50 protein-coding genes and 1 tRNA gene (1 of these 51 only partly in view) are annotated in these 56,817 nt (G+C 60.8%); 29 read left to right on the top strand and 22 right to left on the bottom strand.

Translation table 11 applies throughout. The annotated features are described in order from the left end of the window. Positions 1-15: 15 nt before the first annotated feature. Positions 16-3,435 carry a DEAD/DEAH box helicase gene (locus tag ACQ7C1_RS28080; RefSeq protein ID WP_430960633.1) on the bottom strand — a complete coding sequence of 1,140 codons (3,420 nt, stop codon included), beginning with the start codon at positions 3,433-3,435 and terminating at the stop codon, positions 16-18. 659 nt (positions 3,436-4,094) lie between these two features. Here ACQ7C1_RS28080 and ACQ7C1_RS28085 point away from each other — a divergent pair. After that, positions 4,095-4,877, top strand: a complete 783-nt coding sequence (locus ACQ7C1_RS28085; RefSeq protein ID WP_183706101.1) for a helix-turn-helix transcriptional regulator — start codon at positions 4,095-4,097, stop codon at positions 4,875-4,877. 76 nt (positions 4,878-4,953) lie between these two features. Here ACQ7C1_RS28085 and ACQ7C1_RS28090 read toward each other — a convergent pair whose 3' ends face one another. Then, entirely contained in the window at positions 4,954-5,277 is a 324-nt protein-coding gene (locus tag ACQ7C1_RS28090) for a hypothetical protein (RefSeq protein ID WP_430960634.1), read from the bottom strand. Positions 5,278-5,660: 383 nt separating this feature from the next. Here ACQ7C1_RS28090 and ACQ7C1_RS28095 point away from each other — a divergent pair, with 383 nt between their 5' ends. Genes ACQ7C1_RS28095 through ACQ7C1_RS28115 form a run of 5 tightly spaced genes read left to right on the top strand, consistent with a single transcriptional unit; the run spans position 5,661 to position 11,056 of the window. Further along, the gene (locus ACQ7C1_RS28095) at positions 5,661-6,683 is read left to right on the top strand and encodes a UDP-glucuronic acid decarboxylase family protein (RefSeq protein ID WP_430960635.1); all 1,023 of its coding nucleotides are present in this window, start codon (positions 5,661-5,663) and stop codon (positions 6,681-6,683) included. A gap of 1 nt (position 6,684) precedes the next feature. Next, a complete protein-coding gene (gene galE, locus ACQ7C1_RS28100; RefSeq protein WP_430960636.1) occupies positions 6,685-7,668 on the top strand; it encodes a UDP-glucose 4-epimerase GalE in 984 nt (327 codons plus the stop codon). Continuing rightward, complete coding sequence (locus ACQ7C1_RS28105; protein ID WP_430960637.1) at positions 7,665-9,527, top strand: glycosyltransferase family 2 protein; 1,863 nt, start codon at positions 7,665-7,667, stop codon at positions 9,525-9,527. The genes galE and ACQ7C1_RS28105 overlap by 4 nt, the downstream gene beginning before the upstream one ends. A gap of 32 nt (positions 9,528-9,559) precedes the next feature. Continuing rightward, positions 9,560-10,081, top strand: a complete 522-nt coding sequence (locus ACQ7C1_RS28110) for a DUF995 domain-containing protein (protein ID WP_430960638.1) — start codon at positions 9,560-9,562, stop codon at positions 10,079-10,081. Positions 10,082-10,084: 3 nt separating this feature from the next. After that, positions 10,085-11,056 (top strand): glycoside hydrolase family 26 protein, encoded by a 972-nt coding sequence (locus ACQ7C1_RS28115; protein WP_430960639.1) that lies wholly within the window; start codon positions 10,085-10,087, stop codon positions 11,054-11,056. 146 nt (positions 11,057-11,202) lie between these two features. Here ACQ7C1_RS28115 and ACQ7C1_RS28120 read toward each other — a convergent pair whose 3' ends face one another. Beyond that, a complete protein-coding gene (locus ACQ7C1_RS28120; RefSeq protein WP_430960682.1) occupies positions 11,203-12,489 on the bottom strand; it encodes an ABC transporter substrate-binding protein in 1,287 nt (428 codons plus the stop codon). A 146-nt stretch (positions 12,490-12,635) separates the two neighbouring features. Between ACQ7C1_RS28120 and ACQ7C1_RS28125 the strand changes: the two genes are divergently transcribed. The 3 genes from ACQ7C1_RS28125 to ACQ7C1_RS28135 are packed head-to-tail and all read left to right on the top strand — an operon-like array spanning position 12,636 to position 16,537. Further along, the gene (locus tag ACQ7C1_RS28125) at positions 12,636-13,664 is read left to right on the top strand and encodes a LacI family DNA-binding transcriptional regulator (RefSeq protein ID WP_430960640.1); all 1,029 of its coding nucleotides are present in this window, start codon (positions 12,636-12,638) and stop codon (positions 13,662-13,664) included. Between the two features lie 9 nt (positions 13,665-13,673). Beyond that, the gene (locus tag ACQ7C1_RS28130) at positions 13,674-15,530 is read left to right on the top strand and encodes a DUF2264 domain-containing protein (RefSeq protein WP_430960641.1); all 1,857 of its coding nucleotides are present in this window, start codon (positions 13,674-13,676) and stop codon (positions 15,528-15,530) included. Continuing rightward, positions 15,527-16,537, top strand: coding sequence for a hydroxyacid dehydrogenase (locus ACQ7C1_RS28135; RefSeq protein WP_430960642.1), 1,011 nt, complete (start codon positions 15,527-15,529; stop codon positions 16,535-16,537). Before ACQ7C1_RS28130 ends, ACQ7C1_RS28135 begins: the two co-directional genes overlap by 4 nt. Before the next feature lie 26 nt (positions 16,538-16,563). Here the strand turns inward: ACQ7C1_RS28135 and ACQ7C1_RS28140 are convergent, their stop codons facing one another. The 5 genes from ACQ7C1_RS28140 to ACQ7C1_RS28160 all read right to left on the bottom strand — a co-directional run bounded on the left by ACQ7C1_RS28140 (position 16,564) and on the right by ACQ7C1_RS28160 (position 21,974). Next, on the bottom strand, positions 16,564-17,841 hold the full coding sequence (locus ACQ7C1_RS28140; protein WP_430960643.1) for a Gfo/Idh/MocA family protein: 1,278 nt from the start codon (positions 17,839-17,841) through the stop codon (positions 16,564-16,566). A 149-nt stretch (positions 17,842-17,990) separates the two neighbouring features. Beyond that, on the bottom strand, positions 17,991-18,821 hold the full coding sequence (locus ACQ7C1_RS28145; RefSeq protein ID WP_430960644.1) for a sugar phosphate isomerase/epimerase family protein: 831 nt from the start codon (positions 18,819-18,821) through the stop codon (positions 17,991-17,993). A gap of 30 nt (positions 18,822-18,851) precedes the next feature. Further along, positions 18,852-20,015: a dihydrodipicolinate synthase family protein gene (locus tag ACQ7C1_RS28150; protein ID WP_430960645.1), complete on the bottom strand. Its 1,164-nt coding sequence runs from the start codon at positions 20,013-20,015 to the stop codon at positions 18,852-18,854. Between the two features lie 3 nt (positions 20,016-20,018). After that, positions 20,019-21,167 (bottom strand): Gfo/Idh/MocA family protein, encoded by a 1,149-nt coding sequence (locus ACQ7C1_RS28155; RefSeq protein WP_430960646.1) that lies wholly within the window; start codon positions 21,165-21,167, stop codon positions 20,019-20,021. A gap of 129 nt (positions 21,168-21,296) precedes the next feature. Beyond that, positions 21,297-21,974 (bottom strand): TetR/AcrR family transcriptional regulator, encoded by a 678-nt coding sequence (locus tag ACQ7C1_RS28160; protein ID WP_430960683.1) that lies wholly within the window; start codon positions 21,972-21,974, stop codon positions 21,297-21,299. A 264-nt stretch (positions 21,975-22,238) separates the two neighbouring features. Between ACQ7C1_RS28160 and ACQ7C1_RS28165 the strand changes: the two genes are divergently transcribed. The 7 genes from ACQ7C1_RS28165 (at position 22,239) to ACQ7C1_RS28195 (ending at position 31,013) form a co-directional block, all read left to right on the top strand. After that, positions 22,239-23,525: an ABC transporter substrate-binding protein gene (locus ACQ7C1_RS28165; protein WP_430960647.1), complete on the top strand. Its 1,287-nt coding sequence runs from the start codon at positions 22,239-22,241 to the stop codon at positions 23,523-23,525. 6 nt (positions 23,526-23,531) lie between these two features. Beyond that, positions 23,532-24,491 (top strand): carbohydrate ABC transporter permease, encoded by a 960-nt coding sequence (locus tag ACQ7C1_RS28170; protein WP_430960648.1) that lies wholly within the window; start codon positions 23,532-23,534, stop codon positions 24,489-24,491. Then, positions 24,484-25,371 carry a carbohydrate ABC transporter permease gene (locus ACQ7C1_RS28175; RefSeq protein WP_088396864.1) on the top strand — a complete coding sequence of 296 codons (888 nt, stop codon included), beginning with the start codon at positions 24,484-24,486 and terminating at the stop codon, positions 25,369-25,371. The genes ACQ7C1_RS28170 and ACQ7C1_RS28175 overlap by 8 nt, the downstream gene beginning before the upstream one ends. Then, a complete protein-coding gene (locus ACQ7C1_RS28180) occupies positions 25,371-26,468 on the top strand; it encodes a Gfo/Idh/MocA family protein (RefSeq protein WP_221113860.1) in 1,098 nt (365 codons plus the stop codon). Before ACQ7C1_RS28175 ends, ACQ7C1_RS28180 begins: the two co-directional genes overlap by 1 nt. A gap of 27 nt (positions 26,469-26,495) precedes the next feature. Next, positions 26,496-27,572 carry an ABC transporter ATP-binding protein gene (locus ACQ7C1_RS28185; protein WP_430960649.1) on the top strand — a complete coding sequence of 359 codons (1,077 nt, stop codon included), beginning with the start codon at positions 26,496-26,498 and terminating at the stop codon, positions 27,570-27,572. Positions 27,573-27,686: 114 nt separating this feature from the next. Beyond that, positions 27,687-28,562, top strand: coding sequence for a phosphotransferase (locus ACQ7C1_RS28190; protein ID WP_430960650.1), 876 nt, complete (start codon positions 27,687-27,689; stop codon positions 28,560-28,562). Continuing rightward, positions 28,563-31,013: a GcvT family protein gene (locus tag ACQ7C1_RS28195; protein ID WP_430960651.1), complete on the top strand. Its 2,451-nt coding sequence runs from the start codon at positions 28,563-28,565 to the stop codon at positions 31,011-31,013. A gap of 249 nt (positions 31,014-31,262) precedes the next feature. On the opposite strand, the gene ACQ7C1_RS28200 is transcribed toward ACQ7C1_RS28195, so the two are convergent. Together ACQ7C1_RS28200 and uxaC are read right to left on the bottom strand one after the other, a co-directional pair. After that, positions 31,263-32,720 (bottom strand): mannitol dehydrogenase family protein, encoded by a 1,458-nt coding sequence (locus ACQ7C1_RS28200; RefSeq protein WP_430960652.1) that lies wholly within the window; start codon positions 32,718-32,720, stop codon positions 31,263-31,265. Then, positions 32,717-34,132, bottom strand: coding sequence for a glucuronate isomerase (uxaC, locus tag ACQ7C1_RS28205; protein ID WP_430960653.1), 1,416 nt, complete (start codon positions 34,130-34,132; stop codon positions 32,717-32,719). Before uxaC ends, ACQ7C1_RS28200 begins: the two co-directional genes overlap by 4 nt. Positions 34,133-34,311: 179 nt before the next feature. Here uxaC and ACQ7C1_RS28210 point away from each other — a divergent pair, with 179 nt between their 5' ends. After that, positions 34,312-34,521, top strand: coding sequence for a SlyX family protein (locus tag ACQ7C1_RS28210; protein WP_430960654.1), 210 nt, complete (start codon positions 34,312-34,314; stop codon positions 34,519-34,521). A gap of 39 nt (positions 34,522-34,560) precedes the next feature. On the opposite strand, the gene ACQ7C1_RS28215 is transcribed toward ACQ7C1_RS28210, so the two are convergent. Both ACQ7C1_RS28215 and ACQ7C1_RS28220 read right to left on the bottom strand, forming a co-directional pair. Beyond that, complete coding sequence (locus ACQ7C1_RS28215; protein ID WP_430960655.1) at positions 34,561-36,042, bottom strand: NAD-dependent succinate-semialdehyde dehydrogenase; 1,482 nt, start codon at positions 36,040-36,042, stop codon at positions 34,561-34,563. Positions 36,043-36,082: 40 nt separating this feature from the next. Then, complete coding sequence (locus ACQ7C1_RS28220; RefSeq protein ID WP_430960656.1) at positions 36,083-37,363, bottom strand: 4-aminobutyrate--2-oxoglutarate transaminase; 1,281 nt, start codon at positions 37,361-37,363, stop codon at positions 36,083-36,085. Positions 37,364-37,526: 163 nt separating this feature from the next. On the opposite strand from ACQ7C1_RS28220, the gene ACQ7C1_RS28225 reads away from it, so the two are divergent. The 3 genes from ACQ7C1_RS28225 (at position 37,527) to ACQ7C1_RS28235 (ending at position 40,789) form a co-directional block, all read left to right on the top strand. Continuing rightward, positions 37,527-38,336: a MerR family transcriptional regulator gene (locus tag ACQ7C1_RS28225; protein ID WP_430960657.1), complete on the top strand. Its 810-nt coding sequence runs from the start codon at positions 37,527-37,529 to the stop codon at positions 38,334-38,336. 84 nt (positions 38,337-38,420) lie between these two features. After that, positions 38,421-39,047 (top strand): ribonuclease D, encoded by a 627-nt coding sequence (locus ACQ7C1_RS28230; RefSeq protein WP_430960658.1) that lies wholly within the window; start codon positions 38,421-38,423, stop codon positions 39,045-39,047. A gap of 224 nt (positions 39,048-39,271) precedes the next feature. Continuing rightward, positions 39,272-40,789, top strand: coding sequence for a hypothetical protein (locus ACQ7C1_RS28235; protein ID WP_430960659.1), 1,518 nt, complete (start codon positions 39,272-39,274; stop codon positions 40,787-40,789). Positions 40,790-40,865: 76 nt separating this feature from the next. Here ACQ7C1_RS28235 and rpsA read toward each other — a convergent pair whose 3' ends face one another. Together rpsA and cmk are read right to left on the bottom strand one after the other, a co-directional pair. Next, positions 40,866-42,569 (bottom strand): 30S ribosomal protein S1, encoded by a 1,704-nt coding sequence (rpsA, locus tag ACQ7C1_RS28240; protein WP_221113867.1) that lies wholly within the window; start codon positions 42,567-42,569, stop codon positions 40,866-40,868. 175 nt (positions 42,570-42,744) lie between these two features. Beyond that, positions 42,745-43,392 carry a (d)CMP kinase gene (gene cmk, locus ACQ7C1_RS28245; RefSeq protein WP_430960660.1) on the bottom strand — a complete coding sequence of 216 codons (648 nt, stop codon included), beginning with the start codon at positions 43,390-43,392 and terminating at the stop codon, positions 42,745-42,747. 387 nt (positions 43,393-43,779) lie between these two features. Between cmk and ACQ7C1_RS28250 the strand changes: the two genes are divergently transcribed. The 3 genes from ACQ7C1_RS28250 to ACQ7C1_RS28260 all read left to right on the top strand — a co-directional run bounded on the left by ACQ7C1_RS28250 (position 43,780) and on the right by ACQ7C1_RS28260 (position 44,746). Beyond that, on the top strand, positions 43,780-44,163 hold the full coding sequence (locus tag ACQ7C1_RS28250; RefSeq protein WP_003589408.1) for a TIGR02300 family protein: 384 nt from the start codon (positions 43,780-43,782) through the stop codon (positions 44,161-44,163). Positions 44,164-44,311: 148 nt separating this feature from the next. After that, positions 44,312-44,387, top strand: a tRNA-Ala gene (locus ACQ7C1_RS28255). Between the two features lie 119 nt (positions 44,388-44,506). After that, the gene (locus ACQ7C1_RS28260; protein WP_097600464.1) at positions 44,507-44,746 is read left to right on the top strand and encodes a GIY-YIG nuclease family protein; all 240 of its coding nucleotides are present in this window, start codon (positions 44,507-44,509) and stop codon (positions 44,744-44,746) included. A gap of 53 nt (positions 44,747-44,799) precedes the next feature. On the opposite strand, the gene ACQ7C1_RS28265 is transcribed toward ACQ7C1_RS28260, so the two are convergent. Then, a complete protein-coding gene (locus tag ACQ7C1_RS28265) occupies positions 44,800-45,036 on the bottom strand; it encodes a DUF2798 domain-containing protein (protein WP_285192089.1) in 237 nt (78 codons plus the stop codon). Positions 45,037-45,267: 231 nt separating this feature from the next. Here ACQ7C1_RS28265 and ACQ7C1_RS28270 point away from each other — a divergent pair, with 231 nt between their 5' ends. After that, complete coding sequence (locus ACQ7C1_RS28270; protein ID WP_430960661.1) at positions 45,268-45,984, top strand: YoaK family protein; 717 nt, start codon at positions 45,268-45,270, stop codon at positions 45,982-45,984. Positions 45,985-46,060: 76 nt separating this feature from the next. Then, complete coding sequence (locus ACQ7C1_RS28275; RefSeq protein WP_430960662.1) at positions 46,061-46,849, top strand: YdcF family protein; 789 nt, start codon at positions 46,061-46,063, stop codon at positions 46,847-46,849. A 2-nt stretch (positions 46,850-46,851) separates the two neighbouring features. Here ACQ7C1_RS28275 and ACQ7C1_RS28280 read toward each other — a convergent pair whose 3' ends face one another. Further along, a complete protein-coding gene (locus tag ACQ7C1_RS28280; protein ID WP_430960663.1) occupies positions 46,852-47,325 on the bottom strand; it encodes a hypothetical protein in 474 nt (157 codons plus the stop codon). 178 nt (positions 47,326-47,503) lie between these two features. On the opposite strand from ACQ7C1_RS28280, the gene ACQ7C1_RS28285 reads away from it, so the two are divergent. After that, entirely contained in the window at positions 47,504-48,139 is a 636-nt protein-coding gene (locus ACQ7C1_RS28285) for a trimeric intracellular cation channel family protein (protein ID WP_064805816.1), read from the top strand. Positions 48,140-48,154: 15 nt separating this feature from the next. Here ACQ7C1_RS28285 and irrA read toward each other — a convergent pair whose 3' ends face one another. Further along, on the bottom strand, positions 48,155-48,574 hold the full coding sequence (gene irrA / locus ACQ7C1_RS28290) for an iron response transcriptional regulator IrrA (protein WP_430960664.1): 420 nt from the start codon (positions 48,572-48,574) through the stop codon (positions 48,155-48,157). 301 nt (positions 48,575-48,875) lie between these two features. Here irrA and fabA point away from each other — a divergent pair, with 301 nt between their 5' ends. Genes fabA through fabI form a run of 3 tightly spaced genes read left to right on the top strand, consistent with a single transcriptional unit; the run spans position 48,876 to position 51,481 of the window. Further along, complete coding sequence (gene fabA, locus ACQ7C1_RS28295) at positions 48,876-49,391, top strand: 3-hydroxyacyl-[acyl-carrier-protein] dehydratase FabA (RefSeq protein ID WP_020920068.1); 516 nt, start codon at positions 48,876-48,878, stop codon at positions 49,389-49,391. Between the two features lie 43 nt (positions 49,392-49,434). Further along, positions 49,435-50,670, top strand: a complete 1,236-nt coding sequence (gene fabB / locus ACQ7C1_RS28300; RefSeq protein WP_430960665.1) for a beta-ketoacyl-ACP synthase I — start codon at positions 49,435-49,437, stop codon at positions 50,668-50,670. A 4-nt stretch (positions 50,671-50,674) separates the two neighbouring features. Beyond that, positions 50,675-51,481: an enoyl-ACP reductase FabI gene (fabI, locus tag ACQ7C1_RS28305; protein WP_430960666.1), complete on the top strand. Its 807-nt coding sequence runs from the start codon at positions 50,675-50,677 to the stop codon at positions 51,479-51,481. 156 nt (positions 51,482-51,637) lie between these two features. Here fabI and ACQ7C1_RS28310 read toward each other — a convergent pair whose 3' ends face one another. The 5 genes from ACQ7C1_RS28310 to ACQ7C1_RS28330 form a co-directional block, all read right to left on the bottom strand. Then, positions 51,638-52,045 carry an ester cyclase gene (locus ACQ7C1_RS28310; protein WP_085857758.1) on the bottom strand — a complete coding sequence of 136 codons (408 nt, stop codon included), beginning with the start codon at positions 52,043-52,045 and terminating at the stop codon, positions 51,638-51,640. Between the two features lie 70 nt (positions 52,046-52,115). Next, positions 52,116-53,132, bottom strand: a complete 1,017-nt coding sequence (locus tag ACQ7C1_RS28315) for a class I SAM-dependent methyltransferase (protein ID WP_430960667.1) — start codon at positions 53,130-53,132, stop codon at positions 52,116-52,118. Positions 53,133-53,207: 75 nt separating this feature from the next. Beyond that, positions 53,208-55,346, bottom strand: a complete 2,139-nt coding sequence (pnp, locus tag ACQ7C1_RS28320) for a polyribonucleotide nucleotidyltransferase (protein WP_011423507.1) — start codon at positions 55,344-55,346, stop codon at positions 53,208-53,210. Positions 55,347-55,696: 350 nt separating this feature from the next. Further along, positions 55,697-55,966, bottom strand: coding sequence for a 30S ribosomal protein S15 (gene rpsO / locus ACQ7C1_RS28325; RefSeq protein ID WP_009997779.1), 270 nt, complete (start codon positions 55,964-55,966; stop codon positions 55,697-55,699). Positions 55,967-56,117: 151 nt separating this feature from the next. Continuing rightward, on the bottom strand, positions 56,118-56,817 hold the 3' portion of the coding sequence (locus tag ACQ7C1_RS28330) for an alpha/beta fold hydrolase (RefSeq protein ID WP_085779916.1). It continues 152 nt past the right edge of the window; the window shows 700 of its 852 coding nt (coding positions 153-852); the start codon falls outside the window, past its right edge; its stop codon occupies positions 56,118-56,120.

The following is a 56,817-nucleotide window of genomic DNA, read 5'->3' on the forward strand; positions in this document are numbered from 1 at the left end:
ATTTCTGGGGGAACGTCACAACATGCGTTCAGCGAACGGCGCCGGAGTCCGATCCCTCATGTTCAGCTCGTTTCGGGTCAGGAATTCCGCGGGCCGGATCGTCTGCAACGCATTTGCCGCCTCTCTGAAATAGGGAAGCGTTTGCCAGAGCGTGCGGTCGCCGACGATGTAGAAACGGCGCTTGGCGCGCGTCAGCGCCACGTTCAACAGGTTTGGCTTGGATGCGGCCCAGCCGGCCGCTCCGCGATGTTCGGCATCGGCGCCGAGAACCATGAAAACGATATCTTCTTCCTTGCCCTGGAAGGTGTGAACCGTGCCTACCCGTTCCTGAAGCCATTTCTGTAGTTTCGCTGGAGATCCGCGCGCATATCCGTCTTGGTCGATCCAGATCGCATGAGAAAGAGCCTGTCTCAAACCGGTCTTGATCTCCTTGAACGGCGAGATGATGTAGATGTCCGGCAATGCACCGTCCCGGTGATAAGTCGCGGCGAGGAGGTCGACGATGAAGTCTATCTGCTCGGCAACGACCTGTTTGCCCGAGACCTTTCCCTTTACGTCGATCCAGGCGCTGTCGCCATAAAAGGGCGATGCGTCGCCGGCCGGCCGGCGCTCTTCCAGCCCGAAGATCATCTTGTTCCGATAGGCGATCTGATTGGCAAGGCTGAACATCGGATCGATGCAGCGTCGATGCACTCTGAGCGGGCTGCCGATCCAGAGCCCATCTGCCTCCTCGCCCTGAAGCGTCGTTCCGTAGCGATTGGCGGCATCGGCCAGCATCTGCACAGACGCCCTGTTCGGCGAATATTGGCCTGCCGCCGTGTGGGGTGAAAGAGCCGAAGCGCCTGAAATCAGCGAGCTGGGGAGCGTGAAAACCGGTTCGATCTGCAAGGGATCGCCGATCACCATGACGCGACGTGCCCGCATCAACGCACCGACCGCCGCCTGCGGCACCGCCTGGCCGGCTTCATCGATGAAGACCCAGCCGATCGAGCCGGGCCCAAGCCCGCGGAACTGCTTGGCAAAAGACGCGAATGTCGTGGAGACGATCGGAACGATCATGAAAAGGCTCTGCCAGATCGATGCAATGTGCTTGTCATCGACGGGATTGTTGTTGGAAAGCACTTTGGTGACGGCAACGATATTTCCGCCAAAACCTCCGCCCTTCCTGCCGACATCGGCCAACCAAGCTTCATGCAGCGTCAACGCTGCTTCCAGCAATGCCGAACGCAGAGCCGCCAGTTCGTCCTGATGCCAGAGACCGTCGATCTGCACCTGATCCTCATCGAGATCGGTGAGACGCTCCGGTGCGGCGGGATGATCGAGAATTTCCCCCAGCCGCTCGAGTTCCTCTTTTTTCGCAGACCAGATTTTCTGTCGTGACCGCAGTGCCCGTTCGGCCCGGTCATGCTCTCGCAAAGCCCGTTCCAATGTGGGTTTATCGGTTTTCGCAAGCTGATCTTCGCATTCGGCCAGCGCCTTGCGCAGTTCCAGCTGCTTCCGCGCATTGGTGATGACATCCTGGCGATGCTGCCGGGCCGGGTTGGTCGAGAGCACTCTCCTCCATCGCGCAGGGGCGCTGCGGTCGAGCAGCTGTTCCTCCTCCTTCAGGTAAGACAAACCGTCGGCGATGCGGCGCATTTCGGTCGCCAGCATGTCGCATCGATTCTGCGCATGCAAAACTTCGTCCGCGGCGACAGCCACCCTCTCGAGCGCTTCGCGGCAGAATGCATCCTGCGAAACGGGCGCTATCTCATCACGCAGATCGGCATAGCGCGCATATTGGCTGATCTTTTCGCGAACCATCTCGTCGGCGGCTTGAAAAGCCGATGCCGCTTCGGCGAAGCTTGGCCCCTCATAGCTCTTCAACCATTCCCAGATGGTCTGCGGCTTTGCTGCGCCCGACCAGCCGGGCTTCGGTCTTTCGGCGATCTCCATGAAGGCGAAACGTTCTTTGAAGGCCCGGCGGTTCCTGGAATTGCCGAGCGCGCAGGCGATCAACCCCCATGGGCGGTCGCCGTCAGGGAGCTTGACGACCGCTCCGTTGTCTTTCTGGCAGGCGATCTTGTGTGCAACCGTCTGCAAATATTGAAAGGAAGACGTGCTCGCGATCGAGCTCCGCTTGGGAAGGTCGCGCGAAATATTCTCCACGGCGGCATTGTTAGAGGAGGCGACGACCATTTCGAATCCGGCAAGGGCTGGGATCAGCGCCGATATGGAGGCGGTGCTCCGATCCGTAAAACCGACACGGCGTGGCGAGCCGTCAAGGGCGTCGCGCGCCGTCGTCAGGGAGGAGAGCACCCGGGCGCGCCGAACGATGTTGTCCGCGAACATGTCACGCAGCAGCGTGGTCTTTCCGGTGCCCGGCGGGCCGTTGACCGAGAATAATCCCGTTTCCGACAGGCCGCCGATCGCCGCATTGATCGCGAACTGTTGCATGAGGCTCATTGCGAGATGAGGCTCGCTCAGCCAGCGTCCACGGTTGAGATTGCCGGGATGCAGCGCCCGAATGATCGCCCGGCGTCCTTCTTCCGAATAAAGGTCGACCCGATTTTCATCTGCCGGCGGGTTGAGGTACCGCCGGAGCGGCTCCGGGACATTGCCCTGCTTGACGCAGATCATCGCCCGTTCGATATCCTCGATAAAGAAGCTGTTCAGAATGCCAATGTCTTCATCAAGGCTGGCACTTTCGTCTTCCTCATCGGCGTTGGGTGCATGATCCTCCTGTTGAGGCGGCAACGAGATGAGCTCGGGTCTTTCCGACCTGTCGCGGTAGCGTATTTCAACGGCGGCGATGGGCTTTTCCTGGCGTGAGGCAAAACCTGCCCAATCGCAGAGCAATTCATGCAGCGCCACGATTTCGCCGGCATCGATCGGCTGATCGGTGGCAGCCTCGAAGGATGAAGACCCCAGCTGTCGCTGCGCCTGAAAGTTTTGAAGCAATTCCAACAGCTGCCGCTTGCCGTTGGCAAATGCCTCATGGCTGAGCGCGGAGAGACCGGTTTTCCGTACCCGTCCGAGGGCCCACGGAAGCGTCGAGACGGAAAATGTTTCGAACATCGGCTGTCCGAGCGGAGTAAGCTGCAGGCTGGCAAAGCAGGTATCGCCATCGAGATCGCTGCGTTCGGCATCCTCATACTCGGCAATGTCGACCGCAGCGCTGTCGAAGTGCCTGCGGATGTCGGAGATCTCGGATTTGCTGAAAACGCCGAGGAACAAGGTAAAGCCGGTGATCTGCTTCTCCTCGGGTATGACAGGACGGCTGAGTGCAGCGCTGTCCTGCAAGAGCGTCTCTGCATGCAGCCAGAAAACGGTCCGTCCTTCGCCCGAGACGAGGCGAGTGGAGAGATCATAAGGTATGAAAAACTCGATCTTATGCCAGAAATCGAGAATAGCCAGAAGCCGTTCCCGTTCTGCCCTGTCCGCATCGATCTGCATGACGTCTCACTGAGGAGTGCAAAATAGGCTCCCGCCTTTTTAGCAGCGATTGCAGCTCAAAATCAAAGAGCATGGTGATGATGCGCCCGGTCGAGTGCATTTCAACAGCCGCGCAGGTGCGCCAGTGCAGACGCCGCGCCTTCTTCATCTTGCTGGTGCCCGCTGTTCCAGCGCACGAGGGTCTCTGGACGATGTCAGCCTCTGCGATGCGCTGCCTCGGCGACCGACCGGACACGTTCGAGCGCAGCGCTGGCCTTGCAGAGATCACGGCCCGGCATAAGCAGCCGGGAACGCGAGGCTTTTGCCAGGAGTGACCGGGTTGAGTGACAACTTGCGAGCCTCGTAATCATCAGGGGCGGACGAAAAAATATTACAATTTGTACTGAAATATTACATTCACTGAATTATCTATAGTAGGGGCAAATATAACCTCGGAGTATAAGGGTGAGCAAAAATACAACCGCTACGTAGTATCTTATTGTTTCTCGCTCCCTAAAACTAATCACTTTGGGCCATTTCCTTCCTTCTCAATCCGTATTAACATAATTAAGAAATGTCTAAAGAAAAAGGCGATGACACAATAGGACCGGCATTTCATACTATCTTATACCTGACATCGCCGCATGTTTGAGTAAAGTGTACCGCTAGGGGAGGCGTATATGTTCATGACAGGTTCAGGAATGGAGAATGCGGACCAGGCGAGAAAGTCTAGCCCGTCCGGAGATACTATCCTTGTAGTAGCCAAGGCTGATCTGTTTTCAGAATGCATGGTGGAGGCGCTGGCAAAGAAATTTCCAAATTGCGATGTGCCAAGCATAACGAACGCAACTCCGATGCTGGCAAAGGATAGCAGCGATATAAAGCTGGTTTTATTTTACCATATACCTACGCCGGAGTTGCAAGAAGCGCTGCAGGCGGTCAGGGAAAATCATCCGGAAACCTCGATCGGACTTGTCGTCGAAGCCATCGACATGATGGAGCCCTATGTCAGCCGTTTGGTCGAGGCACGGATCATCGACGGTGTCCTGCCGCTTAATCTTCGGCTTGATGTCTTCATGGCCGCGGTGGATCTGCTGATGAAGGGCGGGGAGCATTTTCCCTCGGCGCTTCTCAACCGCCTCACCAATAAGGGGACCCAACTGGAGCCCTCACTTTATCAGACCAAGTCGGTTGATGCCGCCCGCAACAATGCGCTCAAGCTGAGACGCGACAGCATCTCCGCCTTGACGACCCGGGAGGTTCAGATCCTGGATCTCATCTGCAAGGGGACGCAGAACAAGATTATTGCCGACAAGCTGCATCTTTCCGAAAACACGGTGAAGGTTCACGTCCGCAACATCTATAAGAAGATGAATGTGCGAAACCGTACGGAAGCAGCGTCTCGCTTCTTCAACGACCATCCGGTCGGCGATGACGACATGTCCAGCCGGTGGCGCAACTGATCGATAGCGCCGCGCTTTTTCAGGCGCGCAAAGAATGCTGTCACACTTTGAGTTGCGCTTGGGTTGCGCTTTTGCTTCAGGTCGAGCGACGGGCAAAGCAGCGCGACTTCTGTCCGAAGCCGCTTGGAGAGCAGATATAGGGCGCGGACCCGTGATAGGCGACGATGCGGGCTCGTGCCGCAACAGGCCGAGCGGTTCGATTTTCCGGGTAGGTGTAAGCCTTCGAAACGGGTCGCGTCTCGACGACGACAACATTCTTTTTCGCGATAGCGGCCATGTCGTCGTCAACGACCGCACAAGCCGTCGCTCCGATCGCAAGAAGCGTCACTCCCCCCGCAAGCATCGCAAAATGAAATGGACGCCAGCCTTTCAGCTGGGCTGTGGCGCGATTTTTGAACATGCCAAATCCCTCTCATAGGACGCTTCCGGATGCAAGACCGGTGGCGCAGCCCTGCGAAGCCGACCTCTCCTTCTTCTATCCCATCTTTATTGAGCAAAGTTTGAGCAACGGCGTGTTTCCCGTCTTACGTGAAAAAATAAGTAAAATGATTAATCATTTGTTACTCTGAAGAACAACTGCGTAATTATTTGGGATATTTTATGTTTTTTGAAGTTGACCTTGATAACAATCGCCTTATCATTTCAATAGTAAATGAGTTACTGAAGAATAACCTCGAACTTATTCATGTATTGGTACGCAATTGCATGAATATACATCCGAGTATGGTAAGATGTAAGCCGCGTAAATAATACAAAAGACTAAAGCGTGGGGAGGAGTTTGTAATGCGTAGTTTCGTTCCCGGCGAAGGCTATTCGGAAGTAAAGAACATAGCGGTGCTCAAGAATCTGGGCACCGCTCTTGTAAATGGCGGAGCCGGCTTTCTTGGCTCGCATCTCTGCGAAAGGCTTCTGCTAAGCGGCCACAGCGTCATATGCCTCGACAACTTTTCCACCGGCCGCCGTGCAAATGTCGAGCATCTCGCATCGAACCCCCTCTTTCGCATCATCGAGCACGATGTGCGTCAGCCCTTCGATATCGAAGCGTCGCTGATCTTCAACTTCGCCTCTCCTGCCTCTCCGCCCGACTATCAACGGGATCCGGTGGGCACCTTGCTTACCAGCGTACTCGGCGCCGTCAACACCTTGGATTGTGCGCGCAAGACCGGCGCGATCGTCGTTCAGTCGTCGACGTCGGAAGTCTATGGCGACCCGACCCAGAGCCCGCAACGCGAATCCTATTGCGGCAATGTCAACTCCATCGGGCCGCGAGCCTGCTACGATGAGGGAAAACGCAGTGCCGAAACCCTGTTTTTCGACTACCACAGGACCTACGGCGTCGACATAAAGGTCGGCCGCATCTTCAACACCTACGGGCCCCGCATGCGCGCCGATGACGGGCGGGTAGTCTCCAACTTCATCGTGCAGGCCCTGCGCAACGCCGACCTGACCATCTACGGCGACGGCCAGCAGACTCGCTCTTTCTGCTATGTCGATGATCTCATCGAAGGTTTTCTGCGCTTCTCGGCAGCCGGCAGCGCATGCCACGGTCCGATCAATCTCGGCAACCCGAGCGAGTTCACCGTTCGACGCCTGGCGGAAATCGTCCGGGACCTCACAAATTCGCGTTCCCGAATCGTTCACCTTCCGGCTGTCGTCGACGATCCCCGCCAGCGGCGGCCGGATATCTCACGGGCAATGAAGGAACTGGCATGGCAGCCTCATATCGAGCTCGAAGCCGGCCTGGCGCGCACCGTCGAATATTTCGACGGCCTGCTTGCCGGGACGGAGCAGGCGGAGGCTGTATGAGATGCCCCGCTACATACTCGTCACCGGCGGCGCCGGTTTCATAGGCAGTCATATCTGCAAAACGCTGTCGCGCGCCGGGATGATCCCGGTTACCTACGACAATCTCTCGACCGGACATGCCGACAGCGTCCGCTGGGGACCGCTCGTTCGCGGCGAGCTCGGCGACACGATCGCGCTGCGCCGGACGATGGCCGAATTTTCGCCCGATTGCGTCATCCATTGCAGCGCCAATGCCTATGTCGGCGAATCCGTCGACATGCCGAGGAAATATTACCGCAACAATGTCGTCGGCAGTCTCACGCTGCTCGAGGCCTGCCTCGACCAGGAAATCGACAAGATCGTTTTTTCCAGCAGTTGCGCCACCTATGGCGTTCCCGCCTCGTTGCCGATACGGGAGGAAAGTCTGCAGCAGCCGGTCAATCCTTATGGCCGCACCAAGCTGATCTTCGAGATGGCGCTCGAGGATTTTGCCGCTGCCTATGGCATCCGCTTCGCTGCCTTGCGTTATTTCAACGCGGCCGGCGCCGATCCGGAGGGTGAGCTTGCCGAGCGTCACGAGCCCGAGACACATCTTATCCCCCGCGCCCTTCTTGCTGCCGCCGGCAGACTGGACCGGCTCGATGTCTTCGGAACCGATTATGCGACCGAGGACGGAACCTGCGTTCGCGACTATATCCATGTCAGCGATCTCGCACAGGCACATTTGGCCGCCGTCAACCACCTGATCGCAGACGGCGCCTCGCTCAGCGTCAATCTTGGTTCCGGCCGTGGCACGTCAGTGCGCGAGATCATCGACGCGGTCTATCGCGCCAGCGGCCGCGAAGTCCCCGTCCGTTATCGCGCCCGCCGCCCCGGCGACCCGCCGATCCTCTTTGCCAATACGGCAAGGGCGAAGGCGGAGCTCGGCTTCGTGCCGGCTCTTTCCGATCTCGACACGATCATCCGCACGGCCGGCCCGACCTTCGGGCTGGAGGTGACGGCATGAGCCTGGTTTCGGAGATCGATCACCGGGTCAGGACGGCGAAAGCTGCTGCGGACCCATTCAACCCCGTGTTCACAGGGTGGAATCGTGTCGCCTATGGTTTCGGCATCCTCTGCTGGCTGGCGGCGCTCGGCTATTTCTGGAGCTGGTGGTGTCAGTCCGCCCATATCATTTCCTGGCCAACCTTCGTGCTCGTCACCGCCGTGCTTGCCTGGATAACGCTTGTCCCCGCCTATTTCATCCTGATTTTCCTCGATGCGAGAACGATCGGTTCGCGCGCCCGGCTGCCGGAAGGACGCGTGGCGATGGTCGTTACCAAGGCGCCGTCCGAACCTTTTGCCGTCGTCCGCGCCACGCTTCAGGCGATGCTCGATCAGACTGGTGTCGAGTTCGATGTCTGGCTAGCCGACGAGGATCCGTCCGCGGAAACCGGACGCTGGTGCGCCGAGCACGGCGTGCTGATCTCGACGCGGAAGGGCGTGGCGGAGTATCACCGTACGACCTGGCCGCGCCGGACGCGGTGCAAGGAAGGCAATCTTGCCTATTTCTACGACCATTTCGGCTATGCGCGTTACGATTTCGTCGCCCAGTTCGATGCCGATCATGTGCCGACACCGACCTATCTCCGTGAAGTCCTGCGCCCTTTCGCCGATCCTGCCGTCGGCTATGTTTCCGCACCCAGCATCTGTGATGCGAATGCCGCGGCGAGTTGGGTCGCGCGCGGCAGGCTCTATGCGGAGGCAAGTCTGCACGGCTCGCTGCAGACCGGTTACAACAATGGCTGGGCGCCCCTTTGCATCGGCTCCCACTATGCGGTCCGCACATCAGCCCTTCGCCAGATCGGTGGCCTTGGCCCCGAGCTTGCCGAAGATCATTCGACGACGCTGATGATGAACGCCGGCGGCTGGCGCGGTGTCCACGCGGTCGATGCGATCGCTCATGGCGACGGCCCGGCGAATTTCGTCGATCTCGCCGTGCAGGAATTCCAGTGGTCGCGCAGCCTCGTCACCATCCTGCTGCAATATTCCCGCCGCTACGTCGTCCATCTTCCCTGGCGGCTGAAATTCCAGTTCGTCTTTTCGCAGCTGTGGTATCCGCTCTTTTCCACCGTCATGGCAGTGATGTTCCTGCTGCCGGTTGCCGCCTTGCTGACGGGCCAGGTCTTCGTCAACGTGACCTATCCGGATTTTCTGCTGCATTTCGCGCCGCTGTCGATCGTGCTGACGCTCTTTGCTTTCTTCTGGCGGGCCACGGGAACCTTCCGGCCGCACGATGCGAAACTGTTTGGATGGGAAGGGCTCGCCTTCATCTTTCTGCGCTGGCCATGGTCGCTGGCCGGCAGCCTGGCGGCCATTCGCGACCATTTCTCCGGTTCTTTCGTCGACTTTCGCATTACCCCGAAAGGAAGGCAGCAGCAGCAATCTTTGCCCCTGCGCGTCGTTGCGCCCTATCTTGCTCTCGCGGGGCTTTGCGCCGCGGCCATGGTGTTCGCCGGCGAGGCCGCTGCCGCCCAGGGCTTTTATCTTTTCGCTGCGATGAACCTCGCGATCTATCTGTCGCTAACCGTGCTAATCGTCGTTCGCCATGCGATCGAGAACGGCCTGCCGCTGCTGCCGCAATCGCGCGGCCTCTGGCTTGCGACGGCTACGGGTTTGGCGATCTGTGTCACCGGCGGCATGCAGGCGGGCACCCACGGCCTTCGCGGCCTCGAAGCCCTTTCCCACGGCCAGACACTTATCAGTTTCAGCCAATCGCAATTTGCCGTGGCCGGTGCTGGCCTCGGCGGCAAAACCCGGATCGTGAAGTTCCGCATCAGATGGAACGGATTCGGAAGCACGGGACGGAACGAACAAGGTGTGTGAGCCGGCGGCACCGGCCGATGAGAGGAGATGCAATGCGTATCGGGTCGAGACTGTATGGAGTAGTCGTTGCTCTCAGCCTGTGTTTGCCGTTGGCAGCGCAGGGTGCCGAGGCCGCCAAGACCGAGGCGCCGACGCCGCTCAGCGCCTATGAGCTTTACCGGATCTACGGTGACAAGACCTGGACCTGGGATACCGGCGGCGGTCGTTTCTTCGATGAAGGTCGGCGGTTCGTGGCCTGGACCAACGACAAGGGCAAGCAGTCCTTCGCCGAAGGCAGATGGGTGGTCGACGATCTCGGTCAGCTCTGCATGCGCGCGACCTGGACGAACGCCGAGGGAGCAGCGCGTGCCAGTACCTGTTTCGGTCATCGCAAGGTCGGCAACGCGATCTACCAGCGCCGTCAGCCGGACGGCAATTGGTACATCTTCCGCCATTCTTCGGCGCGCCAGGATGACGAATTCCGCAAGCTTGTCTCCGCAGATACCGTCAGCGCCAAGGCGTATGAACTGAAGCAGTTTCTGCTGAATCAGGAAATAGCCCGAAAAGGAGGGTGAGCCATGAAGAAGCTGACGAAAAATCACCTCTCGACCGCCGCGATCGCGCTGCTGCTGTTGTGCGTCGCGGAGTTGCCGGGCCGAAGCGAGGTGCAATATGCGGGCATTGCGCCGAACCCGGCGGCGAGCGCGCGGACGATCATCGACAAACGCCCGGTCGTTCACGCCGACGGCATCAAGTTCGGTGCCTACGACCCCCATGGGGATTTCGGCGCCCAGGCCAATGTCTCGACCGAAGCCCTGTTCCTGCCTTGGGAAGACGTTGACCTGGAGACGCTGCGCGTTGCGGATGCCTATGCGTTGGCCAGGGGCCGCAACCTGCTGATAACGGTGGAGCCTTGGTCCTGGGACGTTGAACGGCGGCTGACTTCTGGCGAGCTTCGCGCAAAGGTTCTGCGCGGCGACTACGATGTCAACATGCGGTCGATCGCGCAGATGATATCCCAGCTGAAAAGCCCCGTGATCATCCGCTGGGGACAGGAAATGGAAGACAAATCCGGGCGGTTTTCGTGGGCCGGCTGGAACCCGCAAGACTTCATCGCCGCCTACAGACGCATGATGGACATCGTTCACGACGAGGCGCCCGGCACCGAGACAATGTGGTCGCCGAAGGGCGTGCCCGGCCTGCAGGACTATTATCCCGGCGACGATTATGTCGATCTTGTCGGGCTCTCGGTTTTCGGGCTGGAGCGCTACGACGAGCTTGCCTACAACAAGCACCGGACCTTCTCAGAAGCGCTGAAGCAGGGCTATGATCTTGTCGCCGGCTATGGAAAGCCCATCTGGGTCGCAGAGCTCGGCTACGAAGGCGGCGACGCCTATATGAGGCCGTGGATCGAAACCGCGACGTTGAAACAGAGCGCCTTCCCGAACCTTCAGGAAGTGGTCTATTTCAATGATCAGGAGGTGCATGCCTGGCCGTTCAATCTCGGCCGGCCTGACTGGCGCGTGGTGAAAAGCCTGGCCGCTAACTAAGCGCCATGTCGCGCATGCCGCGGTTTGCGAGGGCGAGGTTGGAAGAAGCAAGCTGAAGCACGCAATCAAGGTCCACACGCGCTTCAGCCGGGTGTCAGAGAAGCCCGCGGGTGTCTGCGAGCCCTCCTTTCATATCGGGCAAGCGATCATCCCTTAAGCGTTGCCATACCCTCTTCGACGAGCCGGGTCGCTGCGTCGGCGGGCGAAGTCCGCTCGAAGGCGAGTTCGTCGCAGATCGGGCGCAGCACGCGTTGGTCGAATTGGGTCGCACCCATCGGCACCGGCGGCGGATATTCACCGACCTGATCCTTGAGCATGTTGACGTATTTGACCGTTTCCTGCTCTGTCGGGTTCAGCTGCGGCAGAATGGCTTCACGCACGGCTGGCGACATCGGCACGCCGCGCTCAACGCCGAGAATCTTGCCGGCTTCGATGTCGTTGACGAAGAAGTCGATGAATTTCGCGGCCGCTTCGCCATGCTTTGTGGTCGCGCCGATACTCCAGATCAGCGCCGGGCGATAATAATGTCCGGAAGGGCCGCCCTTCTTTTCGCGCGGCAGCATGGTAATGCCGAGTTTGTTCTTGATGATCAGCTGATAGCCGATCATCTGGTTGGAATAAGCCATGCCGATCACCGATTTGCCGAGACCGAGGCAATTGGTGTCAATGGTGTTCTGATCGAGCGTCTGGACGTCGGCGGCAACGGTGCCCCCCGCCTTGCGCAGCTTCTCCCAATAGTCGAACCACTCCCTGGCATCATCAGCCGCGAAACCGAGCCCGACGCTTTCCTTGGCAAAGACGCTTTTGCCGCGCTGGCGCAGCCACGCGTCGAACACATAGTTGTAACGCGCCCCATAGGGGCCACCGCCCTTGCCCGAGGACTTGGCGAGTTCTACGGCAAGCTTGGCATATTCATCCCAGGTAAGATCTGTCGTCGGCAGCGGAATGCCCGCCTTTTCGAATTCGACCGTGTCGAAGAACATCGAAAACGAGTTGAGGCCGAGGCCGACGCCATAGAGTTTGCCGTCGACGGTGGTCAGTTTCAGCATGTCGGGGCCGAAGCTGTTGACCTTCAGCGTCGAGGGGACGAATTCGTCGAGCGGCAGGCAGGCGCCGCGCTTGGAATAATCGGAGATTGTGCCCGGTTCGAGCTGCAAAACGTCCGGAATGGCCCGGCCGGCCATCTGCGTGGCGAGCTTCGTCCAGTAGCCTTCGCCGGAAAGCGATTCGCCGACGATCGTGACGCCGGGTGTCTTCGACTGATAGAGCTTGGCGACATCGAGCGTGCGTTTGGCACGGTCGTTGGATCCCCACCACATGGCGCGCAGCTGCGCCTCCTCGGCAAAGGCCGGGATAGCGCTTCCTGCGCCAAAGGCAAAGCCGGCGGCGGCGCCGGCCGAACTCACTAGGAATGAACGGCGATTGAGATGCATCATATTCCTCCTTGTTCCCAATATGTCCTCTGCCATCCTCCAACGGCGTGCCCGGACACTCGCCGGATAGAGTACGCAAAAATATTTCTATTGCAAGAATTAATCAATGTCTTGCAAATTTGCATAGTTTGCATAATGTTTGCTGCATGAACGAGCATAAAACCAAGCGGCCGCGCCAGGCCGACATAGCCACTCTGGCCGGCGTCTCCGTCTCCACGGTGTCGCGCGTGCTTGCCAATGAGCCGGGCATCAGCGAAAGCGTCCGCCGTCATATCTTGAAGGTTGCGGCTGACCACGGTTATCCCGTCAGGCCTACCGCCGAGGCCGTTGCCGGCGGGCTGGCGCTGATCGCCAGCGACGGCATCACGGGCGGGCTCAGCGTCTTCTACGAAGCGATCGTCGACGGCTTGCGCACTGGAGCCGCCGAGGCGGGAATGCCATTTGAAATTCGCCTAGCCCGCGAGGATCGTATCACGCCGGATGCCGTACGTGATCATATGCGGGTTGCGGAGGCCGAGGGCCTCTTTCTCGTCGGCATCGATCCCAATGAAGCCTTGCGGGACTGGCTGCAGGCCAGCACAACACCGACCGTGCTTGTCAACGGCACTGATCCCAGGATGCAGTTCGACGGTGTTTCTCCGGCTAACTTCTTTGGTGCCTACGAAGCCACCAGTCGGCTGACAAGCGCTGGCCACCGCCGCATCCTGCATCTGAGCGGTTCTCACCGCCATACGATTCGGGAACGCATTCGCGGCTTCGAGGCGGCGGTCGCCGCCGTCCCCGGCGCCGAAGGGCGATTCGTTTCGCTCGCGCTCCAGGGCAGCGCAAGCCGCGAGGCTCATGAAAGCACGGCGGCGGTCCTTGCCGAGAATGCCGGCTTCACAGCGGCTTTCTGCATGAATGATTTCATTGCCGTTGGCGTTCTCGAAGCTGTCACTGAGGCCGGCCTGCGGGTGCCGGAGGATTTCGCGATCATCGGCTTTGATGATCTGCCCTGCGCATTGATGACCAATCCGCGGCTTTCCACCATGCGCGTCGATCGTGCCGCTCTCGGGCGGGAAGCCGTATCCCTGATGCTGTCCCGGTTCCGCAACAGGACAGCGGCTGCGCGCCAGATCTGCCAGGCGGTCGTTCCCATTCCGGGGGGGACCGTTGCCAATGCCGAGAACCAGTAAGAGGTGTCGATGACTTACGATCCCGCCAGCGCCAATCCGCTTGCCGGCAATCCGCTTGAAACCCGCGCCGATATGAGCCGCGCGCTGCTTGCTCTCTTCGATCCGCTGCTTTCCTGTTTTTCCAAGGGCAATGCCCGCGTCAGGCTCAGTGGCGCCGCCGCCCATTTCGACCGGGCAGCCGCCGATCTCGAGGGCTTTGCCCGGCCGCTCTGGGGCTTGGCGCCTTTTGGCGCCGGCGGCGGCGACTTCGCCCATTGGCATCGTTTTGCCGAAGGTCTGGCAAACGGCACCGACCCTGCCCATCCCGAATATTGGGGAACGCTCAATGGCCGGGATCAGCGGATGGTCGAGCTTGCTGCGCTCGGCTTTGCCCTGGCGCTGGTGCCGGAAGAGATCTGGGAGCCGCTCGATGCGCGCGCCCGCAGCAATGTCGTCGCCTATCTCAAACATGCCAGGCAGTTTGACTATGCTGATAACAACTGGAAATTTTTCCGTATCTTCGTCGATATCGCCCTCGATCGTCTCGGCGCCGAATTCGACCGCAGCCTGACGCGGCAATATCTGCAGCAACTCGAAGGCTTCTATATCGGCGACGGCTGGTATCGCGACGGCAACGTGCGCCGCATCGACCATTACATCCCCTTCGCCATGCATTTTTATGGCCTGATCTATTCGAAGCTCGTCGATGACGATTACGCCAAGCGCTACCGCGAGCGCGCCGTCCTTTTCGCCCGGGATTTCCGCCACTGGTTTGCCGCCGACGGGGCGACGATTCCGTTCGGCCGCAGCCTGACTTATCGTTTTGCCTGCACCGGCTTCTGGTCAGCGCTCGCCTTTGCCGATGTCGAAGCTTTGCCCTGGGGTGAGGTCAAGCATCTCTGCCTGCAGCATCTGCGCTGGTGGAGGGACAAGCCGATTGCCGACCGCGACGGCGTGCTGTCGATCGGTTTCGGCTATCCAAACCTCTTGATGTCGGAGAGCTATAATTCCGCCGGCTCGCCCTATTGGGCCTTGAAGGCTTTTCTGCCGCTTGCGATCTCGGAGGACCACCCGTTCTGGACCGCTGAAGAAAAGGCGCCGCAGCAGACGTCGGCAGTCGTTCCCCAGCGCCATCCCGGCATGGTGATCATGCGGGCGGGCAGCGATGTCGTCGCATTGTCTTCCGGCCAGGAAAACTTGCAGATGCGTTTCGGCACGGAAAAATACGCCAAATTCGCCTATTCCACCCGCTATGGCTTCAGCGTCGAATCCGATGAGCGCGGCTTTGCCCTCGCCGCATTCGATTCGATGCTGGCTTTCAGCGAAGACGGCCTGCACTACCGCGTGCGAGAGACGAATGAAGAGGCAAAACTCGCGGGCGACGTGCTTTATGCGAAATGGTCACCTTTCCCCGATGTCAGCGTCGAGAGCTGGCTCGCGCCCGCGGCCCCCTGGCATATCCGCCTCCACCGGATCAGGGCGGCCCGGCCGCTGAGGGTCGCCGAAGGCGGCTTCGCCATCGCCCGCCGGGATTTCGAGCTGGACACGCTGTCGGCTTCGGATGGCGCTGCCTATGCGATCGGCGAAGCCGATTTCACCGGCATTCTCGACTTGGGATCGTCGATCAAACGCGCCGGACTCGCGCAGAAGGCCCAGCCCAATACCAATGTAATCGTCGCCAAGACCATCGTGCCGCAACTGCGCGGTCAGATCCCGGCAGGTGAGACCATCCTGGTGACGGCGGTGCTGGCGCTCGAAGATCCCGCTGCCGTTTCCTCGGCCTGGGCGCGGCCACCGAAAGCGCCTGATATCACGGCGCTGGAGGCGCTGGTGCGGGAAAAGGGCGTAACCGTCAGCGCCATCGAAGCGCCGGGTCAGATGCCATGAGCCGCCCGGCCATCGTCCTTGCCATGGAACCGTCGCGCACGGAACATGTCCTGCCCGACGAGATCCTGCGCCGGCTCGATACGATCGGCCGTCTGCTCGATCCCGAGCCGCTGCAGCGGCTGGACGACGCGCGGGCAAGACGCCTGCTTCCAGAAGCGGAGATCCTGATCACCGGCTGGGGAGCGCCCTATATCGGCTCTGAAATTCTCGCCGCTGCGCCGCGGCTTCGTCTCGTCGTCCATGCGGCGGGCACGGTGAAGGGCATCATCGACGATGCCATCTTCGAAGCCGGTATAGCGGTGAGCCACGCGGCCGAGGCCAATGCGGTTCCCGTTGCCGAATACACGCTCGCCGCGATCCTCTTTGCCGGCAAACGCGCCTTCCGCTTCCACGATCTTTACGTCGCCGACCGCAATCGCGATCGGACCTATCCGATGCAGCGCGAAGCGATCGGCAACTATGGCCGCACCCTCGGGATCGTCGGCGCCTCGCGCATCGGCAGGCGGGTGATCGAACTCCTGAAACCCTTCGACTACAGGGTGCTGCTGTTCGATCCAATGCTCGGAGCAACCGAAGCAGCCGGACTGGGAGCGGAAAAGGTCGATCTCGAGGAGTTGATGCGGCGCGCGGATATCGTTTCCCTGCACGCGCCATCACTGCCGTCGACGCGGCATATGATCGATGCGCGAAGACTGTCGCTGATGAAGGATGGGGCAACGCTCATCAACACCGCGCGCGGCATTCTCATCGATGAGGCCGCGTTGCTGTCGGAGCTGAAGACCGGCCGCATCGATGCGGTCATCGACGTCACCGATCCGGAAATTCCGGAGGCAGGTTCGATCTTCTACGATCTGCCGAATGTTTTCCTGACACCGCATATTGCCGGCGCCATTGGCCTGGAACGGGCGCGTCTCGGCGTGATGGCGGCGGATGAGGTCGAGCGTTTTGTGACCGGCCGGCCGTTGCTCTACCAGATCCGCCGGCAAGATCTCGAAAACATCGCCTGACGCGCGCCATCGCGCTGGCCATGCGGTCAGCGTGGTGTTCTCAACGAATTTGGCGAACCGTCATTGGCAAGCTCGGGCATCAGTTCGGCGATATCGACCACCTTGCCGGTGCGCGAGCTCGTCAGCGCCGCAATGCCGCAGAGCACGGACATGGCGCCCGCCCGTGTGCCGGCGCGCTGGCCGAGCCGATCTTCCATATCAGGCTTGAAGATCATGTTGCGCATCCGGTCGTCGCCGCCGTAATGGCCGCCTGTGAAATGCGGCACGACGATGCGCTCCACCGCTTGCCTGCCGTTCGGGAAATTGCGGATGAGCAGGATTGTATCCTGCTTCGGCTCTTCCCATGGCTGGGCCTCGTACTGGCGAAGCTCGATGCGTCCCTTGGTACCGTTGAAGGCCAGGTGATGGCCCTCGATCGGCTGGAAGGTATTCAGCGAATAGGAGACATGGACGTTGTTGCGGTAGCGGATGGACACGACCATCGTGTCGGGGATGTCGATGTCCTCGCGGAAGACGCAGCCGTCCCGGAAATAGCCGTCGATCTTCGAAGGATCCTCATAGAGCTGGTCGAGGAACGGATCCTTTTCGATATCGAGATAGTAGTCGCATTCCTGCGCATGCGGACAGAGCTTGCAGCGAGGGCCGCGAAACGGGCCCTTGCGGCCATAATTCTGCAGGTCGGCGAATGAGGTGACGGACTCGGGATCGCTGTCGAGATACCAGTTCAGCAGATCGAAATGATGAGTGGCCTTGTGGACGAACAGGCTGCCGGAATTTTCCGTATAGGCATGCCAGCGGCGGAAATAATCGGCGCCGTGCTTGGTGTTGAGATACCAGTGGAAGTCGACCGAGGTTACCCGGCCGATCTCGCCGGCATTCAGCAGTTCCTTGATCTTTGCGGCCGTCGGCGCATAGCGATAGTTGAAGGAGACGTCGACCCGCCGGCCGGTGCGCTTCTCGGCGTCGAGAATCCGGCGAATTTTCTCGATCGAGGTGGTCATCGGCTTCTCGGTGATGACGTCGATGCCGGATTCCAGCGCCCGCACGATGATATCGTCATGCGTATGGTCGGGCGTGCAGACGATGGCGAGATCCGGCCTCTGCTCGGCAAGCATGGAATCGATGTTGTCATAGAGCGGCGCATTGCTGCCGATCATGTTGCGGGCACGCTCGCCGCGAAGCGCGTTCTTTTCGACGATGGCTGTGAGGTCGACATGCTCCCGCCATCCGGCAAGCAGGTCCTTGCCCCACATGGTGGTGCCGCGATTACCGGTGCCGATCAGGGCAAAACGGCGTTTCTCCATCGAATGACTCCTCTTTCATACGTGATGAAACAATTGGATTTCAAAGCAATTCCAGCAAAAGTGTGCAGCGGTTTTTGCGTCCGGAATTGCGTAAAAACAAAGAGACAGAGCATTTTCGTGTTTCGAAGAAAAGCGGAAATGCTCAAGAATCAGATCTGGCAGCAGCTCCGGAAGCGCTCGACGCAAGTGGCGATCACCTCGTCGGCCGGACGCTTCCACCAGTTTTCGGCCGAAAAGATCTCCACTTCCTGCTCGCCGAAGAAACCGGCGGCTTCGATCATCCGTCTTATGCCCTTCAGGTCGATGACGCCATCGCCCATCATGCCGCGGTCGAGTAGCATGTCCTTCGTCGGCGCCAACCAGTCGCAGATGTGATGGGCGAAGATGCGTTTCATGCGTCCGGCGCGGGCAATCTGGTTGGCAAGATCGGGATCCCACCAGACATGGTAGACGTCGATCGCAACGCCGACATCCTCGCCGAGCGGCTCGCACATGTCGAGCGCCTGGCCGAGCGTGTTCACGCAGGCCCGGTCGGCGGCATACATCGGGTGCAGCGGCTCGATCGCAAGTTTCACGCCGGCAGCCTGCGCATGCGGCAGCACGGCGGCAATGCCGTCGAATACCATTTGACGAGCCGTGACGATATCTTTCGAAGCACCCGGCAGGCCGCCGACGACGAGCACGAGGCAATCGGCGGAAAAGGCCGCCGCCTCGTCGATGGCCCGTCTGTTGTCATCGAGGTTCTTCTGCCAGTCGGCCTCGGTTGCCGCCGGAAAGAAGCCGCCGCGGCAAAGGCCGGTCAGTTTGATGCCGTTCGACTTGACGATCCGCACTGCTTCGTCGAGACCCGCCTTGGCGACCTGGTCGCGCCAGGGTGCGATCGATGTGATGCCGTGCTTCAGGCAGATATCGACGGCTTCGGCAAAGCCGCATTGCTCGCGGATCGTCGCCAGATTGATCGAAAGTCCTTCGACCTGCATATCATTTCTCTCCCATAGCCGCACCGGCACTCAGTGAACACCGTGGACGGCAAGCACCTGTTTCATGCGATCAGTCGCGAGTTCCGGATCGGCAAGAACGCGGGCCTTGTCGGCCAGGCGGAAAAGTTCAGCCAAATGCGTCAGCGAACGCGTGCTCTGCTGGCCGCCAACCATCGTGAAATGATCCTGCAACCCGTTGAGATAGGCGAGGAAGACGACACCGGTCTTGTAGAAGCGCGTCGGCGCCTTGAAGATGTGGCGCGATAGGGGCACGGTCGGCTCGAGCAGATCGAAGAACTCGTGATTGCTCTTGCGGCCGAGCGCATCGAGCGCAGCCGAAGCCGCCGGCGCGATGGCGTCGAAGATGCCGAGCAGCGCGTCCGAATGGCCCTGTTCGTCGCCGGCGATCAGTTCCGCATAGTTGAAGTCGTCGCCGGTATACATGCGCACCGCTTTAGGCAGTTGCCGGCGCATGGTCACTTCCTTCTCCTTGGAAAGGAGCGAGATCTTGATGCCGTCGACCTTGGCGGCATTGGCTTCGATCACCTGCAGACACGTTTCCATTGCCTTCAGGTGATCGCCGTTGCCCCAGTATCCCTCGAGCGCCGGGTCGAACATTTCTCCGAGCCAATGGATGATGACGGGTTCCCTGACCTGGCGAAGGATGCGGTCATAGACCCTGACGTAATCGTCCGGCCCCTTTGCCGCGACGGCAAGCGCCCGGCTCGCCATCAGGATGATGCGGCCGCCGGCCGCCTCCACCGTTTCGATCTGCTCTTCATAGGCCTTGATGATCGTGTCGACGGTCACGTCGGGACCAGGCGACAGATGATCGGTGCCGGCGCCGCAGGCGATCAATGCGTCCTTACGGCCGGCCGCTTCGGCAAGTGCCCGGCGGATGAGGTCGCGCGCCTCCGGCCAGCCGAGGCCCATGCCGCGCTGCGCCGTATCCATCGCTTCGGCAACGCCGAGGCCGAGATCCCAGAGCCGGTGGCGGAAGGCCAGCGTCCGCTCCCAGTCGATCGCCGGCGTCAGCCAGGGATCGTTGTCGGCGAGCGGATCGGCGACCACGTGAGCGGCGGCAAAGGCGATGCGCGGGAAGCTCTTGGCGTCGCGTCTCTTCAGCTCGATCGGTGTGCCGGTCAGCGTATAGGGAACGATCTTGCCGTCGAGGGGGAGATTGATCGTCGTCACGGCTCAAAACTCCAGCGCGGGAACGTCGAGCCAGCGGCGCTCGGCCCAGGATTTCAGGCCGAGCTCGGCAAGCTGCACGCCCTTGGCGCCGGCTTCCAGCCCATAGGGCCACGGCGCATCTTCGACGACATGGCGGATGAACATTTCCCACTGCGCCTTGAAGCCGTTGTCGAAGGCCTGCGTATCGGGAACCTCGTCCCAGGTCTTGTAGAAGTCGATCGTCTGCGGCTGATCGGGGTTCCACACCGGCTTCGGCGTGTTGACGCGATGCTGGCTCCAGCATTTCGTCAGGCCGGCGACGGCCGAACCATGCGTGCCGTCGACCTGGAAGGTGACGAGATCGTCGCGGCGCACGCGCACCGCCCAGGAAGAGTTGATCTGCGCGATCGCGCCGCCTTCGAGTTCGAAAGTCGCATAGGCCGCATCGTCCGTGTCGCAATCATAAGGCCTGCCCTGCTCGTCGATGCGCCGGGGAATATGCGTGGCGCCGAGGCAGGAGACGGCCTTGACTTCGCCGAACAGGTTGTCGAGCACGTAGCGCCAGTGGCACAGCATATCGAGGATGATGCCGCCGCCGTCGCCCTTGCGGTAGTTCCAGGAGGGGCGCTGGGCGGGTACGCCCCAATCGCCCTCGAAAACCCAGTAGCCGAATTCGCCGCGCACCGAGAGGATCTTGCCGAAGAAGCCGGAATCCTTCAGCAGCGCAAGTTTGCGCAGGCCCGGCAGGAAAAGCTTGTCCTGCACGACGCCGTGCTTGAGGCCGGAGCGCCGCGCCTTGCGGGCGAGATCGATCGCCACCTGCAGATCGTCGGAAATCGGCTTTTCGCAATAGACATGCTTGCCGGCGTCGAGAGCCTTGGACAGAAGCTCGGCGCGCATCAGCGTCGTGCCGGCATCGAAGAAGATCGTGTCGTCGGGATTGGCGAGCGCAGCATCGAGATCGGTCGACCAGCGTTTGATATTGTGCTTCTTCGCCAGCTCTTCCATCTTGGCGCCATTGCGGCCGACGATGATCGGATCGATCTCGAGTTTTTCACCCGATTTCAGCGTGATGCCACCCTGGTCGCGGAAGGCCAGGATTGAGCGCACCAAGTGCTGGTTGTAACCCATGCGGCCGGTGACGCCGTGCAAGATGATCCCCAAGCGTGCCATGTTTTCCTCCCTGCAATCTTTGCGGTGGGAGCGGGCGTCCTGGCCCGGCCCTCCCAAGCCGGTAACTAAACGGTTACTTGATGGCAGAAGAGCGGCGAGCCTGTCAATAGTCAAATCCTGCTTTCGGTATCAGCGCCGGATCGAGGCGAGCGTGACGTGGACGATATGCCTCTCCCAGGCACTGAGATTGGCCGGCTCGATCAGGTCGCGGCCGAAGATCGTCGAAAGCGTGTACTGGTTGGAAAGGTAGAAATAACCCAGCGAGGCAATCGTCAGATAGACGTGCAGGGGATCGGCGGTCTCGATGAAAACGCCTTGTTTCTTTCCCTGCTCCAGCACTTGGGAAAGCTCGCCGATCAGATGCGAATGCAGCTCCTTGAGCCGGACGGATTGGCGCAGCCACCGGGCGCGGTGCAGGTTTTCGGTGCCGAGCAGGCTCAGGAATTCCGGGTGCTGGAGGAAATAGCGCCAGGTGAAGAGCGCGAGTTCGCCGATGCCTTCCTCCGGGCTGCGGTCGCCGATATGCAGCGCGCGTTCTGCCGTGCGGATTCCGACATAGGCCTCTTCGAGCACCTTGAGGTAGAGCTGCTCCTTGTCGCCGAAATAATGGTAGAGCATGCGTTTGTTGGTGCCGGCGCGTTCGGCGATGGCGTCGACACGGGCTCCGCCCATGCCGTTTTCGGCAAATTCCCGGGTTGCCGCTTCAAGGATCGCGGCGCGTGTCCGCTCCGGATCGCGCTGCGCCGTCCGCTCCGTGGACGGTCGCCGCGCCTGTTTCTTGTCCCTGTTTTCCCCGCTGTCGTTCATCGCTCCACCCTTGTCTTCACGTGTTGCGCTCATAAGCCTTCGGTGCGAAATTGTAAAAACCGAATTTGGAAGGGCGGCTCACTGGAGCGGAATGCTGAAAGCATGATGTCGCCGTGAACCTCCAGCGCTTTCGGCATCATGCTCTGACCGACACCGCTTGACAGGCTTGCCGCTTTGCTCGTAGCTTGTAACCAATTAGTTATTTGCGCAAGCAAAACTAAATTGGAAGCGTGTGGAGGCGCTTCCCTTTGGAGGAGGAAAAAAATGACTCTACGTGTTAGCAGACGTAATTTCGTTGCAGGAAGTGCGGCGCTTCTGTCGCTTTCGGCGCTCGGAACCAGCGCCTTGGCACAGGAAACGCGCCTGCGTCTCCTATGGTGGGGCTCGCAGCCGCGCGCCGACCGCACCAACAAGGTGTCGCAGCTCTATCAATCGAAGAATCCGGGCACCTCGATTACCGGCGAATTCCTTGGCTGGGGCGATTACTGGCCGCGTCTGGCGACCCAGGTTGCCGGCCGCAATGCGCCCGACGTCATTCAGATGGACTATCGCTACATCGTTCAATACGCCCGGCGCGGCGCGCTCGCGCCGCTCGAATCCTACATGCCGGCCAAGCTCAATCTCGACGATTTCGACAAGGCGCAGATCGAAGGCGGCAGCGTCGACGGCCATCTCTACGGCGTCAGCCTGGGCGCCAATTCGGCTGCAACGGTGCTGAACACAACGGCCTTCAAAGAAGCCGGCGTCGATCTGCCGACGCAGGCGACCACCTGGGATGAATTCGCCCGCATGGGTGCGGAAATTACGAAGGCGGGCAAACGCAAGGGCATGTTCGGCCTCGCCGACGGCAGCGGCGGTGAACCGCTGTTCGAAAACTGGCTGCGCCAGCGCGGCAAGGCGCTCTATACCTCCGACGGCAAGATCGCCTTCGACGTGGACGACGCATCGGAATGGTACGACATGTGGGCCAAGTTCCGTGCGGCCGGCGCCTGCGTACCTGCCGATATCCAGGCTCTCGACAAGAATGATATCGAAACCAACACGGTGTCGCTCGGCAAGGCTGCCGCCGGTTTTGCCCATTCCAACCAGTTTGTCGCCTATCAGGCCATGAACAAGGACAAGCTGGCGCTCACCAACTACATGCGCATCAAGTCGGATTCGAAGGGCGGCCATTATCGCAAGCCTTCGATGTTCTTCTCGGTCTCGGCGCAGTCGAAGTCGATCGATCAGGCGGTTGATTACATCAACTTCTTCGTCAAGAACCCCGAGGCTGTGCTGCTACTGGATGTCGAGCGCGGCATTCCGGAATCGGCCGCCATGCGCGAGGTCGTCGCGGCGAAGCTCGATGACAACGGCAAGGTTGCCTTGGCCTATGTCAGCGGCCTTGGCGATCTCGCCGGCAAATTGCCGCCGCCGCCCCCGGCCGGTGCCGGCGAAGGCGAGTTGATGCTGCGCAACATTGCCGAACAGGTCGGTTTCGGACAGCTCTCTCCCTCCGACGGCGGCAAGCAGCTTGTCACTGAAATTACGCAGATTCTCGCACGAGGCTGATCCCGTATGAGCAATGCGATGCGCACGCCCGCAGGGGCCATAACAGTGGAAAGATACCAGGGGGCCGTGGCCGAAGGACGCTTCAGGCGTCTTTGGAATGCCAATGCTCCCGGCTATCTCTTCCTCCTTCCGTGGCTCATCGGCTTTTTCGGGCTGACGCTCGGGCCGGCCCTGATTTCGCTCTACCTCTCCTTCACCGACTTCGACATGCTGCAGTCGCCGCGGTGGGTAGGAATGGCGAATTACGTGCGCATCGCCACGGCGGATCCGAAATTCTCGGCCGCCATGCAGGTCACCCTGACCTATGTCGTCTTTTCGGTGCCGTTCAAGCTCACCTTTGCCTTGCTGGTCGCCATGGCGCTGAACCGCGGCCTGCGCGGTCTGCCTATCTACCGTGCCATCTTCTATCTGCCGTCGCTGCTCGGCGGCAGCGTCGCGATCGCCGTGCTCTGGCGCCAGCTTTTCGCCAGCGACGGCCTCGTCAACGCCGCCCTCGCCCAGATTGGCATCGAAGGGCCGAGCTGGATCTCGCATCCGAACTATTCGATCTATACGCTGGTCGCGCTGTCCGTCTGGCAGTTCGGTTCGCCGATGATCATCTTTCTCGCCGGCCTGCGCCAGATCCCGCAAGACATGTATGAGGCGGCCAGCCTCGACGGCGCCTCGAAATTCCGGCAGTTCTACAAGATCACTCTGCCGCTTCTGACGCCGGTGATCTTCTTCAACGCTGTCGTGCAGACGATCGAAGCCTTCAAGGCCTTCACGCCCGCCTTCATCATATCGGGCGGCACCGGCGGCCCGATCAACTCGACACTGTTCTACACGCTCTACCTCTATCAGGAGGCCTTCGGCAATTTCCGCATGGGCTATGCCTCGGCCCTTGCCTGGATCCTGGTGGTTATCATCGCGATCTTCACCGCCTTCTCCTTCCTGAGCTCGCGTTATTGGGTGCACTACGATGACTGAGATGACCGCTTCCGTGACTGCGGCCAGGCCGCCATCCGATATCACCAAACGCAGCCTGCCCGGGTCGCTCATTGTCCACGCCCTGCTGATCGCCGCTTCGCTGCTCATGGTCTATCCGTTGCTGTGGATGGTTTCGGCTTCGGTCAGGCCGGAAACCGAGATCTTCTCGTCGACTTCGCTCATTCCGTCGTCGATCGATTTTTCGTCTTATGCGCGCGGGTGGGTCGGCCTCGACGTCAGCTTCGGACGATTCTTCTGGAATTCGCTCGTCATCTCGCTGCTGGTCGTGACAGGCAATGTCATCGCCTGCTCGCTGACGGCCTTCGCCTTTGCCAGATTACGTTTTGCCGGCCGGAACTTCTGGTTCGCGATCATGCTCGGCACGCTGATGATCCCCTATCACGTCACGCTGATCCCGCAATATGTGCTCTTCCTCAACCTTGGCTGGGTCAACACCATCCTGCCGCTCGTCGTGCCGAAGTTTCTGGCAAGCGACGCCTTCTTCATCTTCCTGATGGTGCAGTTCTTCCGCGGCATCCCGCGCGAACTCGACGAGGCAGCGATGATGGACGGCTGCAGCGCCTGGCGGATCTATTGGAAGATCATGCTGCCGCTGTCGCTGCCGGTGCTGGCGACGGCCGCGATCTTCTCCTTCATCTGGACCTGGGACGATTTCTTCGGACCTCTGATCTATCTGAACGACATGAACACCTACACGATCCAGCTCGGTCTGCGCACCTTCGTGGATTCCACCAGCGCTTCGGATTGGGGTGGTCTCTTCGCCATGTCGACCCTGACGCTGGTGCCGGTGTTCTTCTTCTTCCTGTTCTTCCAGCGCCTGCTGATCGAAGGCATCGCCACGACCGGCATGAAACGCTGATGGCGGCAATGGAAAAGAGTGACATGAGCATCAAGACCGTCGCGATCGTCGGCTGCGGCATTGGCCGTTCGCATATCGTCGAAGGCTATCTGCCGCATTCCGATAAGTTCAAGGTGGCGGCGATCTGCGATCTGAACGAAGAACGCATGGCTGCCGTCGGCGACGAGTTCGGCATCGAACGCCGCACCACCTCTTTCGAGACGCTGCTGGCCGACGAAACGATCGACATCATCGATATTTGCACCCCTCCCGGCATTCATCTGGAGCAGGTGGTCGCCGCTCTCGGTGCCGGCAAGCATGTCGTCTGCGAAAAGCCGCTGACGGGCTCGCTAGCCGGCGTCGATACGATCATGGAAGCGGAAAAGACCGCCAAAGGCGTGCTGATGCCGATCTTCCAGTACCGCTACGGCGACGGCATCCAGAAGGCCAAACGGATCATCGATGCCGGCATTGCCGGCAAGCCCTATACGGCTTCCGTGGAAACCTTCTGGCTGCGCAAGCCCGAATATTACGCCGTGCCCTGGCGCGGCAAATGGGCGACCGAACTCGGCGGCGTGCTCGTCACCCATGCCCTGCACCTGCACGACATGCTGATGCATCTGATGGGTCCAGCGGCAAGGGTCTTCGGCCGCGTCGCCACCCGCGTCAATGATATCGAGGTCGAGGATTGTGCTTCCGCCAGCCTGCTGATGGAAAACGGCGCCTTCGTCTCGCTGTCCTGCACGCTCGGCTCGCAGGAACAGATCAGCCGGCTGAGACTGCATTTCGAGAATGTCACCTTCGAAAGCACGCACGAACCCTATACGCCGGGCAAGGATCCCTGGAAGATCATCGCCGCCAATGACGACGTTCAGGAAAAGATCGATCGCGTGGTCGGCGACTGGCAGCCCGTTGCGCCGCGCTTCACCACCCAGATGGGTCAGTTCCACGCCTTCCTCAGCGGCACTGGACCCCTGCCGGTGACCACGAAGGATGCGCGCCGTGCGCTCGAACTCGTCACAGCCATCTACCAGTCTTCCGACAGCGGCGCCGAAGTGCCGCTGCCGGTCGGTCCCGACAGTCCGAAATACGCCGATTGGCGCGCAAGAACGAAGTAACCTGCAAAAGAGAGGGGTTTTGAGAAGATGGCAACCAGTGTCGTTCTTCAGAAGGTCGAGAAGCGCTATGGCGCAATGGATGTGATCCATGGCATCGACCTGACGATCGATCCCGGCGAATTCGTCGTTTTCGTCGGCCCCTCGGGCTGCGGCAAATCCACCCTTCTGCGGATGATCGCCGGCCTCGAGGAGATCTCGGGCGGCGCGCTGCTGCTCGACAGCGAGCGCATGAACGAGGTGGCGCCGGCCAAGCGCGGCATCGCCATGGTCTTCCAGTCCTACGCGCTCTATCCCCATATGTCCGTTTACAAGAATCTCGCCTTCGGCCTGGAGACGGCGGGTTACAAGAAGGCCGAGATCCAGCCGAAAGTAAAACGCGCCGCCGAGATCCTGCAGATCGAGAAGCTCCTTGAGCGGAAGCCGAAAGCGCTCTCCGGCGGCCAGCGCCAGCGCGTGGCGATCGGCCGCGCCATCGTGCGCGAGCCACGCATCTTCCTGTTCGACGAACCGCTGTCCAACCTCGATGCCGAACTGCGCGTGCAGATGCGTGTCGAGATCTCCCGCCTGCATCGGCAGCTCGGCAACACGATGATCTACGTCACGCATGATCAGGTCGAGGCCATGACGATGGCAGACAAGATCGTCGTGTTGAATTCAGGCCGCATCGAGCAGGTCGGCGCGCCTCTCGATCTCTACAACAACCCGGCCAACCGTTTCGTCGCAGGATTCATCGGCAGCCCGAAGATGAATTTCCTCAAGGCCCGCATCGAAAAGGTCGGCGAGGCCGAAACCAGCATCCACGTCTGCGGCAACTCCGTCCGCCTGCCGCGCCGGCTGAAAGGCGAGGCCGGTCAGGAGGTCACCTTCGGCATTCGTCCCGAACATCTTTCGCTTACAGAGGGCGCCATCACGCTCTCGACCGTCAATGTCGATCTCGTCGAAAATCTTGGCGGCGCCACCATGCTTTACACTACGACGCCGGATGGGCAGCTCTTGACGATCGCCCTTGACGGCCAGCAGAAGGTCGAGCGGGGCGCCAATGTGAAGACTTTCTTCGATCCCGCCCGCTGCCACGTATTCGACGCCGCCGGTAAAACGATCTGACTCTCGGGAGCGCTCCCGCGAGTCCGGAGGGACGCGTAGCGCCGCCGCCGCTGCTTGACAGCCGATCCTGCTCTGTCCCATCCTTTCGGAAGGGGCCGAAAGGAGGGGGTGAGCATGACGCCTGAGGATAGGATTCATGCGCTTGGCATCTGGCGGGGCTCGATCGAAATATCGCCGATAGCAGGCGGCATCACCAACAGGAACTATCTGGTCAGCGATGCCGTCGCGCGTTGCGTGGTGAGATTGGGCACAGATATTCCGATCCATCACATCAGCCGTCAGAACGAGCTTGCCGCCAGCCGCGCCGCACATGCCGCCGGCCTGTCGCCCGCCGTCATTCACCATTCGCCTGGCGTGCTGGTGCTCGAATATATCGAGGCGAGGGCGCTTGTCCCGGAGGACATCAGGGCGCCTGACATGCTTGCCCGCGTGGTCCCGCTGGTGCGTGCCTGTCACCATGATATCGCCCGGCATTTCCGCGGCCCGGCGATGATCTTCTGGGTCTTCCACGTCATTCGCGATTATGCCGCCAACCTGAAAGCGGCAGGCAGCGCCTACCTTCCCTTGCTTGCGACACTCCTCACCAAGGCCGAGACACTGGAAGAAGCGGCAGGACCTTTCGATATCGCCTTCGGCCACAATGATCTGCTGGCAGCCAATTTTCTCGATGACGGCAAGCGGCTTTGGCTGATCGACTGGGACTATGCCGGCTTCAACACGCCGCTTTTCGATCTTGGTGGATTGGCCTCCAACAACGAACTGCCGGAATCGGCCGAGCGGCTGATGCTGGAAATCTATTTCGACCGGCCGCCAGCCGATGAGCTGATCAGACGATACGCCGCGATGAAATGCGCCTCGCTCCTGCGCGAGACGCTCTGGAGCATGATTTCGGAAATCCATTCCACCATCGATTTCGACTATGCCACCTACACGGCCGAGAATCTCGCGCGTTTCGAGCGCGCCTACCAAGCCTTTGAACGGGACCAATAAATGACGAGACAGTTACCGAAGACGGCAAAGGCCGTGGTCATCGGCGGCGGCATCATCGGCTGCTCGACAGCTTATCATCTCGGCAAGCTCGGCTGGACCGATACCGTCCTGCTCGAACGCAAGAAGCTCACCTCCGGCACCACGTTCCACGCCGCCGGCCTCGTCGGCCAGCTGCGCACGAGCGCCAACATCACCCAGTTGCTCGGTTACTCCGTCGATCTCTACAAGCGGCTGGAGGCGGAAACCGGCCTCGGCACCGGCTGGAAGATGAATGGCGGTCTGCGCCTTGCCTGCAATGAGGAACGCTGGACGGAAGTAAAGCGCCAGGCGACCACGGCTCAATCCTTCGGCCTGGACATGCAGTTGCTGACGCCGCAGGAAGCCTTCGATCTCTGGCCGCTGATGACGATTGACGATCTCGTCGGCGCCGCCTTTCTTCCAACCGACGGTCAGGCCAACCCCTCCGACATCACCCAGGCGTTGGCGAAAGGCGCCCGTATATCGGGCGTCTCGCTTTTCGAGGATACCGAGGTTCTCGATCTCGACATCGACAAGGGAAAGGTCCGTGCCGTCATCACCGCTGAGGGGCGCATCGAATGCGAGCGGGTCGTCGTCTGTGCCGGCCAATGGACGCGCGCCTTCGCCGCCCGCTTCGGCGTCAACGTGCCGCTGGTCTCCGTAGAGCACCAATATATCATCACCGAATCCTTCGGTGTGCCTTCTAACCTGCCGACGCTGCGTGATCCCGATCGGCTCACCTATTACAAGGAGGAGGTTGGCGGCATCGTCATGGGCGGCTATGAGCCGAATCCGATTGGCTGGGCGAAAGATGGGATCCCCGAGGGTTTCCACTACACGCTGCTGGACAGCAATTTTGAGCATTTCGAGCAGATCATGGAGCAGGCGCTCGGCCGTGTTCCGGCGCTGGAGAAAGTCGGCGTCAAGCAGCTCTTGAACGGCCCGGAAAGCTTCACGCCGGATGGCAATTTCATTCTGGGCGAGGCGCCGGAGCTGAAGAATTTCTTCGTCGGCGCCGGCTTCAACGCCTTCGGCATCGCGTCTGCCGGCGGCGCCGGCATGGCGCTTGCCGAATGGGTGACGAAGGGAGAGCCGCCCTATGATCTCTGGCCGGTCGACATTCGCCGTTTTGGACGCCCGCATTTCGATACCGACTGGGTGCGCACCCGCACGCTCGAAGCCTATGGCAAACACTACACCATGGCCTGGCCGTTCGAGGAGCATTCGAGCGGCCGCCCCTGCCGCAAATCGCCGCTCTATGACCGGCTGAAGGCACAGGGCGCCTGTTTCGGCGAGAAGCTCGGCTGGGAGCGGCCGAACTGGTTTGCCGATCTCTTCGCCAATGAAGAGCCACGGGATATGTACAGCTATGGCCGTCAGAACTGGTTCGAGGCCGTCGGCCGCGAGCATAAGGCGGTGCGCGAAGCGGCGGTCATCTTCGACCAGACCTCCTTTGCCAAATTCGTGCTGAAGGGCAGGGATGCCGAGGCAGCACTCTCCTGGATCGCTTCCAACGATGTCGCAAAGCCTGTGGGATCGCTCGTCTACACCCAGATGCTGAACGACAGGGGTGGCATCGAATGCGATCTGACCGTCGCCCGTATCGCCGAGAACGAATATTACATCGTCACCGGCACGGGTTTTGCCACCCACGACTTCGATTGGATCGCACGCAATATTCCGGACGAGATGCATGCCGAACTTGTCGACGTCACGTCAGCTTATTCCGTTCTGTCGCTGATGGGGCCGAATGCGCGAGCGGTGCTCGAAAACGTGACCGGCGCCGATGTCTCCAATGCGGCCTTCCCCTTCGGCCAGGTCAGGACCATCGGCATATCGGGCTGCCCGGTGCGCGCGCTGCGCATTACCTATGTCGGCGAACTCGGCTACGAGCTGCATGTCCCAGTCGAATTTGCCACCACAGTCTATGACGTGCTGATGGCATCAGGCGGCGAATTCGGCCTTGTCAATGCCGGCTATCGCGCCATCGAGAGCTGCCGTCTGGAAAAGGGGTATCGCGCCTGGGGATTCGATATCGGCCCCGATCACACGCCTGTCGAAGCCGGCCTCGGCTGGGCGGTGAAGATCCGCAAGAACATCCCCTTCCGCGGCCGCGGGGCGATCGAGCGGCAGCTGAAGGACGGCGTGAAAAAGCGCCTTGGCTGCTTCGTTCCCGACGATCCCAATACAGTGCTGCTCGGCCGCGAAACCATCTATCGCGACGGCAAGCGTGTCGGCTGGCTCTCGAGCGGCGGCTTCGGTTATACGCTTGGGAAGGCGATCGGCTACGGCTACGTCCGCAATCCCGAGGGGGTGACCGAGGATTTCGTCCTCTCCGGCGTCTATGAGCTCGACGTCGCAAGGGAACGCATTCCCTGCAAGGTGTCGCTGGCGCCGCTCTATGATCCGGAGATGGCGCGCGTGAAGGGCTGACATGAAGTGACGCGAAGAGACGGCGTGCCGTGGGACACCCCCCTCTGCCCTGCCGGGCATCTCCCCCACAAGGGTGGAGATCGGCAAGAGGCGACCGCTCGGTCCCTTTCCAGCAATTCACGGACTGCCAAGCGGTGTTGTTTGGCGAAACCGCTGGGCCCAGCCGATCTCCCCACCTGTGGGGGAGATGCCCGGCAGGGCAGAGGGGGGTGCCAAACGGCAAGCCCTTTGCTGAAAGCCTTCAAGCTCTCAAAACAGCGGCAGCCGGTCGTCCTGGATCAAGATCTCGAGCTTGTCCGAAACATCCTGCGTCCAGGCCCGGAATCTTGTCAAAGCCGACGGGAAGAGGCCGGGCAGGGTGAAGAGCGCCGCCGAAATCGCCGGACCGGTGCGGGGGACATCGGCAATCAGCGCGGCGATTTCCTGAGCGCGGGGATCGCGCAGCTCATAGCGTTCGCCATTGCCGCGCTCGCCCATCGCATAACGCATCCATGCCGCGACGGCGATCGCATAGGTCTCCGCCCTGTCGCCATGGGCTAGCGCCTCGCAAGCCGGCTCCAGCAGGCGCTGCGGCAGTTTTTGCGTGCCGTCCATGGCGATCTGGTAGGTGCGATGCGCGATCGCCTTGTTTGCAAAGCGTGCTATCAATTCCTTGGCGTAATCGTCGAGATTGATGCCCGGCACGGCGTCGAGCGTTCTCGCGGCCGCGTGCATGTGGCGGTAGGCAAGGGCGGCGAGGCCCGCATCATCCATCACGTCGCGAATGAATTCATAGCCGCCGATATAGCCGAGATAGGCAAGCAACGAATGCGCGCCGTTCAGCATCCTAAGCTTCATTTTTTCGTAGGCCGAAACTTCCTCGACCATCAGCGCGCCGCGCACCTTTTCCCAGGCCGGCCGACCATTAGCGAAATGGTCTTCGATGACCCATTGCGTAAAGGGCTCGGTCTCGATCGCTGCCAAGTCGGTGCGGCCCGTCAGCCGCTCGGCATCGGCATAGGTCGCCTCGGTGCTTGCCGGCGTGATACGGTCGACCATCGTCGAGGGGAAGGGGACACTAGTCTCGATCCAGCGATGGAGATCGGCATCGATGCGCGAGGTGAATTCCAGCACGAGGCGTTTCAGTACCGCGCCGTTGCTCGGCAGGTTGTCGCAGCTGAGCGGGGTGAAGGGGGCTATGCCTTTCTGCCTGCGGCGCGCCAGCCCTTCGACGAGATAGCCGATGACGCCGCGCGGCGCATGCCGATTGGCAAGATCGGCGACAATATCGGGATGTTTGAGGTCGAGGCCGCCCGTTGCGGGATCGAAACCATAGGCCTTTTCCGTCACCGTCATGCTGACAATGCGGATGGCAGGATCCTCGAGCCGCGCCAGCAGCCCGGCCGGATCGCGCGGCGCAACATGCGCCTTCAGGATCGAACCGATCACCTCGGCCGTCGTGCCCGATGTATCGCGGATCAGCATCGTATAGAGGCCGTTCTGGGCGGAGAGATTGTCCGCGACATCGGGCGTGCGCAGGCTCGCCACCTCGATACCCCAGTCGCCGCCTGCGGCTGCGAGCGCCGCATCCGTGAAGGGTGCGAAATGGGCGCGGAAGAAGGCGCCCGGGCCGAGATGCAGGATGCCGGCCTTCAGTGCATTCCTGTTATAGGCGGGAAGCTTCGCCGTCGGCGCAAGGCCGGTCACGTTCTGCAGTCTGTCGCTCACAGCTTGTAGGCCTTCTTCGCATTGTCATAGGAGAGTTCGCGCGCCACGAACTCGGCGTCCTTCCCGGAAATCCGGTGCTCGGCGACGAGCCCGGCGAGGAAGCGGCAGACCTCGCGGCGCCAGACGTCATGGCGGGCAGGGATCGACAGCAGCGCGCGCGTATCGTCGTTGAACCCGGCCATATTGGCAAAACCTGCTGTCTCGACCACCTGGTCGAGATAGCGGCGGATGCCGAGCGGGCTGTCATGGAACCACCAGGGCGGGCCAATCATCAGGCAGGGCCAGTGGCCGGCCATCGGCGCGAGCTCCCGGGCATAGGTCGTCTCGTCGAGCGTGAAAAGCAGGATACGCAGGCCCGGCGCATGGCCATATTTGGAAAGCAGCGCATTGAGGCCGCCGACCCAGTCTGTGCGTGTAGGGATATCGGCGCCCATATTGGGGCCGCGGGTGGCAAAGAGCCCGCTGTCGGTATTGCGTCTCGAGCCCGCATGGATCTGCATTACCATGCCGTCCTCGGCCGAAAGACCGGCCATTTCGGTCATCATCTGGCCGCGGAAGAGCTCGGCGTCAACAGCCGAAAGCGGGCCCTTTAACGCCTTGTCGAGCAGCGCCTGCTTTTCGGCAAGCGGCAGATCGGCGGTGAAAGCCGTGGGCACGCCGTGATCGGTCGCCGTTGCGCCGAACTGGCGGAAATAGGCGCGCCGACGCCGATGCGCCTCGATCAGGCCGTCCCAGCGCGTCACATCGGCGCCGGTGATCTCTCCGAATTTGACGAGATTGTCGCGGAAGCCGACGGCATCGGGATCGGTGACGCTGTCCGGCCGGTAAGTGGTCCGGACCTTGCCGATCCAGCCCTCCGCCGCCATTTTCTGGTGATGGACAAGCGGGTCGAGCGCGCCTTCCGTCGTCGCGATCGTTTCGATGCCGAATCGCTGATGCAGCGCCCGCGGGCGGAATTCGGGACGGGCGAGCTGGGCATTGATGTGATCGTAGAGCGCGTCGGCATTATCAGCCGTCAGCGGCTCGGTGCAGCCGAGCACGACTGACATCGCGTGGTCCACCCAGAGGATCGAGGGCGTTCCGCGGAAGAGATGGTAAAGTTTGGCAAAGGTCCGCCAGATGGCACGGCCCTCGGCCACTGGCTTGCCGTCGAGCCTGGGAACGCCGAGTTGGTCCAGGGTGACGCCGACGCTGTGCAGCATGCGGAAGAGATAATGATCGGGAATGACCAGCAGCGAGGCCGCATCTTCGAAGGGCTTGTCGTCGGCGAACCAGGATGGCTCGGTGTGCCCGTGCGGGCTGACGATCGGAAGATTGCGCACTGTCTCGTGGAGGTCCCGCGCGATGGTCCGTGTCGCCGGGTCGGCCGGAAAGAGCCGGTCCGGATGAAGAAAGCCGTTGCCTGCGTCCATCAGTATTCCTCCCTGATGGATTAGGGCCTACCCCACAACATCAGGCACGGCAAGGCCTTTTAGTAACCAAACGGTTCGGTTTCGCGCGTGGGCGCGCCCGCCCTCGAAAGCATTGACGCGGTGGCCTATTTCCGCTTTGGAAAATCATCTGTTCTGCCGGTGCCGGCAAAGGAGGATCAATGTCCGACGACACCAACCGCATCACCCGGCTGGAGGAAATGCTGGCCTATCAGGCAAAGACGATCGAAGAGCTTTCCGATCAACTCGCCGAGCAATGGAAGATCGTCGAGCAGATGCGCACCAAGCTCGACCGGCTGACGGAACGGTTCCTGTCGCTGGAGGAGCAGACGCTGGAAGCCCCGGCGATTACCCGCCCGCCGCATTACTAGCGGCACGCGGCGGAAGCCGCGTACCCGTGAAACGACCGATCAAACGCCGCCAATGCAGAGATATTTCATCTCCAGATAATCGTCGGCGCCGTGGCGCGAGCCCTCGCGGCCGAGGCCCGATTGTTTGATGCCGCCGAAGGGCGCCGTCTCTGACGACATCAGACCGGTATTGATGCCGATCATGCCATATTCCAGCGCTTCCGCCACCCGCCAGACCTTCTTGAGGTCTCCGGCATAGAAATAGGCGGCCAGGCCGAATTCCGTGTCGTTGGCCTGAGCGATGACGTCCTCGGCCGTCTCGAAGCGGAAGAGCGGCGCTACCGGCCCGAAGGTTTCCTCGCGCGCCACCGTCATACCGCGGGTCACGCCGGTCAGCACTGTCGGCGCAAAGAAGGTGCCGGTGCCGTCGAGGCGCTTGCCGCCGGTCAGAACATTGGCGCCCTTGGCAAGCGCGTCGCCGACATGGTCCTCCACCTTGGCGAGCCCCTGCTCGTCGATCAGCGGCCCGATCTCGACACCCGGCTTGAACCCGTCGCCAACCGACATTGCGGCGACTTTGGCGGCGAGCTTGGCGGCAAAGGCGTCATAGACGTTTGATTGGATATAGAGGCGGTTGGCGCAAACGCAGGTCTGCCCTGCATTGCGATATTTGGAGGCGATCGCGCCCTCCACTGCGGCGTCGAGATCAGCATCATCAAAGACGATGAACGGCGCATTGCCGCCGAGCTCCAGGCTCACCTTCTTGATCTGGTCGGCACATTGTCGCATCAGGATACGGCCGACCTCGGTCGAACCGGTGAAGCTGATTTTGCGCACTTTTTCGTTGCCGCAGAGCTCGCGGCCGATCGCCGGGCCATCGAGCCCGACAATGAGATTGAAGACGCCGGCGGGAATGCCGGCCTGTTCGGCGAGCACGGCAAGGGCAATCGCCGTCAGCGGCGTCTGCTCGGCCGGCTTCGACACGACAGTGCAGCCGACGGCAAGCGCCGGCGCGACCTTGCGGGCAATCATCGCCGCCGGGAAATTCCACGGCGTGATCGTGCCGACGACGCCGACCGGCTGCTTGATGACGATCATGCGTTTATCGTTGGAAGGCGCCGGGATCGTCTCCCCGTAAATGCGCTTGGCCTCTTCCGCATACCATTCGATATAGGCGGCGGCATAAAGGATCTCGCCGCGTGCTTCCGGGAAGGGCTTGCCCATTTCGGCCGTCAGGATCGCCGCGAGTTCGTCGGCATTGGCGACGATCAGGTCGAACCATTTGCGCAGGATGACGCTGCGCTCCTTGGCCGGGCGGGTAGCCCAGGCCGGCTGGGCGGCATGGGCCGCATCGATCGCCGTTCGCGTTTCGGCTGCGCCCATATCGGGCAGGGAGGCGAGCAGCTCACCGGTTGCCGGGTTGAGCACGTCGAAAGTTCCAGCAGCATTGCCTGATGTCCAGACGCCGTTGATGTAGCCGGCGTCGCGAAGCAAGGGAGAAGAGAAAGGAACGTGCTTTGTCAGTGCGGTGGTGAAAGCCATGTCATATCCTCATTGGGAATTGAATGCGGTTCCGATGCGGTCACTTGCCCGTGCTTGCTTCCAGCATTGACGTCTCGAGAATGTCGAGCGCCTCGCCAAAGACCTCGTCCTGAATGGTGATCGGCGCGAGGAAGCGGATGACGTTGCCATGGACGCCGCAGGTGAGCAGGATCAGCCCCTTGTCGAGCGCTGTCAGCCGCACCTTGTTGGCGAAGTCAGCACTCGGCAATCCCGTCGTCCGGTCATTGAATTCGACGGCGTTCATGAAGCCGGGTCCGCGAATATCGGCAATCTCCGGCACCTTCTCGCGCAAGGATTCAAGCCGCTGCTTCAGCCGTCCGCCGAGCTGGTTGGCGCGACTGCAGAGGTCTTCGTCCGCGATGACGTCGAGGACGGCATGGGCAGCTGCGATGCCGAGCGGGTTGCCGCCGTATGTGCCGCCGAGCCCGCCCGGTCCCGGCGCGTCCATGACTTCGGCGCGGCCGGTGACGGCAGCAAGTGGGAAGCCGCCGGCAAGGCTTTTCGCCATCGTCGTCAGGTCGGCGGCCACCTCGTGATGATCCATCGCGAACATTCTGCCGGTGCGGGCAAAACCGGTCTGCACCTCGTCAGCGATCAAGAGGATGCCGTGCTGGTCGCAGAGTTCGCGCAGTGCTTTCATGAAGGCCACGGGCGCCGGATAGAAGCCGCCTTCGCCCTGCACCGGCTCGAGGATAATGGCGGCGACGCGCTGCGGATCGACATCGGCGGCGAAGAGTTTCTTCAGCGCTGCGAGCGATTGGTCGACGGAGACGCCGTGAAGTTCTACCGGGAAAGGAACATGGAACACGTCGCCGGGCATCGCGCCGAAGCCGACCTTGTAGGGCACGACCTTGCCGGTCAGCGCCATGCCCATGAAGGTGCGGCCATGGAAACCGCCGCTGAAGGCGATGACGGCCGAGCGGCCGGTTGCCGCGCGTGCAATCTTGACGGCATTCTCGACCGCCTCGGCGCCAGTGGTGACGAAGATCGTCTTCTTCTGGAAATTGCCGGGCAACAGCGCGTTCAACCGTTCGGCAAGGCTGACGTAGTTCTCGTAGGGTACGACCTGATGGCAGGTGTGGGTAAAGTGGTCGAGTTGCTCCTTGACGGCTGCGATAACCCTGGGATGGCGGTGACCGGTGTTGAGCACGGCGATGCCGGCGGCGAAATCGATATAGCGGCGGCCCTCCTTGTCCCAGATTTCGGCATTCTCTGCGCGGTCCGCATAGATCTGGGTGGTCATGCCGACACCGCGCGAAATCGCGGCATTCTTCCGGTCGGTAAGGTGTGTCGCGGTCATCGATCTGCTCCCGTTTGAAGTTTTTGGATTTATCTTACATAAGTTCTGTAAGATGCTCTGGAAATTCCTACATTTTTCCTGCAAGAAAACAAGCGGCATTTTTTGCTTCAAACATCACGCGATTTGATGAATGTTCGCGCAACGAGAATCGGGGTATTGGCTGATGAGTGACAACGGGCCTGTGCGCTACAAGGTGGCGGAGGCCGCGCGGCTGGCGGGCGTCTCCGCCTCGACGTTGCGCCTCTGGGAAAGCCAGGGTCTGGTCGTTCCCGGCCGCTCCGAAACCGGCCATCGCCAATATAGCGCCGACGACGTGGCGCGGCTGAAGCGCATCTCCTGGTATCGGGCCGAGCGCGGTCTCAATCCCGCGGCCATTCGCGAGGCGCTGGAGAGCGAGGAACCTTCCGCCGACGGTGCCGAACCCGGCCAGGATTCCGGCCTCGGCCGTAAATTGCGGAGCCTCCGCCACGCCGCAGGCAAAACGCTTGATCAGGTCGCCGGTGATATCGGCATCACCGCTTCGACGCTCTCGACGCTGGAACGCACCTCGCAAGGCGTCGGATTCAAGACGCTGCACGACCTCGCCGAATATTACGCCACCACCGTCTCCCGCCTCTCCGGCGCGGAAAGCGAGGAGGTGCCGGCAGTGATACGCGCCGGCGAGTGGCGCACCTGGCCGGAAACGACCCCCGGAGTCACGGTGCAGCTGCTTGCCGAAGGCCGAAGGATGATGGATTGCCACCGTTTCGTGCTGGCGCCCGGCGCCGCCAGCGAGGGCGCCTATCGCCACGAAGGCGAGGAATTCATGCATGTCCTGTCCGGCCGGCTGGAACTGGTGCTCGACAGCGACCAGTTCTTCGATCTCGGCCCGGGCGATTCACTGTATTTCGAAAGCCGCCGCTACCATTCCTGGCGCAACCGCCACGATGGCGAAACCGTGCTCCTCTGGATCAACACGCCGCCGACATTCTGAACCAGCCGCAGCAGGAAGCAGTTTCGCAATGTGTGCCTTTGCGCTATAGCGCGAGTGGAGAATATCCGAACGAAAGACAGTCCGATGGCCGCCACCATACGTTACCACGAAGGCGATATTTCCGCGAGCGATGCGGCCCGCTATACCGGCGCGATCGCGATCGATACCGAGACCCTGGGCCTGGTGCCGCGGCGGGATCGTCTCTGCGTCGTCCAGCTTTCTCCGGGCGACGGCACCGCCGACATCATCCGCATTGCCGCCGGCCAGACACAGGCCCCCAATCTCGTCGCTCTGCTCGAAGATCCCACGCACCAGAAGATCTTTCATTACGGCCGCTTCGATATTGCCGTGCTCTTTCATACCTTCGGTGTCACGACCAGCCCGGTTTTCTGCACCAAAATAGCCTCGCGCCTTTGCCGCACTTACACCGATCGCCACGGCCTCAAGGACAATCTAAAGGAGATGCTCGATGTCGACGTCTCCAAGGCGCAGCAATCTTCCGATTGGGCGGCCGAGACACTGTCACCTGCCCAGCTCGAATATGCCGCATCCGACGTGCTTTATCTGCACGCGCTTCGCGACAAGCTGACGGCCCGCCTGATCCGCGACGGCCGCTTCGACCACGCTACGGCCTGCTTCGCATTCCTGCCGACCCGCGCCAAGCTCGACCTTCTCGGCTGGGAAGAGGCCGATATCTTCGCTCACAGCTAAGCGAATTGCCGTCAGTCTCCACTGTCTGCAGCCGCGGATGAACTGATCCGCGGGCGTTAGCGATTGGTTAATCTCTGTTTCTTAATATCCGATTTAATTTTTAGGCATTCGATGGCGCCGCTTGCGTCAGCGGACAGGAGGATCTGCTCGGGATGCAAGGGACCGGATGAGCGCGGTCCTTTCATAGAGCCTGCTTTCATCGTCACTTTACGAAAGGGCATGCCATGTTGACCCCCGTTCGTGCAGCGTCCAATGCAAGCTTTTCATCTCAGGGCCAGACTGCGGCGATCGTTGCTGGCGGTCTTGACCGTTCGGTGATTGCCCCCGCGCCCGTCAACGCGGTCGAAGCCGCCGACCTGAATTCCGCCATTGCCGGCAAGCTCAATATCCTGCTCCTTGCGGCGCGCGAGCGCATGGTCGAAGCCCTTTTCGATGTCATCGATGCGGCCGGCCGTTCCATTTCCCACGATCGCCGTGAAGACGAGACCAATCTGGCCTTCGCCTCTCGGCTTGCCGACGCCATTCAGCGGCTGCCGGCGGCCAGAATCGATGAGGTCGAACGCCAGCTGAATGAGCAAGGTCACAACCTGCCGCTCCGGATGATCGCCGAAGCCCTGAAGAACCCGGCGGGGCCTGAGGCGGCGCGTATCATCGCCTATCTGGAAATGGTGCGTTACAAGGATCGCGATCTTGCCGCCCGTGCCGTTGTCCGCTCCTATGGCCAGAACGACGCGTCTCCGATGCGTGCCGAAGCCCGGCCCGAGATCCAGCTGCATGAAGACAGCCTGCCCGCCACGATGCGCCAGCCGGCGGAAAAGCGAACCGAACCAGCCGGCAAATTGTTCGAGACCGCCCTGCTTGCGGCAACCGAGGAAGCGGTGACCGTCGCAACCGTGGAAGCCGCTGATCCTGAAATTTCGCAGTCTGAAAGCCGGATTCGCTCCGCTTCGGCGACAAAAGCAGAGGTTGCCCCGAAGGTCGAAGCTCGGCAATCGGCGCCGGCGGAGCCAGGTGACGACACGGCCGAGGTGACGGAACTGCCGGTCATTCAGCCTCGCGCAACGTCGCAAAAAGCCGATCCTGTCATTCCCCGGAACTGGACGGGAATCGTCGCCTCGATGACCGAAGAGGTTTCCGAGATGATCGTCACCATCATCCGCGAACAGGACTCGGAAAACGTGCTGGAGGATGGTGCTGTCGAGGCGGCGGTGGAGATCGATGTCATTCTCGACGAAGCCGTCATCAGCGAAGCGAATGAGACCTTGACGAGACAGCCGGCAGATCTGGTCGCCGACGCTCGACAGTCCGCAACGCTCCACCCGTCGCAGATGGAAACCGGAGCCACGGCTGCCGCCGCCCGACAGTCGAAAGAAATCGCCGCACAGCCGCAACCGATGCCGCTTCCCGAAATGGCCGAGGCCTCTTATGTGCCGCTCGCGGCCAGGGTGCCGGAGGGCTTTGCCTATGCCCAGCTGCCCTATCAGTTCGCCAAGGATACGCCGTCGAACGAAAAGGCCGGTGAAACCAGTCACCAGCATCACCATCACCAGGACGGTGCGCCGCAGGACGAGCAGCAGGCGAAATCCGGCGGTGAGGATGCCGAGCCCGATGCTGACGGGGCGGAAGCGGCACCCGAGCGCAGGACGCCAAGGATGATCGATGCCGAGCCGTCGGCGTATCGGCCCGACACGGCAGCCGATCCGGTCTACGCGCTCTATCAGCGCATGGTCGGCTGGGAATAGCGGCTTTCATTACCTGAAAATAAAAAACCCGCCGGATCGCTCCGGCGGGTTCCATATTCAGACGTGACTGCGAGGCTTATTCGCCGCCGCGGTTCTTCAGGGCTGCGCCCAGGATGTCGCCGAGCGAAGCGCCCGAGTCGGACGAACCGAACTGAGCGACAGCTTCCTTCTCTTCCGCAATCTCCAGAGCCTTGATGGACAGCATGATCTTGCGGTCCTTCTTGGAGAAGTTGGTGACGCGGGCGTCGACAATCTGGCCGACGGAGAAGCGCTCAGGGCGCTGCTCGTCGCGGTCGCGGGCGAGATCGGCACGACGGATGAAGGAAGTGATATCCTCGTGATTGACGAGCTTCACTTCGATGCCGCCGTCGTTGATGGCGATGACTTCGCAGGAAACAACTGCGTTCTTGCGCAGGTCGCCCGAAGCTGCTGCTTCACCAACCGAGTCCTTGCCGAGCTGCTTGATGCCAAGCGAGATGCGTTCCTTCTCGACATCGACGTCGAGAACGACAGCCTTGACGACGTCACCCTTGTTGTACTCTTCGATGACCTGCTCGCCCGGACGATTCCAGTCGAGGTCGGAGAGGTGCACCATGCCGTCGACATCGCCGTCGAGGCCGATGAACAGGCCGAATTCGGTCTTGTTCTTGACTTCGCCTTCGACTTCAGTGCCGGCCGGATGGCTGCGGGCGAATGCTGCCCACGGGTTTTCCAGCGTCTGCTTGAGGCCAAGCGAAATACGGCGCTTGGACGGATCGACTTCGAGAACGACGACTTCGACTTCCTGGCTCGTGGACAGGATCTTGCCGGGGTGAACGTTCTTCTTGGTCCAGGACATTTCCGAGATGTGGATCAGGCCTTCGATGCCCGGCTCCAACTCGACGAACGCACCGTAATCGGTAATGTTCGTGACGGTACCGGAAATCTTCTTGCCTTCCGGATACTTCGCCTGGATGCCATCCCACGGATCGCTCTCGAGCTGCTTCATGCCGAGCGAGATGCGGTGGGTTTCCTGGTTGATACGGATGATCTGAACCTTGACCTGCTGGCCGATGTTCAGGATTTCCGACGGATGGTTCACACGGCGCCATGCCATGTCGGTGACGTGCAGCAGGCCGTCGATGCCGCCGAGGTCGACGAACGCACCGTAATCGGTGATGTTCTTGACGACGCCGTCAACAACCTGGCCTTCTTCGAGGTTCTGAACGATTTCAGAACGCTGCTCGGCACGGGACTCTTCCAGAACCGTACGGCGCGAAACCACGATGTTGCCGCGGCGCTTGTCCATCTTGAGGATTTCGAAGGGCTGCGGGTTGTGCATCAGCGGCGTGACATCGCGGATCGGGCGGATGTCGACCTGCGAACGCGGCAGGAAGGCAATTGCACCGTCGAGGTCGACGGTGAAGCCGCCCTTGACCTGGTTGAAGATCACGCCTTCGACGCGCTCGCCGGCTTCGAACTTGGCTTCGAGCTTGATCCAGCTTTCTTCGCGGCGAGCCTTCTCGCGCGACAGAACGGCTTCACCAAGCGCGTTTTCGATGCGCTCGACATAGACTTCGACTTCGTCGCCGACCTTCAGCGAACCGTCCTTGGCGCGTGCGCCGAATTCCTTGAGCGCGATGCGGCCTTCGACCTTGAGGCCGACGTCGACAACTGCGACATCCTTTTCGATGCCCGTGACGATACCCTTGGTGACATAGCCTTCAGCCAGATCGTTCTTGGCAAAGGACTCTTCGAGAAGGGCCGCGAAATCCTCGCGAGAGGGAGTTGCTACTGACATAAAATCTCCTGCGTGGCCTTCGATAGCTTCAAGGCCCACGTATGCGCCGGTTGGTTCGAGTTGAATGGGCCTGAACCCAGTCCGCCCTCTTTCACGAAGGCAATCCGGCGCTTGGACGGAATTTCAGGCTGCATTAAAGCGATCCATGCGTCTGAGCATGCAAAATCGCTTGAATTTAGGCATTTCGGCTCAAGACCGCATCGATGATCGATTGAGCGGCTTGGAACGCGGCCTCTATACTCATTTCCGACGTATCAAGCAAGTGCGCATCATCGGCTGGTTTCAAAGGGCTGTCGGCCCGTCCCATGTCGCGTTCGTCGCGCCGCTTGACGTCCTCGAAAATCGCATCGAAATCCGCCGTCGCCCCCTTGCCGAGGATCTCATCGTAACGCCGTCTGGCGCGCACCTCCGGCGACGCCGTCACATAGAGCTTGACCGGCGCATCCGGGCAGACGACCGTGCCGATATCGCGTCCGTCGAGCACCGTGCCCGGCGTCTTTGCCGCAAACCGACGCTGCGCCTCGACCAGGGCCCGGCGCACCGCCGGCATGACAGCGATTTTCGAGGCGGCTTCGCCGATCTCGTGTCGGGAAAGTATATCGCGATCCAGCCCGGCAAGTTCAACCTCCCGCGCGATCTTTTCCGCCACCGCCTCGTCGTCGAGCGGCAGGCCGGCATCGAGCAGCGCCTTGGCGGTCGCGCGGTAAGTCAGGCCCGTGTCGAGATGGTGAAAGCCGTATCGTTCAGCGATAAGACGCGAAAGCGTCCCCTTGCCGGCCGCCGCCGGACCGTCGATGGCGATGGTGAAACTCTTTGTTGCCATGGGGATCAATCCTGCAATGATGCGCCGCGAGGCGCCGAAGGGGTCATCCTGCGCGGATGGGGCTGGAACAGCTGGAAGCTGGCGGCGGGCTGCGGCGCAGAGCCATGCATCGCGTAATCCTCTGTAACTGCAGCGCATTTCTTCCGAAGCGTCGGCCTGGCCGGCTGCTGCCTTCGCCCGCTTCTTCTACCGCCGCGGCTCGTTACCACAAACGCCGTCAGCGGTCATCCGCCAGCCGGCGAAAACGGCCGCACGGAGATGATAAAGTTTGGCTTTGACATGGGAAGCCACAGCGATTAAGGGGACCGGCTTATAAATTCCGATGGAACGCCGGCTTGCACGGCATTTTGCCGAATCGCGGATTCGGCCATTCTCACGAGGCTTATAGTGGCGAAAGCGGAACTTGGAACCAAGCGCACCGATCCGGAAACCGGCAAGAAGTTTTATGATCTGAACCGGGATCCGATCGTTTCCCCTTATACCGGCAAGTCCTATCCCCTGTCCTTCTTCGAGGAAACCTCGGCGATCGCTGATGTTGCCGAAGAAGACGAGGTCGCGGAAGTCGATACCGAAAACACCGAAGTCGAACTGGTTTCGCTCGAGGATGCCGATGACGCCGCCTCTGGCGACGACATCCCTGATATCGGCGATGACGATGTCGAAATCGAAGGCGACGACGATGACGACACCTTCCTCACGCCTGACGAAGACGACGATGACGACGACATGAGCGACATCATCGGCGTGACCGGCGACGAAGACGAAGTCTGATCAGACAAATGCCGGCCCGGATGACAAAAAATTTCCGGGTCGGATTTTTTAGGCTTGCTATCTGCGAAAACCGCAAGTAAGAAGCCGCCACTCCAGAGGAAACGCCCTCCGGAGCATCCCAGGACCGGCCACGCCGGACTGCCTTGATGGGGCTATAGCTCAGCTGGGAGAGCGCTTGCATGGCATGCAAGAGGTCAGCGGTTCGATCCCGCTTAGCTCCACCAGCCTACGCTCTTCGAGCTTCGGCTCGGCAAGCCGGAAGGCTTGGCGGACGAAGACGAGAAGGAAGCGGAGGCTGCCGCGACGAAGTTGCGAAGCAACGTAGGCGGGCCGTGATTCCTTCATGAAATATGTCTACATTCTCCATAGCATCACCTTTCCGGATCGCTATTACGTTGGCGTGACGGGCGACCTTAAGTCGCGTCTGGCAAAACACAATGCTGGAGAGGTCTCGCACACTTCAAAATACGTCCCTTGGTCTCTGAAGACCTATCTCGCTTTCTCCGACGAAGCTCAGGCCTTTGCCTTTGAGAGGTACTTGAAGTCGGCATCCGGCAGAGCATTCGCAAAGAAAAGACTTTAACCAGCCCGCCAACTCCGGCAGACCGCCCCCACGGCCCGCCGGCGTCTTTCGTCTCAAGCCTCCACGATCGCTGCCGTCAACCGCTTCACCACCGGCAGCACCAATAGCAGCACGGGAAAGGCGATTGCCCAGGAGAGAGCCCAGGCGGATGGCCACATGGCAAGTGCAGCCATGGTGAGGCCTTGTGCTCTGACGATGCTGATCGCCGAGACGACGGATGTCATCAGCAGCGAGAGGATGAGCGGCATGACGATCGAGTTGTAACGCTTGGGGAGTTTGCCTTTGGGCATTTTAATCTCCGTAAGATGCCGATCGAACAATCGCGCAGCGCCGACCGGCGGGTTGCGCGTTGATTGACGTAAACGCTTACGGAGCTTCGGTCTGAAGCGACGCCGTTTTATCGCCGAAAAAATGCGGCCGTGCAAGCGTCCGTCTCGGCCAATCCTTTGCCAATTCCTCAAGAAGAGGACTTATCCTTCATGCAAGAATCTCAGTGATTCGGCTTCAGGACCCTTCGACCAATGACCAGAGCAAGACGCCGCCGTATCATTCGTACACGACGAACCCTGACCGGGCTCGCCCTCGTTGGTTCAATTTCGTTTCTGGCCGGCATGACCGATGCGACCGGGCTGCTGCTGACCGGCGATTTCGTCTCCTTCATGACGGGGAATACGACCCGGGCTGCACTCGCTCTCAGCCAGGGCAATCTTTATCATGCGGCGGTGCTGATCTCCGCCATTTTCATTTTCGTGCTCGGCAATGCGGCCGGCATCGTCATCGCCCATGTCTCCGAGCGGCGCATCTTCGTCGTGCTCGGCTGCGTCGGTGCCCTTCTGGCGTTTGCTTCGATGACGACGGCTGAGGGCCTGATGCTCGCGCGGTTCTACATGATCGTTTTATCCATGGGCATGGTGAACGCCGCCGTCGAACATATCGAAGGCCTGCCGATCGGCCTGACTTATGTGACAGGCGCGCTGTCGCGTTTCGGCCGCGGCATCGGCCGCTGGATCATCGGCGATCGCCGTATCGAATGGACCATCCAGCTCGTGCCCTGGGGCGGCATGATGCTCGGCGCGATCGCCGGTGCGGTCCTGACGCGGCTGAGCGGCGCCCATGCATTGTGGCTGGTCTCCATCTTTGCCATGGCGCTGGCGCTTGCCACCATGTTCATTCCCCGGCCGCTTCAGCGGCGCTTCAACCAGAAGCTCGCGCCGCACCACACGGGCGCCCTGCGCTAGAGATAGGACCCGTCGCATTCCTGTTACCGTCGAATCGGATAGGAAGGACCGCCGCCGATCTTCAAGGGAGTAGGTCTTGTTCGTTATTTCGAAGCTTGTCTGGATTCTTGCCCAGCCGCTGTCGCTGGCATTCATTCTTGTCTTCTTCGCCTTTGCCGCCAGCCTCCTGCGCTGGCGCAGCTTGAGCATTCTCAGCGCGATGGCTTCAGTCGTCATCCTCTTCGTCACGCTCTACACCACGGCCGGAAACCTTCTGATGCAGGGTCTGGAGCAGCGCTTCGCCAAACCCGCCGCAGATCCCGATAGCCTCGAATGCATGATCGTGCTCGGCGGCGCCTTCGAAAACGAGGTGAATACGGCGCGTCACGGCATTGAATTCAACCCTGCGGCCGACCGCTTCGTCGAAGCCCTGCGGCTCGCGCAGAAATTTCCGCAGTCGCGCATCCTGATCTCGGGCGGCGACGGCTCACTCTCAGGCATCTACGAAGGCGATGCGGCGGCATCCGAGCGCTTCTTCCCGCTCTTCGGCATCGCGAGGGATCGCCTGATCGAGGAGCGGCAATCGCGCACAACCTTCGAAAATGCCGTCAATACCAAGGAATTCCTGGCGAGTCAGGGGCTTTCAAATTGCCTGCTGATCACCTCGGGCTTCCATATGCCGCGTTCCGTCGGCATTTTCCGCAAGCTCGGCATCGATATCGTGCCCTGGCCGACCGATTATCGCACCGACGGGCAGGTGAAACCGGGCCTGGATTTCACCCAGCCGAACCTCAATGCCCAGAATATGGCGACGGCGATCCGCGAATGGTACGGCCTGATCGGCTATTATCTCGCCGGCCGGACGTCGGAGCTTTATCCGCGCTAAGCCTATTTCTTCGAAATCGTGACGAATTTGGTGCCGCGCACGCGCGCCGTGACGATGCAGGGGTCACCTTCGGTGCGGTCGCAGAAACGCGGATGCATCTTCATTGCCAGCACCATGTTGCCGAAGCGCTGGACGAAGTCGTAGCCATAGATCTGTGCCGTCGCGATCATGAAATAACCGCCCTCGGCGACCTGCAGATAGAAATTATAGGTGCAGCCGTCGTCGTTGCATTGCGGCCCCTTCTGCCCGTCGCAGGTCAGCAGGCCCTCATTGACCACCGCGTCGATCAGCCCGTCATTGTTGATGTCCTGGCGGGTGACGAAGCCGTCGGCGAATTCGGCCGCCTTGCACTGCTCCTGAAAATGCTTCTTCTCGTATATCTCGGGGTCGGAGATCAGCGATTGCTGGGCAAGCGCGGCAACCGGCATGGCAAGCAACAGGACGATGTTGAGAACGGCGAGCACCAGCGTTTTCACAAGCTTTCCTCTTTTGGGCAAAGGCTCCGTAGTCCATGCATGCCGCCCAAAACTGTGCAGCAGTTTATGGATAGTGACATGCATCGAATAAAGACCGATGCTTTATGGCCGCGCCGCCTTGCGCCGCCCTTGCCGCCATGGTTCTTTCCGGAAACTGTTCGCCGGTCCCGGGGTCCGCATGTCCTTGCTTGTCTATCTCGATTATGCCGGTATTGCGCTGTTTGCCGCGACAGGCGCGCTCGCCGCTTCGCGCAAGCAGCTCGATCTGATCGGCTTTCTGTTTTTCGCCATGGTGACGGGAACCGGCGGCGGCACGGTGCGCGACATCGTGCTCGGCCGCGTGCCGGTCTTCTGGGTATTGAACCCCGCCTATATCCTCGTCTGCTGCATCATGGGCGTGATTGTCTTCTTCACCGCCCACCTGCTGGAATCGCGTTATCGCCTGCTGATCTGGCTGGATGCGATCGGTCTTGCCGCCTATTGCGTGCTCGGCGCCGCCAAGGGCCTTGCTGCCACCGGCTCGCCGACCATCGCGATCGTCACCGGTACATTGACGGCAACCTTCGGCGGCATCCTGCGCGATCTGATGGCAAACGAGCCTTCGGTGCTTTTGCGGCCGGAAATCTATGTGACGGCGGCGCTGATCGGCGCCGGCGTGTTTACGCTCGCCAACGCGCTGGGGATGCCGCTCTATCTGGCCTCGGGCTGCGGTGTCGTGGCGGCCTTTGCTGTTCGCGGCGGCGCTCTTTGGTTCGGTTGGACCTTCCCGATCTACAAACATAAGCCCGGTCGGCATCCAGACGATGTGATGTGAATCTTTTAGGTGCCGTCAGCCTTGTTTGGCCCGCAGGCGGATCACCACGTCGACATGAGCGATCTCCATGCCTTCGGGCGGCTCCGGCAGATTGCCGATCGTCAGGTTGCCGACGGGAATGTCGAGCACCTCATTATGGCCTTCGATGAAGAAATGATGGTGGTCGGAAACATTGGTGTCGAAATAGGTCTTGGCGCTCTCGACAGCGAGAACGCGGATGAGACCGGCTTCGGTGAACTGGTGCAGCGTATTGTAGACGGTCGCCAGCGAAACCGGCACGCCGGCGGCAACCGCCTCCTCATGCAGTTCCTCGACGGTCAAATGCCGGTCGCCCTTGGCAAACAGGAGGTCGCCGAGCGCGACGCGCTGGCGTGTAGGGCGCAGGCCCGCGCCGCGCAGCCTTACCTCTATTGCGATCGGGAGTGTACCCGTCATCAACACGAACTCCGATTATTCCTGCATAAAGCAATCATGTTTCTTCAAGCGGTATAACTTTTGCATCGGAGCCTTTCAATAGTTCAGTGGGGACAGGAGCCTGATAAACGCGGCAAAAACGGGCTTTTGATGCAAATAGGTCTGGTCGCAGCTCTGGCCTTCCTGTATGCGACCACCAAATAATGGCGTAAGCCTGGTCCAAACCGATGAATGAAGCTGCCTTGCTTGTGCTTCATTTTCTGAAGAACTTGGACTACACGTTCACATCCATCGGCTTCACGCGGGGGGAAAAAGAAATTTTATGACCACCAGACAGTCCAGCTTCTCGTATGAAGAACTCATCGCTTGCGCCCATGGCGAGCTGTTCGGACCCGGTAATGCGCAGCTGCCGCTGCCGCCCATGCTGATGGTTCACCGCATCACGGACATCTCCGAAACGGGCGGTGCCTTCGACAAGGGTTATCTCAGGGCCGAATACGACGTACGCCCCGACGACTGGTATTTTCCCTGCCATTTCGAAGGCAATCCGATTATGCCGGGCTGCCTCGGCCTCGACGGCATGTGGCAGCTGACCGGTTTCTTTCTGGGCTGGCTCGGCGAGGAAGGTCGCGGCATGGCGCTTTCAACCGGCGAAGTGAAATTCAAGGGCATGGTCCGGCCGCATACCAAGCTGATCGAATACGGCATCGACTTCAAGCGCGTCATGCGCGGTCGCCTCGTGCTCGGCACGGCCGACGGCTGGCTGAAGGCGGACGGCGAGACCATATACCAGGCGTCCGACCTTCGCGTCGGTCTATCGAAAGACAAGACCGCCTGACGGCATTTCGAGCGGCTGACGAAAACAACAAAGGTTTGATCAGATGAGACGGGTAGTTGTCACGGGTCTGGGTATCGTTTCCTCGATCGGAAGCGATGCGGCCGAAGTCACCGAATCCTTGCGCCAGGCAAAGTCGGGCATTTCCTTTTCCAACGATTTCGCCGAACACGGCTTCAAGTGCCAAGTCTGGGGCAGCCCGAAGCTCGGCCCGGCGGAACTTGCCGAACTGGTCGATCGCCGCGCCATGCGCTTCCTGTCGCAGGGCGGCGCCTGGAACCATGTCGCCATGAAGCAGGCGATCGCCGATTCCGGCCTGGAAGAGAAGGACTATGCCCAGAACGAGCGCACCGGCATCATCATGGGATCTGGCGGACCGTCCACCCGTACGCTGATCGAGGCGGCCGAGATCACCACCAAGAACAACAGCCCGAAGCGCATTGGTCCCTTCGCCGTGCCGAAGGCGATGTCCTCCACCGCTTCGGCCACACTTGCCACCTGGTTCAAGATCCACGGCGTCAATTATTCGATCTCGTCGGCCTGCTCGACCTCCGCCCATTGCATCGGCAACGCCGCCGAAATGATTCAGTGGGGCAAGCAGGACGTGATGTTTGCCGGCGGCCACGAAGATCTCGACTGGACGATGTCCAATCTCTTCGATGCCATGGGCGCCATGTCCTCCAAATATAACGATACGCCCGACACCGCCTCGCGCGCTTATGACGTCAACCGCGACGGTTTCGTCATCGCCGGCGGCGCCGGCGTGCTGGTGCTGGAGGAGCTGGAGCGCGCCAAGGCCCGCGGCGCCAAAATCTACGCCGAAATCGTCGGCTACGGCGCGACCTCCGATGGTTACGACATGGTCGCCCCCTCGGGCGAAGGCGCTATCCGCTGCATGCGCCAGGCGCTTTCCACCGTCAAAGGCGATGTTGACTATATCAACACTCACGGCACCTCGACTCCGGTCGGCGACAGCAAGGAAATCGGCGCCATCCGCGAGGTATTCGGCGGCGCCAAGATCCCGCATATCCAGTCGACCAAATCGCTGACCGGCCATTCGCTGGGTGCGGCCGGCGTGCAGGAATCGATCTATTCCCTGCTGATGATGCAGCAAGGCTTCATCGGCGAAAGCGCCCATATCACCGAGCTCGATCCCGAATTCGAAGGCGTGCCGATCGTGCGCAAGCGTATCGACGATGCGAAGATCGATATCGCTCTCTCCAATTCCTTCGGCTTCGGCGGGACGAACGCCACGCTCGTCTTCCAGCGCTATAACGGATAACAACATGACTGGAATCATGCAGGGTAAGCGCGGCCTCATCATGGGCGTCGCAAACAACCATTCGATTGCCTGGGGGATTTCAAAAGCGCTCGCCGCGCAGGGTGCGGACCTCGCCTTCACCTATCAGGGCGATGCGCTCGGCAAGCGCGTCCGGCCGCTGGCCGCCGAAGTCGGCTCGGATTTCGTGCTGCCTTGCGACGTCGAGGACATTGCTTCCGTCGATGCCGTGGTAGACGCACTCGGCGAGCGCTGGGGCAAGCTCGATTTTATCGTCCATGCCATCGGCTTCTCCGACAAGAACGAGCTGAAGGGCCTCTACGCTGATACGACGCGGGAGAATTTCAGCCGCACCATGGTCATCTCCTGCTTCTCCTTCACCGAGATCGCCAAGCGTTGCGCCCCGCTGATGGAAGGCAGTGGCGCGATGCTGACGCTGACCTATAACGGCTCGACGCGCGTCATTCCGAATTACAATGTCATGGGCGTCGCCAAGGCGGCGCTCGAGGCTTCGGTGCGTTATCTCGCTGCCGACTACGGCCCGCGCGGCATCCGCGTCAACGCAATTTCCGCCGGCCCGATCCGCACGCTTGCCGGCGCCGGCATTTCGGACGCACGCGCGATCCTCTCCTGGAACCAGCGGAACGCGCCGCTGCGCAAGACTGTGACCATCGATCAGGTCGGCAGTTCGGCGCTTTACCTGCTCTCCGACCTCTCCGCCGGGGTCACCGGCGAGATCCATTTCGTCGATGCCGGCTTCAACATCACCTCCATGCCGACGCTCGAAGCGCTGCGCAGGGCAGACGTGGAATAAAGACAGAAAGCCGGGCTTGAAGGCGAGCCCGGCTTTTCTTCAAGACTCATCCTCTAGAGCACCTCCGTTTTTCTTCGAATCACGGAAATGCTCTATCTCTTTGTTTTCACGCAGTTCCGAACGCAAAACCCGTTACACACTTTTGCTGGAATTGCTCTAGGGATGAATGACCTGCCGCAAGATAGCCGCCGAATCCCTGGCGCCCCAGCGGGTCGCAATCTTTCCGTTTTCGACAACGAACCATTCCATTGCTGTGACTTCGTAGCTTTTGCCGGTCGGGTCATGCCCCACGAGACCGCGAAAGAAACCGGAGTAGCGCCCGGTTTCCCGGTAGCGGACCACGACATTCGTTCCCTCCGCGGCGATATCGAGGATCTCGAGGTTTATATTCATGCCCTCGTGAAGCTCGCGCCAGATGGGTTCGACGTCGTCCAGACCACCATACCCCAGAACACCGTAAATCCGCGCATCGGCGGCAAACAGTTCGCGCAGTGCGACCATGTCGAAGCGGTTGAATGCCTCGACATACGCCATGACGAGCGCCTTGTTGGCTTCAGTCTCCATCCCTCTCCCCTGTGATTTCTCCATCTGCAGCAAGTCTAGCAGATCACTCGAGGCTGCCAATGCGGACAGCTTACTTCTTCGCCCACAGCACCTTGAAGCGCGCATTGCGGCAGGTTTCGCCGCTTTCCTTGAAATTGGCCGCCAGAACCGGCTCGTAAGGCAGGCCGCGATTGGCGACGAGCATCAGCCGGCCGTTACCGCGAAGGGCGGATGCTGCGGCCTTGATCATCGCCTGGCCGAGCGAAGGCTCGGCGGCGTGGCCCTCATGGAAGGGCGGGTTCATGATGACGAGGTCGTATTTGTCCTTGACCGGCTCGCTCGCCAGATCGTGCCAGAAGAAGCGCACAGGCGCGTTTGGGCAGTTCTCCGCCAGATTGTCTTTGGCGGCCTCCAAAGCGGCGTGGTTGGCCTCGTAGAGGTCAAGGCGGGCAATTCCAGGCGATCTTTGCGCCATCTCGACGGAGAGATAGCCCCACCCCGCGCCGAAATCCGCGACGTCGCCGGCAAAATCCTGCGGCAGGCGCGAGGCGAGCAGTTCCGAGCCGGCATCGATCCGGTCGTGCGAGAACATGCCGGCAGCCGCATGGAAGCGATCGTCGACGCGCACCGGCGCCTTCGCCAGCTTGGAGACGATTTCGCCGGTTTCTGCCGGCCGGCCGAACCAGAAGGCCACGCCGTGATATTTCGGCATATGGTCGATGGCGAGGCCGAATCCTTCCATGCGCTTGCGCAGCGGCTGGATGCCGTCTTCCTTGGCGCCGGCAACGACGATCAGGCCGCCGGCCCGCGTGCGGGTGATCGCGGCGGCGAGATTGGCCTCGTTCTCGCCCTTGTGCTTGGTGCAGAGCACGAGTGCTGCGTCATAGTCCTCACCGTCGATCTCAGGCGTGGCTTCGATCCGCTGCGCCAGCAGCTGGCGGTAGAGCGGCCGGAAGCCCTGGACGGCGCTGAGCGCGGCGGCAAAACCTTCCGGCAGCGCAAAGCCAGCCTCGGCGCCGAGGAAGAGCACACGCTCGCCTTCGCCGGGCGCCTTGATTGTGCCGCTGGCAAAGGGGTGGAAAAGAGTCTTCAGCGTTTCGCGGCTCATGGATATCGTCTCATTTAGAATAGAAAAAGGGCGCGGAAGATTCCCGCGCCCGGAATTAAAGCTGGCAGAGGCGGCTTATTCGGCCGCTTCTTCCTTCTTCTTCTCGTTCGGAATCTCCTGGCCGGTGGCCTGGTCGACGACCTTCATCGACAGGCGAACCTTGCCGCGTTCGTCGAAGCCGAGCAGCTTGACCCAGACCTTGTCGCCTTCCTTGACGACATCAGTCGTCTTGGCGACGCGCTCGGAAGCGAGCTGCGAGATATGGACGAGACCGTCGCGGGCGCCGAAGAAGTTGACGAAGGCGCCGAAGTCGGCGGTCTTGACGACAGTGCCTTCGTAGATCTGGCCGATTTCAGGCTCGGCGACGATCGAGTGGATCCACTTGCGGGCCGCTTCGATCTCCTTGCCGGAAGAGGAGGCGATCTTGACGGTGCCATCGTCCTCGATGTTGATCTTCGCGCCGGTCTTTTCGACGATTTCGCGGATGACCTTGCCGCCAGAGCCGATGACTTCGCGGATCTTGTCGACCGGGATGTTCATGACTTCGATGCGCGGAGCGAATTCGCCAAGCTGGCCGCGGCTTTCGGTGATGGCCTTGGCCATTTCGCCGAGGATATGGGCGCGACCGCCCTTGGCCTGGCCGAGAGCGACCTTCATGATCTCTTCGGTGATGCCGGCGATCTTGATGTCCATCTGCAGCGAAGTGATGCCATCGGCCGTGCCGGCAACCTTGAAGTCCATGTCGCCGAGGTGGTCTTCATCACCGAGAATGTCGGAGAGGACGGCAAAGCGATCGCCCTCGAGGATCAGGCCCATGGCGATACCGGCAACCGGCTTGGCGAGCGGGACGCCTGCATCCATCAGCGCCAGCGACGTGCCGCAGACGGTTGCCATCGACGACGAGCCGTTGGATTCGGTGATCTCGGAAACGACGCGCAGCGTGTAGGGGAACTGCTCAGCCGACGGCAGCATCGGACGGATCGCACGCCATGCGAGCTTGCCGTGGCCGATCTCGCGGCGACCTGGGGAGCCCATGCGCCCGGTCTCACCAACCGAGAAGGGGGGGAAGTTGTAATGGAGCAGGAAGCGCTCCTTGTACATGCCGGTCAGGCTGTCGACATACTGCTCGTCTTCGCCGGTGCCGAGCGTGGCAACCACGATCGCCTGCGTTTCGCCGCGCGTGAAGAGCGCCGAACCGTGCGTGCGCGGCAGAAGGCCGACTTCCGAAACGATCGGACGAACGGTTTCAAGATCGCGGCCGTCGATGCGGCTCTTGGTGTCCAGGATGTTCCAGCGGACGATCTTGGCCTGCAGGTGCTTGAAGATCGCGCCGACTTCCTCGGCCGTATACTTGGCTTCGCCTTCCTCGGGGAGGAAATGCGCCTTGACCTTTGCCTTGACGGCGTCGACGGCGGCGTAGCGGTCGGCCTTCTGGGTGATCTTGTAAGCTTCGCGGAGCTCTGCCTCGAAATGCTTCAGCATCTCGCCTTCGAGCTCGGAATAGTCTTCCGGCTGGAAGTCGCGCGGCTCCTTGGCAGCGACTTCGGCGAGCTTGATGATCGCGTCGAGAACCGGCTGGAAGCCCTTGTGGCCGAACATGACGGCGCCGAGCATGACGTCTTCGGGCAGTTCCTTGGCTTCGGACTCGACCATCAGCACGGCATCGTAGGTGCCGGCGACGACCAGGTCGAGGCTCGACTCATCCATCTCGTCGAGATGCGGGTTGAGAACATATTCGCCATTGATGTAGCCGACGCGCGCGCCGCCGACCGGGCCCATGAAAGGAACGCCGGAAAGCGTCAGCGCCGCCGAAGAGGCGATCATGGACAAGATGTCGGGATTGTTCTCGAGGTCGTGTTGGACGACGGTGACGACGACCTGCGTGTCGTTCTTGTAGCCTTCCGGGAAGAGCGGGCGGATCGGGCGGTCGATCAGGCGGGAAACGAGCGTTTCGTTTTCGCTCGGACGTCCTTCGCGCTTGAAATAGCCGCCGGGAATCTTGCCGGCCGCGTAGGTCTTTTCCTGGTAGTTGACGGTCAGCGGAAAGAAGTCCTGGCCGGGCTTCGGCGCCTTGGCCGAGACGACGGTGGCGAGAACGACGGTCTCGCCGTAAGTGGCGAGAACCGCACCGTCGGCCTGACGGGCGATCTTGCCGGTTTCGAGCTTCAGCGGGCGGCCGGCCCACTCGATTTCCACTGTGTGTGTATCAAACATATCTTGTCCTTCAATGCGGGAGCACGCGCCATCGCCGATATCAGGGCGCAGCGCACAGTCGACCGCAATCAATGTGACGTATCACGGGCAAGACAACGGGAGGCTTTTCATCGGCAGTTTCCCGAACTTCAGAGTTCCTGAGAAACTTGGGCCAAAGCCTTGGAGAGCTTTGGCCGAAAGCATCCGGCAATCCTGCCCCATGACAGGTCAGCGGTTGGTTTGGCAGAACCGGCCCATCCGGGCCTGCCGGTCGTTCCACCGCTTGAGATAGGGCGCGGGTGGAACATTTCATCGGGAGCGTCGTCCCGAAACAGATCCGGCGGACGCTTAAAAGCGTCCGCCGGACAATTTTAGCGGCGGATACCCAGGCTGTTGATCAGCTTGGAATAGCGGCCTTCATCCTTCTTCTTGAGATAATCAAGAAGCGAGCGGCGGCTCGAAACCATCGTCAGCAGGCCACGGCGGGAATGGTTATCCTTCTTGTGGTCCTTGAAATGTTCGGTCAGGTTGTTGATGCGTTCGGTCAGGATCGCAACCTGGACTTCCGGAGAACCGGTATCGCCTTCGGCAGTTGCGTATTCCTTGATCAGCGCAGCCTTGCGCTCAGCAGTGATCGACATCGGACGTTCCTTTCTATGAGAGGAGAAAAAGTCGCCACAAGCCGGGATGCCGTCCAGCTTTGGCCGTGAATGCGAGCAGGCGAACCTGACGCTGGCGCTGCCTATAAACCAAATCTGCAGCGATTGAAAGAGGGGACTCCTGTAGCCGCTTTCAACGGCCCGCCATGGCGTCCCGGATCATTGCATCATAACCTTCGGGATCCTGCAGCATGGCGAAATGGCTGGCATCCTTCAGGATCACGAGCTTGGCGCCGGGAATCTCCTTGGCCATCAATTCCGTATGATCGAGCTTGACGGCTTCGTCGTGATCGCCGATCGCGAGCGTGACGGGAACCGTGATCTTTCCAAGATCGGCGGCCGTCCATGCCGGTTGGGTCTCCCACATGTGGGAGATCTGCGTGACGAAGGCATCGTACTCGTCCGGCGTCGGCGAAAGCTTTCGGTACTGATCGCCGGCGACATCGATGTAGGCTTTGAAGGTCTGGTTTTCCATGACGTCGGCCTTGACGCCGTCGGTCGTGACGTTTGCCGCCTGGGCAATGACGCGGGTCAGCTTTTCCGGATGTTTCATTGCCATGTCGATGCCGATGATGCCGCCGTCCGACCATCCCACCAGCGTCACCTTGCCGATCTTCAGATGGTCGAGAAGGGCCACGTAATCCGATGTCATCAGATCGTAGCCGAAAGGCTGCTGGCTGCGCGTCGAGCGGCCATGGCCGCGGCTGTCGGCGACGATGACCAGGTGATCCCTGGCGAAATCGGCGATCTGGTGACCCCAGACGTCGGCATTTCCAAGGCCGCCATGGATGAAGAGGATCGGCTCGCCTTCACCATATTCGGCATAATACATC

The organism is Rhizobium sp. Nf11,1 (assembly GCF_050587665.1).
Classification (GTDB): Bacteria; Pseudomonadota; Alphaproteobacteria; order Rhizobiales; family Rhizobiaceae; genus Rhizobium.

Coding starts and splice junctions, on each gene's coding strand:
- ACQ7C1_RS28080 (WP_430960633.1), bottom strand. CDS start 3,435: ATGCAGATCGATGCGGACAGGGCAGAACGGGAACGGCTTCTGGCTATT.
- ACQ7C1_RS28085 (WP_183706101.1), top strand. CDS start 4,095: ATGTTCATGACAGGTTCAGGAATGGAGAATGCGGACCAGGCGAGAAAG.
- ACQ7C1_RS28090 (WP_430960634.1), bottom strand. CDS start 5,277: ATGTTCAAAAATCGCGCCACAGCCCAGCTGAAAGGCTGGCGTCCATTT.
- ACQ7C1_RS28095 (WP_430960635.1), top strand. CDS start 5,661: ATGCGTAGTTTCGTTCCCGGCGAAGGCTATTCGGAAGTAAAGAACATA.
- galE (WP_430960636.1), top strand. CDS start 6,685: ATGCCCCGCTACATACTCGTCACCGGCGGCGCCGGTTTCATAGGCAGT.
- ACQ7C1_RS28105 (WP_430960637.1), top strand. CDS start 7,665: ATGAGCCTGGTTTCGGAGATCGATCACCGGGTCAGGACGGCGAAAGCT.
- ACQ7C1_RS28110 (WP_430960638.1), top strand. CDS start 9,560: ATGCGTATCGGGTCGAGACTGTATGGAGTAGTCGTTGCTCTCAGCCTG.
- ACQ7C1_RS28115 (WP_430960639.1), top strand. CDS start 10,085: ATGAAGAAGCTGACGAAAAATCACCTCTCGACCGCCGCGATCGCGCTG.
- ACQ7C1_RS28120 (WP_430960682.1), bottom strand. CDS start 12,489: ATGCATCTCAATCGCCGTTCATTCCTAGTGAGTTCGGCCGGCGCCGCC.
- ACQ7C1_RS28125 (WP_430960640.1), top strand. CDS start 12,636: ATGAACGAGCATAAAACCAAGCGGCCGCGCCAGGCCGACATAGCCACT.
- ACQ7C1_RS28130 (WP_430960641.1), top strand. CDS start 13,674: ATGACTTACGATCCCGCCAGCGCCAATCCGCTTGCCGGCAATCCGCTT.
- ACQ7C1_RS28135 (WP_430960642.1), top strand. CDS start 15,527: ATGAGCCGCCCGGCCATCGTCCTTGCCATGGAACCGTCGCGCACGGAA.
- ACQ7C1_RS28140 (WP_430960643.1), bottom strand. CDS start 17,841: ATGGAGAAACGCCGTTTTGCCCTGATCGGCACCGGTAATCGCGGCACC.
- ACQ7C1_RS28145 (WP_430960644.1), bottom strand. CDS start 18,821: ATGCAGGTCGAAGGACTTTCGATCAATCTGGCGACGATCCGCGAGCAA.
- ACQ7C1_RS28155 (WP_430960646.1), bottom strand. CDS start 21,167: ATGGCACGCTTGGGGATCATCTTGCACGGCGTCACCGGCCGCATGGGT.
- ACQ7C1_RS28160 (WP_430960683.1), bottom strand. CDS start 21,974: ATGAACGACAGCGGGGAAAACAGGGACAAGAAACAGGCGCGGCGACCG.
- ACQ7C1_RS28165 (WP_430960647.1), top strand. CDS start 22,239: ATGACTCTACGTGTTAGCAGACGTAATTTCGTTGCAGGAAGTGCGGCG.
- ACQ7C1_RS28170 (WP_430960648.1), top strand. CDS start 23,532: ATGAGCAATGCGATGCGCACGCCCGCAGGGGCCATAACAGTGGAAAGA.
- ACQ7C1_RS28175 (WP_088396864.1), top strand. CDS start 24,484: ATGACTGAGATGACCGCTTCCGTGACTGCGGCCAGGCCGCCATCCGAT.
- ACQ7C1_RS28180 (WP_221113860.1), top strand. CDS start 25,371: ATGGCGGCAATGGAAAAGAGTGACATGAGCATCAAGACCGTCGCGATC.
- ACQ7C1_RS28185 (WP_430960649.1), top strand. CDS start 26,496: ATGGCAACCAGTGTCGTTCTTCAGAAGGTCGAGAAGCGCTATGGCGCA.
- ACQ7C1_RS28190 (WP_430960650.1), top strand. CDS start 27,687: ATGACGCCTGAGGATAGGATTCATGCGCTTGGCATCTGGCGGGGCTCG.
- ACQ7C1_RS28195 (WP_430960651.1), top strand. CDS start 28,563: ATGACGAGACAGTTACCGAAGACGGCAAAGGCCGTGGTCATCGGCGGC.
- uxaC (WP_430960653.1), bottom strand. CDS start 34,132: ATGGACGCAGGCAACGGCTTTCTTCATCCGGACCGGCTCTTTCCGGCC.
- ACQ7C1_RS28210 (WP_430960654.1), top strand. CDS start 34,312: ATGTCCGACGACACCAACCGCATCACCCGGCTGGAGGAAATGCTGGCC.
- ACQ7C1_RS28215 (WP_430960655.1), bottom strand. CDS start 36,042: ATGGCTTTCACCACCGCACTGACAAAGCACGTTCCTTTCTCTTCTCCC.
- ACQ7C1_RS28220 (WP_430960656.1), bottom strand. CDS start 37,363: ATGACCGCGACACACCTTACCGACCGGAAGAATGCCGCGATTTCGCGC.
- ACQ7C1_RS28225 (WP_430960657.1), top strand. CDS start 37,527: ATGAGTGACAACGGGCCTGTGCGCTACAAGGTGGCGGAGGCCGCGCGG.
- ACQ7C1_RS28230 (WP_430960658.1), top strand. CDS start 38,421: ATGGCCGCCACCATACGTTACCACGAAGGCGATATTTCCGCGAGCGAT.
- ACQ7C1_RS28235 (WP_430960659.1), top strand. CDS start 39,272: ATGTTGACCCCCGTTCGTGCAGCGTCCAATGCAAGCTTTTCATCTCAG.
- rpsA (WP_221113867.1), bottom strand. CDS start 42,569: ATGTCAGTAGCAACTCCCTCTCGCGAGGATTTCGCGGCCCTTCTCGAA.
- cmk (WP_430960660.1), bottom strand. CDS start 43,392: ATGGCAACAAAGAGTTTCACCATCGCCATCGACGGTCCGGCGGCGGCC.
- ACQ7C1_RS28260 (WP_097600464.1), top strand. CDS start 44,507: ATGAAATATGTCTACATTCTCCATAGCATCACCTTTCCGGATCGCTAT.
- ACQ7C1_RS28265 (WP_285192089.1), bottom strand. CDS start 45,036: ATGCCCAAAGGCAAACTCCCCAAGCGTTACAACTCGATCGTCATGCCG.
- ACQ7C1_RS28270 (WP_430960661.1), top strand. CDS start 45,268: ATGACCAGAGCAAGACGCCGCCGTATCATTCGTACACGACGAACCCTG.
- ACQ7C1_RS28285 (WP_064805816.1), top strand. CDS start 47,504: ATGTCCTTGCTTGTCTATCTCGATTATGCCGGTATTGCGCTGTTTGCC.
- irrA (WP_430960664.1), bottom strand. CDS start 48,574: ATGACGGGTACACTCCCGATCGCAATAGAGGTAAGGCTGCGCGGCGCG.
- fabA (WP_020920068.1), top strand. CDS start 48,876: ATGACCACCAGACAGTCCAGCTTCTCGTATGAAGAACTCATCGCTTGC.
- fabB (WP_430960665.1), top strand. CDS start 49,435: ATGAGACGGGTAGTTGTCACGGGTCTGGGTATCGTTTCCTCGATCGGA.
- fabI (WP_430960666.1), top strand. CDS start 50,675: ATGACTGGAATCATGCAGGGTAAGCGCGGCCTCATCATGGGCGTCGCA.
- ACQ7C1_RS28310 (WP_085857758.1), bottom strand. CDS start 52,045: ATGGAGACTGAAGCCAACAAGGCGCTCGTCATGGCGTATGTCGAGGCA.
- ACQ7C1_RS28315 (WP_430960667.1), bottom strand. CDS start 53,132: ATGAGCCGCGAAACGCTGAAGACTCTTTTCCACCCCTTTGCCAGCGGC.
- pnp (WP_011423507.1), bottom strand. CDS start 55,346: ATGTTTGATACACACACAGTGGAAATCGAGTGGGCCGGCCGCCCGCTG.
- rpsO (WP_009997779.1), bottom strand. CDS start 55,966: ATGTCGATCACTGCTGAGCGCAAGGCTGCGCTGATCAAGGAATACGCA.